Origin of the sequence: Serratia quinivorans (assembly GCF_052113645.1) — a bacterium.
Classification (GTDB): domain Bacteria; phylum Pseudomonadota; class Gammaproteobacteria; order Enterobacterales; family Enterobacteriaceae; genus Serratia; species Serratia quinivorans_B.
In genome coordinates this window covers 57,672-115,011 of the sequence record NZ_JBIEIU010000007.1, presented here as the reverse complement: position 1 = coordinate 115,011, position 57,340 = coordinate 57,672, and the positions used below count along the sequence as shown (strand labels likewise).

The following is a 57,340-nucleotide window of genomic DNA, read 5'->3' as shown; positions in this document are numbered from 1 at the left end:
TGTTCAAAACGGGTGATGCTCACCACCGGGCCAAACACCTCCCGCTGGACGATTTCATCGCTTTGCAGGCAACCGGCCAACAGCGTGGGCTGATAATAGAAACCCGGGCCGGAATGCGCGGCAGCCCCGGTGATCAATTCAATGTGCGGTTGGCTGAGCGCCCGCTCGACAAAGCTGGCGACGCGATCGCGCTGACGGCTGCTGATCAGCGGACCGATTTCGTTATCTTCATCGCGTTTGCGGGCAAATCGCAGGCTGGCGACCGCTTCACCCAACGCGTCCACCAGCTTCGGATAGATCCCCGCCTGTGCGTAGATACGGCAGGCCGCGGTGCAATCTTGCCCGGCGTTGTAATAGCCATAGGTGCGGATGCTGTTGACCACCTCGTCCAAATCGGCGTCGTCGCAGACAATCACCGGTGCCTTGCCCCCCAGCTCCAGATGCGTACGTTTGACGCTTTTCGCCGCCGCCTGCAGAATTTTCTGCCCGGTAACGATATCGCCGGTTACCGATACCAGCCGCACCTGCGGGTGGCCGACCAGATGGCTGCCGACCCCTTCCCCACCGCCATAAAGGATATTCAGCACGCCCGGCGGCAGGATCTCCTGCAGCGCAGGCACCAGCGCCAAAATGGTCAGAGGGGTATGTTCGGAAGGTTTGAATACCACGGTATTGCCCGCCGCCAGCGCCGGCGCGATTTTCCACGCCGCCATCATCAACGGGTAATTCCACGGCGCAATAGAGGCCACCACGCCGATCGGGTCACGGCGGATCATGGAGGTGTGTCCTTCGATATATTCACCGGCCAGCTGCCCCTGCTGGGTGCGCACCGCGCCGGCAAAGAAACGAAAGACGTCGATGGCGGCCGGCAGATCGTCATTAAGCGCCTGATGCTGCGGCTTGCCGCAGTTGAGCGCCTCCAGACCGGCCAGGCGTTCAGCCTGCCGCTCGATGGCATCGGCGATACGCAGCAGAATAGCCGCGCGGTAAGCCGGGGTGGTACGCGACCAGGAACCGAACGCCTGCTGTGCCGCTTTAACTGCGCTGCCGACCTGGGCTGACGAGGCTTCGGTGATGGAGACCAGCGTCTCGCCATTGGCCGGATTAACGATGCACTCTTGCTGGCCTTCGCCTTCGACCGATTGACCGTTAATGAATTGCTGACAGGATAAACCTGCAAGGAGGTGCACATCTGCCATTGCGTATCGCCTCTGAGTGACAAAAACGTTAACTAAATGTGAAATAAGTTAGTTTCAATCAGACTAAGCGAGCATCGGGCAGCCAACAAATTCTAAATACTGAACGCCGCGTTCGATTAAATCGAATGCTTCAGTCCAGCAGCGTGCATATTGCCATTTTCACGCGCAATGGTGAGGAACGGCGTAACCAGCTCCGGTCGTGCGCTACCGCGCCGCCATGCCAGGCCGATATCCAAAGGTTCCAGCAAATCCACCAGCTTGCGCGCCTCAATCATATTGCCTTCCAGCGACCAGGCGCGGTAGGCCATATCCGGCAGGATAGAGACGCCCATGCCCGCCGCTACCAGGCTGCGTACCGCCTCGGTCGAAGCGGTCTTCATGGCGATCTCCGGCTTTAACCCTGCACGCGCCCAAATGCGCCGCGCATGCATGTCCATTTCGTCGGCGTTTAGCTGGATCAACGGCAGCTTCGCCACATCCGCCAGGCTGATGCTTTCATGATCCAACAGGGGGTGCAGCGGCGGTAACCACAGGCGGTATGGCGAGTGCATCAGCACCTCGGTCTGCAACGCATCGCGATCCTCAATGTTCGACAAGATCAGCACGCCGATGTCGATCTCCCCACTCACCAGCAGATGCTCAATATAGGGCCGTTCGTCCTCGATCACCTGAATGGTGACGTTGGGATAAGCCGATTTAAAGCGCTTTAGCAACTCAACCAGAAAGTAGCCCGCCACCAGGCTGGTGACGCCAATGGTCAGCTTGCCGGTCAGGCTTTCGGTCCCTAATTGCAGGCTGCGTTTGGCGTTATCCACCGTGGCGAGGATCAGATAAGACTGGCGCAGGAACTGGTGGCCCTGATGCGTCAGGTTCATGCCTTTAGCGTGGCGATCGAACAGCCGCACGCCGATATCGGTTTCCAACTGCTGGATCGCCAGCGTCAACGAAGACTGGGAAACAAACACCGCCTGAGCGGCAGCGGAGATCGAACCGGTTTCGGCCACGGCGATGAAATGGCGGATTTGGCGCAGCGTCATCATGAAAAATAATCTCACTCAAAGCAGTTGCGTTGAGTGTAGCCATCGGTGTAGTGAAGCGATCGGAAAAACTATCAAAAACGCGATAGCCTTCGCTTTTTTAGAACGCCAACCACAGGAATGACTGAGACAGAAGAATAAAAATGCGGGTTCAAGGGAGAATGGCAGAAACAACAAGGGCGCAGTATTGAGCTGCGCCCTCAGGGATTTCAGACCGGAAAGGTCAAATCAAATCGCTTCTTCGTCCTGCTCGCCGGTACGAATACGCACCACGCGCGCCACGTCGAAGACAAAGATTTTGCCGTCGCCGATTTTACCGGTTTGCGCGGTCTGCATGATGGTTTCCACGCAGGTATCGACGATATCGTCGGCCACGACGATCTCAATTTTCACCTTTGGCAGAAAATCGACCATGTACTCCGCGCCGCGATACAGCTCGGTGTGGCCCTTCTGGCGGCCGAAGCCTTTCACTTCGGTGACGGTCATCCCGGTAATGCCAACTTCAGCCAGTGCTTCACGGACATCATCCAGTTTGAACGGCTTGATAATAGCGTCGATCTTTTTCATCTTCTTTCCTTACCAATTTTTGCGGCCAAAGCCGGATGTGATGGGGTAGCGGCGGTCTTTGCCGAAATTGCGGGCGGTGATGCGCGGCCCGACGGCGGCCTGACGCCGTTTGTATTCGTTGATATCCACCAGGCGAATGACCTTGCGTACGATCGCCTCGTCAAAGCCTTCGGCCACCAGATCGGCAACCGACTTATCGCGCTCGACGTAACCTTCCAGGATCGCATCCAGAATGTCGTACGGGGGCAGACTGTCCTGATCGAGCTGATCCGGCGCCAGCTCGGCGGACGGCGGACGATCGATAACGCGCTGCGGGATCACATAAGAGACGGTATTGCGGTATTCGGACAATTTGAACACCAGCGTTTTAGGCACGTCCTTCAGCACGTCGAAGCCACCGGCCATATCACCATACAGCGTGGCGTAACCTACGGCCATCTCGCTTTTATTGCCGGTGGTCAACACGATGCTGCGGCGCTTATTGGACAGCGCCATCAACACCACGCCACGGCAGCGCGCCTGCAGGTTTTCTTCGGTGGTATCGCGTTCGGTGCCGGCGAACATCGGCGTCAACTGACCCATAAAGGCGTCGAACATCGGTTCAATCGATACGATATCGAATTCGATGCCCAGGATTTCAGCTTCTTCCCTGGCGTCGGCGATGCTGATGTCCGCGGTGTAACGGAACGGCATCATCAGCGCCTGCACCTTGTCTTTGCCCAGTGCATCCACGGCAATCGCCAGCGTCAGCGCCGAGTCGATACCGCCGGAAAGCCCCAACACCGCGCCCTTGAAGCCGTTTTTGGTCACGTAATCGCGCACCGCCAACACCAGAGCTTCGTACACCTGCGCCAACTGCGGCAGCTCGGCAGCCGGGTTGGCCATGGGCACCACGTCCAGATCATCGAACTCCAGCAGAGTCACCTGCTCGGCAAACGCGGCCAGACGATGGGTCATATTGCCGGCCGCGTCGAACACCTTCGAACAGCCGTCAAAAATCAGCTCATCCTGACCGCCAATCTGGTTCAGATACACCAGCGGCAGATGGGTACGCTGGCAATGACCGGCCATCAACGTTTTACGGATGTACGGTTTCTCGCGATTGTAGGGTGAGGCGTTGATCGACAAAATCATTTCGGCCCCGGCCGCTTTGGCGGCATCGACCGGCTCCGGGAACCACAAATCTTCGCAAATCAGCAGACCCAATTGATAGCCTTTCAGCTCCACCACGCAGGTTTCATTGCCGGCCTGGAAGTAGCGCTTCTCATCGAAAACGCCGTAGTTCGGCAGTTGCTGCTTGAAGTAACGCGCCAGCAGCCGACCTTCAGAAAACAGCGACAGTGCATTATACAATGTGTCGCCTTCGCGCCACGGATGGCCGATCAGGATCGCCACGTCGGAGGACGCCTGTTGCAGGCGCAGGAGTTGCGCGTCACAACGCTGGTAAAAGTCGTTGCGATACAACAGATCTTCCGGCGGATAGCCGGACAGCGCCAGTTCGGTGAACATGACCAGATCGGCTCCCGCCTTCTGCTGCTCTTGCACGGTTTGCAACATGCGTTCGGTGTTGCCTTCAATGTCACCGACCAGCAGATTCAACTGGGCCAGTGCGATGGAAAGTGATCTGCTCATTGTTTAGGATCCCGCTTAATACGTTCCATGGTGCTTTGCGTTTGGTCATGCCAGCAATTGAGAACGGAGTGTAAATCATTCCGCCGCGTTTGTTGAGAACCTGCGTGCGCAGGCCACGGCGGAAAACATCATTCTTTAAAATCGTTGGCGTCCAGTTCATGGCGCGACAGCAATTTATAAAATTCGGTACGGTTACGGCCCGCCATGCGCGCAGCCTGGGTCACGTTACCCTTGGTGATCTGCAACAGTTTGCGCAGATAGTGCAATTCAAACTGATTACGCGCCTCGACAAAGGTCGGCAATGCGGTGTTTTCCCCTTCCAAAGCCTGCTCTACCAGCGCTTCGCTGATAACCGGTGCAGAAGTCAGGGCCACGCACTGCTCGATCACGTTCACCAACTGACGCACGTTGCCCGGCCAGGTGGCGGTCATCAGGCGTTTCATCGCATCCGTTGAGAAGCTGCGGACAAACGGCTTGTGGCGCTTGGCGGATTCACGCAGCAGATGATTGGCCAACAGCGGAATGTCCTCGGCCCGCTCATTCAGCGCCGGGATCTTCAGGTTTACCACGTTCAGGCGGTAGTACAGATCCTCACGGAATTCGTTTTTCGCCATCGCCTTTTGCAGGTCACGGTGGGTGGCGGAGATAATGCGTACGTCGATGTCCAGATCGCGGTTACTGCCCAGTGGACGCACCTTGCGCTCCTGCAGCACACGCAGCAGCTTCACCTGCAGCGAAAGCGGCATATCGCCGATCTCGTCGAGGAACAGCGTCCCGCCCGCGGCGGCCTGGAACAGCCCTTCACGGCTGCTGACCGCGCCGGTAAACGCCCCTTTGGCATGACCAAACAGCTCGGACTCCAGCAACTGCTCCGGCAACGCGCCACAGTTAATGGCGATAAACGCCTTCTTGCCGCGTGGGCTGGCACCGTGGATCGCCTGCGCCAACACTTCTTTACCGGTGCCACTATGGCCGTTGATCAAGACGCTGACGTCAGACTGCGCCACCATTTTCGCCTGCTCCAGCAAGCGCAGCATGATCGGGCTACGGGTGACGATGTCATCACGCCAGCTGTCATCACCGGCCGGCAATGATTGCGACAGCGCTTCGTCGATGGCCTTGTATAACGCATCGCGATCCACCGGTTTGGTCAGAAAACTGAACACCCCTTGCTGGGTGGCGGCTACCGCGTCCGGGATCGAACCGTGAGCGGTCAGGATGATCACCGGCATGCCCGGCTGGTGCTTTTGGATCTCGGCAAACAGCGCCATGCCGTCCATCTCGTCCATCCGCAGATCGCTGATCACCAGATCTATCTTCTCACGCCCCAGCAGGCGCAGCGCTTCCTGGCCGCTTTCGGCGGTGGTGACATGAAACCCTTCGCTGGTCAGGCGCATGCCCAGCAGCTTGAGCAGGCTGGGATCGTCGTCAACCAATAACAAATTGGCCGGTTTGCGTGCTGTCATTGCGCGTGAGACTCCTTGTTAGCGGGGGGCGGCGCGTAGGTATCTTCCGGCTCGACCGGCAGGGCGGTGCCCTTTTCCGGCTCGGCGTCCGACTCGTCGGCCTTGGCCGGTGCGACTTTCTTGCCCGTTGCGTCGTTTTTTGGCTGTGTCCCGCTGTTGTCCGGGATTTCACTTTGCAGCTGCTTGCGCGAAGAGAGCTGACGTTCGATATCGGTCAGGTTTTCCAGCTTGCGTGAGGTGTCCTGCAACTGCGCTTGTAAACGTACCTGGCTCTGGCGCAGCTGGTCTATCTGGTTGTCGGAGCTTTCCTGCAGGTGCTGATAGCGCGCCTTTTCATCGAACAAAGTAATCTGCAACACCTGCTGCTGGCGCCACAACTGCAGCAGCGGGCGCAGCGAGCTTGGGAATTCCAGGCGATAACTGTTCAGGCGATCGATCATCTGGCGGCGCTCGCCCGAGGTCGGTTCGGCACTGCCCAGCAAAATGCTCTGTTTGAAAATGCCGTCCCAACTGTTGCCGGGCAGGTTTTTCGCCAGCGCACGCGCCTGGGTTGAACCGATGCGATCGGCACAGTCCATGGCGCGCAGCCAGTAAAGTGAGTTATTCAACGCGTCTTTATCATCCAGTGGCCACAGGGTGTCGCACGCCGCAATACGGTAATCCACCACTTTGGTGTCCGGGATCGCTTCCTGCTGCGGCTGATTCAGACCGCCGCTGACCGCACGATCGACACAGCCTGCCAACAGAAACGGCATAAAAAGAACGCTGCCCAAAAAAGAAAATCGACGCTTGCCGAGCGGCGTGCCCTGTGTGGCACGCGGTGAACGTTCGGTCTGCGAAAGACGAAGGCGTTTAGACCATGTGTACATTATTATTCATTCTCGGCGGTTAATGGCAATTCAATACGGAAGCAGACGTCTGCACCGGCGACTTCAACCAGTTGCAGCTCACCGCGCATCCGGCGGATACAATCCTGCGCGATGCTCAGCCCCAGACCGCTTCCTTTTACCGCCCCTTTTCGCTGGTGACTACCCTGGAAAAAAGGCTCGAAAATCATGGTTTGCTCGGCCTCGGGGATCGGCGTGCCGCTGTTGGCGACATCAATCTGCACCCGTTGCCCAACCTGACGGCTGCGGATCCAAATGTTACCGGATTCCTTGCCGTAGTGCACCGCATTGGAGTAGAGATTATCCAGCACGCGCATTAATAGAGTAGGCTCTGCCCAGCATATTTCCGCATCCAGTTGGATCTCGGTGCGGATCATTTTCGCCCGGGCAGGCAAACTGTGCGCGGCCACGACCATTTCCACCATTTCGGTCAGCTCGACATTTTCATGTTCCGCCGGGCCATCGGCCAGTTTGCGGTTGTAATCCAGCAGTTGTTCAATCAGTTGCTGCAGATGGCGGCTGCTGTGGTCGAGAATGGTCACCACCTCTTTTTGATCGGAGGTCAGCGGGCCGGCTACTTCATCCGCCAGCAATTCGGTGCCCTCACGCATGCTGGCCAGCGGCGTCTTCAATTCATGAGAAATATGGCGCAAGAACTCATGACGCTGCGACTCCAGCCATGCCAGACGCTCGCTCAACCAGATAATGCGCTGCGCCAGCGAACGCAATTCACGCGGCCCTTTAAAGGAGGCGGTGCTGCCCAACGCCCGCCCTTCCCCCAAACGGTTGATCATCCGCTCCACCGCTTTAACCGGGCCGATAATCATGCGGGTGAACAGCACCACCAGCATCACGCTGACCAGAAACAGCATCAACGCCTGCCAGCCGAAGAACTGACCGCGCTCGGCAATTGCCTGCTGTAGCTGCTGGCCGCGTGAAAACACCACGGCGCGCGTGGCCTGCACCATTTCCGCATTGGAGCGCGAAAACGACTCTAACAGTGTGGAAGCTTGCGGAGCCGGGCCACTGCTTTGGCATTTAATCGCCGCCAGTTGGGTCAACAGATCGCGTAAGGTTTGATAATAGCGTTCATCCGGCAGGATCGGGGCATGAGCATCCAGCATCTGCGAATACTGTTTGCGCTGGTTCTGGTACAGACGCTCCAGAGTAGGATCCACCAGCACGCAATACTGGCGGTAGCTGCGCTCCATTTCCAGCGCCACGCTGGTCATCGCCTCGCTGCGGCGTGCATCCACCAGCGTGGTGCGATTGATGTCCGCGGCCTGGGCGCTGAGATGATCCAGGCTTTGGTAAGCCTGATAGGCCAACACCAGCAACGGCAACAGCACCAGCAAGAACGCCATCAACACCAGTTGGCGCAGCGAACGGGGAAATAAACGCCATCTTTTCAACGAAATCATCTCATTGTCTCTAGTCTGCTTCGATGCTAACCGAGTCGCCGATGAGAGGAAAGCCCGGCGTTCAGCGGAGCGTCAGGAAAATAAAGGGGATCGTGCCGTGGGTAGGGTGTTAGCGTCAGGGCCTTTCGGTAACGAAACAGAGTTCAACATGACTTTGAGATTTAGCGCTGGGGCAAGACCTGCCCCATCGCAAGAAAGTGTGGATGCCCTTTAATCTCGTCCCCAGGGTGATGTAGCGCAAGGCTGGCATCGAACAGGACGAATAGCATCCGTAAGTATCCGGGATTGATGAACACTCATCACAGTTGGATACAGGCGGTGCCTCACTCCACGTGTCGCCCGATGCTTGATAAAGCGCTTGCGCGGCTATTATCGGTTTGGTTGGACGATAGGCACCATTTCTTTGGCATCATTCGGGGGGCTTATGAGGCAACTGTTCCGTCTAAATACGGGGCCGTCATAAAAAGTTGAATGAGCAACTGAGCAGAATAATGCACTTAGCGTGCCAACTTTTCAAGTTATTTATTAAAACCTTGAAAATGCTAAATAATAAATTAAAACATCGTCAAAAATCATCGATATCCAAGCGTACAGGCGAAGAAAAAAACACCGCCCTGTCGCCAAAAACCGACAACTTAAGTCAATTAATTTTACGTCACTATAAATCAATGAGTTACGTGTCTCTTTTTAGAGACAGTGAAAATACCCTCTGTCGCAAAATGCAGACAACCGCCATCGTCCTCGCCATAGCCTTAATAGAAAAGGGACGCAATCACTTGCGTCCCTTTGGCTATCGCAGCGTTCTCGCTTAGCCCAGCTGCTTACGGGCGTTGCGGAACATGCGCATCCACGGGCTGTCCTCGCCCCACTCTTCCGGATGCCATGAGTTGCTGACGGTACGGAATACCCGTTCCGGATGCGGCATCATGACGGTCGCACGACCATTGGCGCTGGTCACGGCGGTGATACCGTTCGGCGAACCGTTCGGGTTAGCCGGGTAAGTTTCCGTTACCTGACCCGCATTATCGACGAAGCGTAACGCCACCAGTCCCTGGCTTTCCAACGCCGCCAAGTGCGCCGCGTCGCGCACTTCGACGTGCCCTTCACCGTGCGATACCGCAATCGGCATGCGTGAACCCGTCATGCCCTGCATGAACAGCGACGGGCTGGCCGCCACTTCCACCAGGCTGAAGCGTGCTTCAAAACGGTCAGACAAGTTACGAACGAAACGCGGCCAGTGCTCGGCACCCGGGATCAGATCGCGCAGGTTCGACATCATCTGGCAGCCGTTGCACACGCCCAGTGCCAGAGTCTGTGGACGGTGGAAGAAGGATTCGAATTCGTCGCGAACGCGATCGTTGAACAGGATCGATTTCGCCCAGCCTTCACCGGCCCCCAGCACGTCACCGTAAGAGAAGCCACCGCAGGCCACCAGCGTATGGAAGTCCTGCAGATCACGGCGCCCTTCCAGCAGATCGCTCATGTGCACGTCCACCGCATCGAAACCGGCGCGATGGAATGCCGCCGCCATTTCAACGTGGGAGTTAACGCCCTGCTCACGCAGCACCGCCACTTTAGGGCGTGCGCCCTTGGCGATATAAGGTGCAGCGATATCTTCATCCGGCGCAAAACTCAGTTTGACGTTCAGGCCAGGATCGCGCTCATCCTGCTTGGCCTGGTGTTCCTGATCGGCACATTCCGGGTTATCACGCAGGCGCTGCATCTGCCAGGTGGTTTCCGCCCACCAGGTGCGCAGCGTAGCGCGGCTTTCGCTGTACACCGCGTTGTCGCCCTGAGTAATCACAAAGCGATCGCCGGCCTGCACGCTGCCGATGTGGTGTACGTTGTCGGTCAGGCCATACTGAGCAAACACCTGTTGTACCGCTTCAAGCCGGTCGGCCGTCACCTGGATCACCGCCCCCAACTCTTCGTTGAACAACGCAGCCAGGGTGTCGTCACCCAACCCTTTAATATCCACCTGCACGCCGCAGTGACCGGCAAACGCCATTTCCGCCAGCGTGACCAGCAGGCCACCGTCTGAACGGTCGTGATAGGCCAGCAGCGCGCGATCGGCCACCAATTTTTGCATGGCATTGAAGAAGCCGGCCAGTTGCTCGACGTTACGCACGTCGGCCGGTTTGTCGCCCAATTGACGGTAAACCTGCGCCAGCGCAGTCGCGCCCAGAGCATTATGACCGTTACCCAGGTCGATCAGCAGAAGTGCGCTGTCGCCCTTGTCGGTGCGCAACTGCGGCGTCACGGTGTGGCGTACATCTTCCACGCGGGCAAAACCGGTGATCACCAGCGACAACGGCGAAGTCATTTCGCGCTGTTCGTTGCCTTCCTGCCAGCGGGTTTTCATCGACATCGAGTCTTTACCCACCGGAATGGTGATGCCCAGCGCCGGGCAGAGTTCTTCGCCCACCGCTTTGACCGCTTCATACAGGCCGGCGTCTTCACCCGGGTGACCGGCTGCCGCCATCCAGTTAGCGGAAAGCTTCACGCGCTTGAGCGAACCGATCTCGGTCGCCGCCAGGTTAGTCAGCGCTTCCCCTACCGCCAGGCGGCCGGAAGCAGCGAAGTCCAGCAGGGCAACCGGAGCACGTTCGCCGATCGACATCGCTTCACCGTAGTAACTGTCCAGGCTGGCGGTCGTGACCGCACAGTCGGCGACCGGGATCTGCCATGGCCCCACCATCTGATCGCGTGCCACCATACCGGTCACGGTACGGTCGCCAATGGTGATCAGGAAGGTTTTCTCCGCGACGGCCGGCAGGTGCAGAACGCGTTTTACCGCATCGGCCAGGGTAATGTTGTCGCGCTGTACCGGCTGACCTTTGGCCTGCAGGCGAGTCACGTCACGCGTCATCTTCGGCGTTTTGCCCAGCAACACGTCCAACGGCATGTCGATCGGCTGGTTGTCGAAATGGCTGTCGTTCAGCGTCAAATGCTGCTCTTCGGTAGCTTCACCGATCACCGCATAAGGGGCGCGCTCACGGCGGCAAATCTCGTCGAACTGCGCCATCTGCGCCGGAGCAATCGCCATCACATAACGTTCCTGCGATTCGTTGCACCAGACTTCCAGCGGGCTCATGCCCGGTTCGTCGTTGAGGATATCGCGCAGTTCGAAACGGCCACCGCGACCGCCGTCGCTGACCAGCTCAGGCATGGCGTTAGACAAGCCGCCGGCGCCCACATCATGGATAAACAGAATCGGGTTCTGTTCGCCCAACTGCCAGCAGCGGTCGATCACCTCCTGGCAACGACGCTCCATTTCCGGGTTGTCGCGCTGTACCGAAGCGAAATCCAGATCGGCATCGGACTGGCCAGAGGCCATGGAGGATGCCGCACCGCCGCCCAGGCCGATATTCATCGCCGGGCCACCCAGCACCACCAGTTTGGCGCCTACGGTGATTTCACCTTTTTGCACGTGGTCGGCACGGATGTTGCCGATGCCGCCCGCCAGCATGATCGGTTTGTGATAACCGCGCAGTTCGACGCCGTTATGGCTGTTGACCTGCTCTTCATAGGTACGGAAGTAGCCCACCAGCGCCGGGCGACCGAATTCGTTATTGAACGCCGCGCCGCCCAGTGGGCCGTCGGTCATGATGTCCAGTGCGGTCACGATGCGGTCCGGTTTGCCAAAGTCCTGCTCCCAGGGCTGTTCGAAGCCGGGAATACGCAAGTTGGAAACCGAGAAGCCCACCAGGCCGGCCTTGGGTTTGGCCCCACGGCCGGTGGCACCTTCGTCGCGGATCTCGCCACCTGAACCGGTAGCGGCACCCGGCCAAGGGGAAATCGCCGTCGGGTGGTTATGGGTTTCCACCTTCATCAGAATATGAGCGTCTTCCTGATGATAATCATACTGACCGCTTTGCGGCGCAGCGAAGAAACGGCCGACCTGCGAGCCTTCCATGACGGCGGCATTGTCTTTGTAAGCCGACAGCACGTAATCCGGCGTCTGCACGAAGGTGTTTTTGATCATTTTGAACAGCGACTTCGGCTGCTGTTCGCCGTCGATGATCCAATCGGCATTGAAAATTTTATGGCGGCAGTGCTCTGAGTTAGCCTGCGCGAACATATAGAGTTCGATATCCGTCGGGTTGCGCCCCAGACCGGTAAAGGCATTCAGTAAATAGTCGATTTCGTCTTCGGCCAGCGCCAGACCCAGCTTGAGGTTGGCCTGTTCCAGTGCGCTGCGCCCTTCCCCCAACATGTCGACCGCCTGATAAGGCGCCGGCTGATGCTGAGCGAACAGTTGTTCCGCCTGTTCCAGGCTGCTGAAGACAGTTTCCATCATGCGGTCATGCAGCAGTGCGGCAAGCTGTTGCCACTGCGCTTCGGTCAAGGTCGGCGCCTGGACGTAGAACGCCAGACCGCGCTCCAGCCGCACCACCTGCTTCAAACCGCAGTTATGGGCGATATCGCTGGCTTTGGAAGACCACGGCGAAATGGTGCCCGGACGCGGCGTCACCAACAGCAGGCGGCCTTCAGGGGCATGTTCGGCGAGAGAGGGGCCGTACTTGAGCAGGCGCGAGAGCTTGCCGTGTTCTTCGGCATTGAGCGGTGCGCTAACATCGGCAAAGTGGACGTACTCGGCGTAGATATCACTGACCGGAAGTTGAGCGTCCTGGCAGCGGGACAACAGTTTGGTAACACGAAAAGCCGACAAAGCGGGCGAACCACGCAGTATTTCCATAATCAAAGTTCTCTCGTCTTCGAAGCAACTGACTTCAGCACTTCATTGGGCGCAACAGGGGGAAAACGCGCGCCATTATAGAGAATCTACGCCGCAGACGAAACCGTTTGCGTAGCTATTATTAATAAAAGCTGTTTGCGCCACCGAATCGTCATAACGTGTCAATAAAGTTGCACGCTGGCGTTTTGTTGCGCAAAATGCCCCGGCACTGGTGATTTAACCATAAGAAAAAGCGGGATGACAGTCAGCAGTGCACCTGTGCCACCACTGGATAACTATTTGAAACGCCTTAAAATAAACTACATTCTAATCGGTGTTGTCACCTTGCTTCTGGCGCTCGCCCTGTGGCCCAACATTGCCTGGCGCGGCGGTCAGGGCGGGCAACTCGAAGAGATCAAATCCCGCGGAGAGTTGCGTATCAGTACGCTAAACTCGCCGTTAACCTATTTCACCACCAAGCAGGGGCCAAGTGGCCTCGATTACGAGCTGGCGAAACGCTTCGCCAACTACCTGGGGGTGAAATTGGTGGTGATCCCGCACAAGAACATCAATGATCTGTTTGACGATCTGGACGATGACGACGCCGACCTGCTGGCCGCCGGGCTGATCTACAACCAGGATCGTCTCAGCCGCGCCCGCACCGGCCCGGCTTACTATTCTGTTTCCCAGCAGTTGGTTTACCGCCTGGGCACCGCTCGCCCCAAAACCTTTGCCGATATTAAAGGCAAATTGGCCGTCGCTTCCGGTTCCGCCCACGTCAGCACGCTGAAACAGCTCAAACAAAGCAAATTCCCGGATCTCAGTTGGGAAGCCTCCAGCGATCTGACCTCAAAAGAGCTGCTGGAGCAGGTGGCCGACGGCAAACTGGATTACACCCTTGGCGATTCCGTCACCATCGCCCTGCTGCAACGCATCCACCCACAATTGGCGGTGGCTTTCGATGTCACCGACGAAGAGCCGGTCACCTGGTACCTGAAGCGCGGCACCGACGACAGCCTGTATGCGGCCATGCTGGATTTCTACAGCCAGATGGTCGACGACGGTACGCTGGCGCGGTTGGAGGAGAAATACCTCGGTCACGTGGGCAGTTTCGATTACGTCGATACCAAAACCTTCCTGTCGGCCATAGATTCGGTGCTACCCACCTTCCGCTCGCTATTTGAAAAATACGCCAGCGAGATCGACTGGAAACTGCTGGCGGCCATTGCCTATCAGGAATCGCACTGGAACCCGCAGGCCACCTCACCGACCGGCGTCCGCGGCTTGATGATGCTGACGCGCGCCACCGCCGACGGCCTGGGGGTTAACGATCGCCTCGATCCCGAGGAAAGCATTCAGGGCGGCGCACTCTATTTGCAGCGGTTGATGGCCAAGGTGCCCGACAGCGTGCCGGAAGATGAGCGTATCTGGTTCTCGCTGGCGGCCTACAACATGGGCTGGGGCCATATGCTCGACGCCCGCAAACTGACCAAGATGCAAAAAGGCAATCCGGACAGTTGGGTCGACGTCAAACAGCGTTTGCCGATGCTCAGCCAAAAACGTTACTACCCGCAGCTGACCTACGGCTATGCGCGTGGGCGCGAGGCCTATAACTACGTGGAAAACATCCGCCGCTATCAGGTCAGCCTGGTTGGTTATCTGCAGGAAAAAGAGAGAAAGGCGGCGCAGGAAGCGGCCGAACAGGCTGAGTTGGGGAAAGGCTATCCGGCAGTGACGCCGGAGTTGGCACTTAACTTCTGATTATTCCGGGCCTTTATCCATATCGCTGCGTTGCGCCTGCTTCAACGCTTTTTTCTGTTCACGACGCAGGCGGAAAAAGTTGCTCAATGTGGCGGCACACTCGTCGGCCAACACGCCGGACAGGATCTCCACCTGATGATTCATGCCAGGGTGGCGCAAAATATCCACCAGCGACCCCGCTGCGCCGGTTTTTACATCGGCAGCGCCGTAGACCAACCGACGAATGCGGCTGTGCACCATCGCACCCGCACACATCACGCAAGGCTCCAGGGTCACGTACAAGGTCGCATTCAACAGACGGTAATTTTGTAGCACTGCCCCGCCCTGCCGCAGCGCCATGATTTCCGCATGCGCGGTCGGATCGTGGCGACCAATCGGCCGGTTCCAGCCTTCGCCAATCACCTGATTGTCCAGCACCAGCAGCGCCCCGACCGGTACCTCTCCCTCTTCCTGCGCACGCAGGGCCAGCCGCAATGCCTGACGCATCCAGTATTCATCATTATATTCAGTCATTGCATCATTCCTCGTGCGCTTTGCGGCGGGCATTATACACAGTGGAGGCGATGCATGCTGCGCCCGTATTAATCGGGCGAAGATATTCGTCCCCTACCCACGGCGGCTGAGAGACTCTCTGCTGCTTGAAATACAACGGGTATATACTGATTGGATAACGGTGTTTTTCAGGGACAGGACACATGAAATTCAGTAAAAAGAACGCTGTCGTCGTGCGCAAAGCACTGGACGGCTGGGTAGGTGAAGGCGCGCTGACGGCGCAACAACAGCAACAACTGTTGCAGCATGTCGAGGTGCAGCCCTTCGACTGGCGGCGGCTGGCACGTTATGCATTTCTCGCCGCGCTGGCTTCGCTGGTGATTGCCATCAGCAGCCTGTTCGCCGACAGTGAATTGCTTTATCGCCTGGGTGAATTGTTTCGCTTCGATGCGCCGGTGCGCATGACAATAGCCGCGCTGTTGGCCGCTTTTTGCTATGTCTGGGCGCTGCGCCGCCGCCGTCTGCATCCGGAAAAACGCTACGGCAATGAAGCCGCATTGTTCGTTGCCGTGCTGTTCACCGCCTGCGCCCTGTGGCAAATGGGCGTCTGGCTGGATAACGGCAGCGGCCGGATTTCACTGCTGCTGATGTTCGCCGCCCTGCTGTATGGCGTGATTGGCTGGTTCAGCCGCTCCGGGCTGGTGTGGTGGTTTGCCCTGCTGTCGCTCGGTAATGCCTTCGGTGCCGAGACCGGTTATCTGTCCGGCTGGGGGGCTTATTGGCTGGGCATGAGTTTCCCAATCCGCTTTATCGCCTTTGGTGTGGTGTTGATCGCTGCGGCGTTACTGCTGCAACCGCTGCTCGCGCGCCGTGGACTGGAGAGAGTTTCGCTGGCGATGGGTTTGCTGTATCTGTTCATCGCGCTGTGGCTGTTGTCGATCTTCGGCAATTACGGCGATCTCGACAGCTGGTACAACGCGCGTCAGATCGAGCTGTTCCATTGGAGCCTGCTGTTCGGCATTGCCGCCATCGGCTGCCTCTGGCTGGGACTAAAGCGCGACGATGCCATGCTGCGTGGCTTTGGACTGACCTTCCTCGGCATTAACCTCTATACCCGCTTCTTCGAGTTTTTCTGGGGTGCCATGCCCAAAGCGATTTTCTTTGTGCTGCTCGGCCTAAGTTTGTGGGCGCTCGGGCATTACGCTGAAAAAATCTGGCAATTGGGCCGTAAACCGCATGATCAAACAGAGGATTAGTCCCTGCCGTTTTAACGATAAGACTGTCTGCAGGATTTGGCTCGACTCGGGTCAATTCCACACAGTATTAGTGGTTAAACTAAAACCAAATCAATCACCTGACCTAACCACTTTGATGTTGCGATAGATCATGATGGCTTAATAATTAGCGGAGTAGTGTTTGAGGCAAGCAATAAAGCTTTTATCAAGGAGTGACTTATGGCGGCCTCAACTTTCTTTATCCCTTCCGTCAACATGATTGGCTCCGGCTGTCTGGACGAAGCGGCGAATACCCTGCAACAGCAGGGACTGCGTCGGGCGTTGATCGTGACAGACAAAGTGTTGAATAACCTTGGTGTAGTCGCTCAGGTGCAACAATTGCTCGCCGCGCAGCAGATCGAAAGCTGCGTTTATGACGGCACTCACCCTAACCCAACCACGCTGAACGTGAAACAAGGTCTGGCCCTACTGCAAGAACACCAATGCGACTGCGTGATCTCCCTGGGCGGCGGCTCACCACACGATTGCGCCAAAGGCATCGCGCTGGTGGCGACCAATGGCGGAAACATCAAGGATTATGAAGGCGTCGATCGTTCGGCAAAACCGCAGTTGCCGATGATTGCCATCAACACCACGGCCGGCACCGCCTCTGAAATGACCCGTTTTTGCATCATCACCGATGAAGCACGCCACATAAAAATGGCCATTGTCGACAAACACGTCACGCCGATCCTGTCGGTGAACGATCCGCACCTGATGGCCGGTATGCCGAAAGGCCTGACTGCCGCCACCGGGATGGATGCCTTAACCCACGCGATTGAGGCCTACGTTTCCAGTGCCGCCAACCCGATTACCGACGCCTGCGCGTTGAAAGCCGTCACCATGATCGCCGAATCGCTGCGCGATGCGGTCGCCAACGGCAAGGATATGCAGGCGCGAGAAAATATGGCTTACGCCCAGTTCCTGGCCGGAATGGCCTTCAACAACGCTTCTCTTGGCTATGTGCATGCCATGGCACACCAGCTCGGCGGTTTTTACGATCTGCCGCACGGGGTATGCAACGCGGTGTTGCTGCCGCACGTGCAGGAGTTCAACGCCAGCGTTTGTGCGCCGCGCCTGAAAGACATTGCCGCCGCCATGGGGCTGGATGTGACACATCTGAACGATCAACAGGGGGCCGCAGCCTGTATCGCCGCCATTCGTTTGCTGGCGCAAGACGTCGGCATCCCGACCGGGCTGCGTGATTTGCAGGTGAAAGAGCAGGACCTGGATACGCTGGCCACCAACGCGCTGAAAGATGCTTGCGGCTTCACTAACCCGATACAAGCCACCCACGAACAGATTGTCGCTATTTTCCGCGCGGCAATGTAAGCCATTAAATACCACAAAGGGCGGAATATCCGCCCTTTTGTTACTCCAACTGCTGCAGTTCACCCAGCTTGCTGACCCGCCAACGGTGCTCGCAAAAGTACAGCAACGGGTTATCCTGCTTGCTGTCGCTATAGCCGCTATATAACTTGAGCGGCGCGCCGAGACGCTGCTCCAACTGCGTCACCTTTTGTACTCCCAGGCAACGCAGAGCCAGCACCCAACCGCCGTAACGTCGCAGAATGCGGCTGCCCACCAAATGGACCCGCGGCAAAAAGGCCGAGTCCTGATACACCTGCTCCACCAGCCGCTCCGGAGAACCGGTGATCAGCCACACCTGCGCATCATGTACCTCGAGGTACTGACGCAGGCGCATTTGCACCACCGGGAAAGCGGTCACCTTACTGCGGAAATCACTGACAAAACGCTGCTCCAACGCCTTTAACCTGGCCTCTGAACGCCCGAAGGTGATCGACCACAGCAGCACGCTCATCGGCCAGCGAGCAGCACGCCCCATCACCAGCAGCGCCAGCCCGACAACGGGCAACAGCGGTACCACCAGCAGCAGATTCAACGGCAGATGGCGCAGCAAAAAACGCAAGAAACTGCCAAACATATCTTCCTGATGCAGCGTGCCGTCCAAATCAAAGAACACCACGCGGCGGCCTTCCCCGGCCTGTTGGCTCGGTTTCTCGCTCAAGGGCTACTCCTCAGGATCGTTGAATCCCATTATCCAGGTGAAAATAAACCCAGCGGCAATGGTAATCACCAGGCCCGCCAGATACAACATCACCTTACCCGAGACAATGGTTAACGCCAAAGGTAAACCCGAGATACCAAAGGTGATCACCGTCGCCACTTTCCAATAACTGATCAGCGCGCCTCCCACCGCACCACCGAGACAAGCGGCGATAAAAGGCCGGCCCAACGGCAACGTCACACCAAAAATCAAGGGTTCGCCAATGCCGAGAATACCGACCGGCAATGCCCCTTTGATCACCTTTTTCAGGCGCGCGTTGCGGGTTTTCATCAATACCGCCAGCGCCGCCCCTACCTGACCGACCCCTGCCATCGCCAAAATCGGCAATAACGGGTTAGAACCATGCGCCTGTACCAGCTCGACGTGGATTGGCACCAGCCCCTGATGCAAACCGGACAGCACCAGCGGCAGAAACAGCCCGGACAGCACTGCCCCCACCAGCAAACCACCTTTATCGATCGCCAAATTGGCACCGTGGGCAATGGCGTCCGAAATATAGCCACCCAGCGGCTGCAGGATCACAATAGCCAGGGAGGCGGTCACCAAGGTGGTGATCAGCGGATTGAGGATCAGTTCAATCGATTCCGGCAGCGCATTGCGCAGGCGTTTTTCCACCCAACACATCAAGGCCACCACCAGCAGCACCGCAATCACCCCGCCGCGCCCTGGTTGCAACGCCTCACCGAACAGGGTGATCTGCGCCAGAGCCGGGCTGGAAAGGATGCCGGCCATCACACCGCCCATGGCCTGCGAACCCCCAAACACCCGCGCAGCGTTGACCCCGACCAAAATATTCATGATGGCGAAGACCGCGCTGCCGAAAATCGCCAGCAGCCCAAGTACGTTGGGATAATTCACCGCCAGCTCACCGGCAATGTCCGGTCGCTTCAGCAGGTTGATGATGCCGGTGATCAGGCCGGAAGCAATGAACGCGGGGATCAACGGGATAAAAACATCAGCCAGTTTTTTCAGCGCGCCGCTCATCGGCGCGGCATACTTTTGCTTGGCCTGCGCCTTGTTGCGGGCGATATTGTCCCCGCTGGCCACAACTGAGGGGGCGCCTGTGAGCAATGACCGCATGGCGTCCACCACTTTGGCGGCAGCCCCCGGGCCGACAATAAACTGATGCTGTTCCCCCTGTTTGATATACCCCTTAACGCCTGGCAACTGCTTGAGCGCCGCCAGATCAAGGCGTTGCTCGTCGCTAACCTCGACGCGAACCCGCGTCATGCAGTTCTCCAGCCTGAGGATATTCCCTTCCCCGCCAATGCCCGCCAGAATCTGTGTTGCCAGTGCCGTTGTCTTGTCCATCGCCCGCCCCAGGTGTCGTTAGCGCGTCAATGCCGCGCGTAAATAGCCGTCGTGCTGCTGTAAGCGCAGTTGCGCCTCTTCAGCGTCAACGCCGGCCAGAATCATCAGGATTGCCGGTTTAACCTCAAAACCGGTCTGCGTCAGCGCCGCCTCGGCCTGACTGCGTTCGGCACCGGTGGCTTCCACCACGATGCGACAGGCGCGGTCCACCAATTTGACGTTGGTAGCTTTGACATCCACCATCAGGTTTTGGTAGACCTTACCCAATTTGACCATTGCCCCGGTCGACAGCATGTTCAGCACCAGTTTCTGCGCGGTACCGGACTTCATACGTGTGGAACCGGTCAGGGCTTCCGGCCCCACCACCGGCGAAATCGCCACCTGCGCCTCATGGGCGATCGGCGAGTCAGGGTTACAGGAGATCGCGGCCGTCGGGCAGCCCAACTGCCGCGCATAACGCAGTGCGCCGATCACATACGGCGTACGCCCGGATGCCGCCAGCCCCACCACCATGTCGGTCGCAGTCAAATCCAGCGCGATAAGATCGGCTTCGCCCAACCCCGCATCGTCCTCTGCCCCTTCGACGGCTTTCAGCAACGCGCCCGGCCCACCGGCAATCAAGCCGATCACCATGCCGTGCGGCACGCCAAAGGTCGGCGGGCATTCAGAAGCATCCAACACGCCCAAACGGCCGCTGGTGCCTGCGCCCAGATAGATCAGCCGACCACCGGCCTTCAAGGCCGCGGCGGCCAGATCCACCGCCTGTGCGATAGCCGGCAATACCTTTTCAATCGCCTCCGGCACCTTGCGATCTTCCTGATTGAAACAGCTCACCATTTCCAGCGTCGTCATTTCATCCAACCGCAGGGTTGCCGGGTTGCGGCTTTCGGAGACTAATGCGCCTAAGTTCATTTCTTCACCTTTGAATTTTTAATTCACAAACTGAAACTATTATTTGAATATTTTATTCAGCAAAGCGAGCGCTTTTTGCTATTTTAAAGACTCGCTCACAAAAAATTTTCACTGCGCGTTTTCACCCCCCGCGTGGCAGAATGTCGACTGGTTTCCAGGGAAAGATGAATGAGTACCCTTCTTCGTATTCGCCAGATGTATCCAACGCTGGCTCAAAATGACCGCAAACTGGCGGACTTTCTGCTGCATAACGCCGAGCAGGCACGCCATCTCAGCTCGCAGAAGTTGGCCCAACTGGCGGGTATCAGCCAGTCGAGCGTGGTGAAATTTGCTCAGAAGATGGGCTACAAAGGCTTCCCGGCGCTGAAATTGGCGCTGAGCGAAACCCTGGCCCAGCCACAGAAAGAACCCGCGGTCACGGTGCATAACCAGATCCTCAGCAGCGACGCATTGAAAACCGTCGGTGAAAAACTGCTGGTAGAAAAGCAGGCTGCGCTGCGCGCTACACTGGATATCAACAGTGAAGAGCGTCTGCACCAGGCGTTGGAAATGCTTCGTCAGGCACGGAGAGTCATTTTGTTGGGGATCGGGGCTTCGGGTTTGGTCGCCAAGGACTTCTCTTACAAGCTGCTGAAAATTGGCGTTATTGCCGTAGCCGAGCAAGATATGCACGTCCAACTGGCGGCGGTTCAGGCACTGGATAAGCGAGATTTACTGCTGGCAATTTCGTTCAGCGGTGAACGGCGTGAAATCAACCTGGCGGCGGAAGAAGCCCGTCTGGCCGGCGCGAAAGTGCTGGCCCTCACCAGCTTCTCACCCAACGGCCTGCAGCAACGAGCCGACCACTGTTTGTATACCATCGCCGAAGAGCCCAATACCCGCAGCGCCGCCATTTCTTCCAGCACCGCTCAATATGCCCTCACCGACCTGCTGTTTATGGCCTTAATTCAACATGATCTCGATCACGCACCAGAGCGGATCAAACACAGCGAACAATTAGTGAAAAAACTCATCTAAGTCGTATAATGTCCGGGCCACAAATACCAAGGTATAAAAACACATCTCTCCAATAACAGCGTATGTGGCTCTTATTGTTCAAATGCTATCCAAGGTTTGAACAGGCATGGACAGCAATATATTGACAATTGAGCTTAATGAAAACACACACCGCAATTTTAAATAAATTCCACACATCAGCAACATCGCCCTTAATTCGTGATTTTTTTATTTTCGTTGTCACTTCGTTGATATTAATAAAATCGATGGGCTATGGCGGCACCAAAGGGATTGATGTCCTGTTTATTTCCCTTACGCTGTTATTATTATCTGCACTCCCCCTCACCCGATATCTGTTCATCATTCCCTATATTATACTTTGTGCCCTCTATGCCCCTGTCGGCGTGATATATGGCCCACCTTCGGTTTCCGTGGTCTCGGCACTGTTTCAAACCAACAGGGTCGAAGCCGTCGAATTCCTGCACGCCATCCCGGCAGGCTGCTATCTGCTCCCCTCAGCCACACTGCTGATGCTGTTTCTTCTCGTTCGCTACTGCTGGCGCCGTCCATTTTCGATCCGAAAGGTTTTGCCATTTGTGCTGATTTTTATCCTGGTGCTGTTTGCCAGAATACTCGGCGGAAACATGGGGAATCTTAAATTGGTGGATTTCTTTTCCTCATTTATTTCTTCATACCAGAGCTACGACCAGCAAATGGCAGAACTCGACGCGGGCACGCAGACCCAACCCCGTTGGACTATTAATGGTGTGAATAATAACGAGGAGAACTATGTCATTATCGTGGGTGAAAGTATGCGCCGGGACTATATGTCATTATTTGGCTACCCGACGCCGACCACACCATTTCTGGATCACGTTAACGGCACCTTTTACAGCAATTATATTTCCACCGCGCCGAACACTTTCGAATCACTGCCGAGAACCCTGGCACTGAGCGACGGAAAAAGCAGCCATATTTCAGATAATATTATTACGCTGGCAAAAGCCGCAGGACTGCATACTCATTGGTTTTCCAACCAGGGGTTGATTGGCCAATTTGATACACCGATCTCCAAAATAGCCATGTTCAGTGAAGATCATCAGTTCCTGAAAAAAGGAGATTACCAATCGCGCAACACCGATGATGATGAGCTGCTGCCATTGTTGCAAACTGCACTGACTAACAATGGCTCAGGAAACCTGTATGTTCTGCATATCATGGGTTCACACTCTGACTTTTGTGAACGGCTTGGCGGCGAGCCGCCAGTTTTCACCAGCGACAACGCGGAACTCGCCTGTTACCTTTCAACCTACCGCAAGACGGATAGGTTCATCGCACATGCCTATCGGATGCTGCAAGAGACCCATTCGCCCTTTAAATTAATCTACTTCTCTGACCACGGCCTTTATCACCGAAATATTGACGGCAAACTGTACCTGCGTCATGGCGGCGATACCCGGCAGAATTACGAAGTGCCATTGGTGGTGCTTTCTGATACCGACCAACAACGAACCTTCATTGACAATCCGCACAGCGCCTTCGAGTTTATCAGTCTGTTCGCCCAGCAGGCCGGCATCGTCGTGACGCATCCACAGCTGCATGCGGCCGTGGCCGGCCCCGGTAAGCGCCCCACTTTCAATGGTCAGGAAATGGTTGATTTCGATCAGTTGGCCAATGACCCGCCAGAGTTACTATGACGGTCGTCTCCGCGGGTTGAGCGCACTGTAGCAACGCATTGGCGGGCACAGAGGGAAAAACACCCCATAAAATGGGTTTTATGATAGATTGCGCGCCTGTTCGTGTGCACCGATTAAAAGATAACTGAAATGGCTCTGCTGATTACCAAAAAATGCATCAACTGCGATATGTGCGAACCGGAATGCCCGAATCAGGCCATTTCGATGGGTGACGATATTTATCAGATCGATACCGATCGCTGTACCGAATGCGTCGGCCATTACGATATCCCAACCTGCCAGCAGGTGTGCCCAATCGACAACACCATTGTCGTTAATCCAGAGCACCGCGAAACCAACGAACAGCTGTGGGACAAATTTGTGGTGCTGCATCACGCCGATCGGCTGTGACACAGAAATTCAGATCGACAAGGGCGCCAACAGGCGCCCTTTTTTAATGGCCGATCACCGGGTTACCCTTCGATAATCACCGTCGCACAGGCATAACGGCGTTCATCCGCCAGCGAAACGTGAATGGAGGTAACCCCCATCTCTTGCGCCAGCTCGGCGGCACGTGCATGCAAGCGGATATTCGGCTTGCCGAGACCATCGTTGAACACTTCAAACTGATTAAACGCCAAACCGTTGCGAATACCGGTGCCAAAAGCCTTGGCGGCAGCCTCTTTCACCGCAAAACGTTTGGCCAGAAAACGCACCGGCTGCTGATGCTGCTGATACACTTCCCATTCGGTATCGCTCAGTACTCGGCGTGCCAGACGATCGCCGCTGCGCTCTACTACCGCTTCGATACGCGCCATTTCAACGATATCGGTGCCCAGCCCCAGCACGGCCATTAGCGGCGCGCTTCACGCATCAGCAGTTTCATATCCGTCACCGCAACCGGCAGCCCACACATGACCGCCTGGCCGATAATGGCATGACCGATATTCAGCTCATGCATTTCCGGCAGAGCGGCGATCGGCTGAACGTTATGGTACGTCAGACCGTGACCGGCATTGACCTTCAGGCCTTTCTCTGCGGCATAGGTGGCGGCAACGGCGATACGATGCAGCTCGGCTTTGACCGCCAGTTCGCCTTCAGCTTCCGCATAAGCGCCGGTGTGGATTTCAATGTAGGGAGCGCCCACCGCAACCGCCGCATCGATCTGACGATGGTCAGGATCGATAAACAGCGAAACCAGAATGCCGGCTTGCGCCAAGCGTTCAACGGCGATAGCCATTTTGTCCTGCTGTCCGGCAACGTCCAACCCGCCCTCGGTAGTCACTTCTGCGCGTTTTTCCGGCACCAGACAGCAAAAATGCGGTTTCAGCTCAATGGCAATATCCAGCATTTCGTCGGTCACGGCCATTTCCAGATTCATGCGCGTCTGGATGGTCTGGCGCAAAATTCGGACATCGCGATCGGTGATATGGCGACGGTCTTCACGCAGGTGCACAGTGATCCCGTCGGCCCCAGCCTGCTCGGCAATAAATGCCGCCTGAACCGGATCCGGGTATTGGGTACCGCGCGCGTTACGTAACGTGGCGATGTGATCGATATTGACGCCCAGCAGCAAATCAGCCATGACAACCCTCTAAAAAACGATTTTCAGTGGCCGTAGTTTACACGTGGGGACAGTACCGCAAAAGGGGAAAAGGTCAGGCGTCGTCGACCGGCGTATCCGGTTGTTTGCGCACAAACTGCCGAAACAGCTCGCGGCTCTTCAGTGGTTTACCGCCCAGGTAGGGTTTAAGCGCCATGCGGGTGAAACGTTTGGCGGCGCGTAAGGTTTGCACATCGGGGAACTGACGCTCTGCCAGCGCGCGCAATTCGCGGCCGGTAAAGCTGTAATGGTCCACCACCAGGCTGGCTATAAAGCCTTTTTCCTCGCGGTAACGATAAGTCATGCCGTCATCCACCGGCAGGCCGCTGCCGGCACAATGCAGGAAGTCCAGGCCGTAACCCAGGTGATTCAACAAGGCCAATTCGAATTGACGCAATGCCTGTTCCGGCGAAACGTCTTCTGCCGCCAGCGCTTGCAAACATTGCAGATAATCGAAGAACAATACCGAGTAATTGGCTTCCTGCTCCAGCACCCGTGACAGCAGTTCATTCACGTAGAGGCCGCTGTACAGCATCATGCCGCTGAGGGGTAAACCGAGGGACACCGCTTCGGCGCTACGCAGCGTTTTGACTTCGCCACGACCGCCCCAGCGCACTAACAGAGGAGTAAAGGGCTGCAGACAACCCTTTAGATTGGAACGACGGCTGCGCGCACCTTTTGCCAGTAAACGCACCCGTCCATGACCTTCCGTGAACATATCCAGCATCAGGCTGGTTTCACTGTACGGTCGTCCATGCAGGACGAAAGCGCGCTCCCAGCCGTCCATTGGAGAGGTTATTTCAGGTCGTCGGTATAGCCCAGGCTACGCAACGCACGTTCGTCGTCCGCCCAGCCCGATTTCACTTTCACCCACAGTTCCAGATGCACTTTGGTTTCAAACATCTGTTCCATATCCTGGCGGGCTTCGATACCGATCGTTTTGATCTTCGCACCTTTGTTACCGATGACCATCTTCTTCTGGCCTTCGCGCTCAACCAGGATCAGACCGTGCACGTTGTAACCACCGCGCTCGTTCGGCACAAACTGTTCGATCTCAACCGTCACCGAGTAAGGCAGCTCTTCACCCAGGAAACGCATCAGTTTTTCACGAATAATTTCCGACGCCATAAAGCGCTGGGAACGGTCGGTGATGTAATCGTCCGGGAAGTGGTGTTCCGCTTCCGGCAGTACCTTGCGCGCGATAGCCGCGATGGTGTCCACATTCATCCCTTTCTCGGCGGAGATTGGCACCACGTCGAGGAAGTTCATCTGTTGGCTGAGGAACGCAATATGCGGCAACAGTTTGGACTTGTCGGTAACGTTGTCGACCTTGTTGATCGCCAGCAGCACCGGACATTTCAGGCTGCGCAGCTTAATGACCACCATTTCATCGTCGGCGGTCCAGTTAGTGCCTTCTACCACGAAGATCACCAGCTCGACGTCGCCGATTGAGCTGCTGGCGGCACGGTTCATCAAACGGTTGATGGCGCGCTTTTCTTCGATGTGCAGACCCGGGGTGTCGACGTAGATGGCCTGATAGGCGCCATCGGTATCGATACCCATAATGCGGTGACGGGTCGTCTGCGGTTTACGCGAGGTGATGGAGACTTTTTGCCCCAACAGCTGGTTCAGCAACGTGGATTTTCCCACGTTGGGACGACCGACTATCGCAATAAAACCACAGTATTGTTTTACTTCGCTCATTCAAGCTCCAGATTTTTCAGCGCTTGTTCCGCTGCCGCCTGCTCGGCTTTACGACGGCTTGAACCGGTTCCCATTACGGGCTCGCTCAAACCACTCACCTGACAGTGGATAGTAAACTCCTGATCGTGCGCCTCACCGCGAACCTGCACCACCAGATAAGAAGGTAACGGCAGATGACGACCTTGCAAAAACTCCTGTAAACGGGTTTTTGGGTCTTTCTGCTTATCACCAGGGCTGATTTCGTCCAACCGGCTGCGATACCAGTCCAAAATCAGTCGTTCAACAGTTTGAATATCGCTATCCAGGAACACGCCGCCAATTAATGCTTCCACCGTATCCGCCAGGATTGACTCGCGGCGGAATCCACCACTTTTCAACTCGCCCGGACCGAGACGCAGACATTCTCCCAGGTCGAACTCACGCCCCATCTCCGCCAACGTATTGCCGCGCACCAGCGTGGCACGCATACGGCTCATATCGCCCTCGTCTACGCGAGGGAAACGATGGTAGAGCGCATTGGCGATGACAAAACTCAGGATAGAGTCACCCAGAAACTCAAGACGTTCATTGTGTTTACTGCTGGCGCTACGGTGAGTTAACGCTTGCAGCAAGAGCTCCTGCTGTTGAAAAGTGTAGCCCAGCTTCCGCTGTAGCCTATTTATTACGATGGGGTTCATGAGTTACCAATAGATCAAGAATGCGTCAAAAACTTGCAGCATACGGAACAGGCCTGCTTCGCCGAAAGCCAATCCAAAGCTGTTTCGTTTGCAGTGGCTCCCAACAGGGAGCCAACTTTTTATCGCTCGAGCCGGTATTCTACAACGAGTGGAAATATAATGCTGCGTTTATAGACGCCTGATTAATGAATTCCACCGATGCGGCTAAATCTTACGCCGGTAGGCCATTCGCCTTCCTGCTTTTCAAAACTCATCCAGATAGCCGTGGCTTTACCCACCAGATTTTTCTCCGGTACGAAGCCCCAATAACGGCTGTCGGCGCTGTTGTCGCGGTTATCACCCATCATGAAGTAATGACCCGCCGGCACAACCCACTCCGCCAACTGTTTACCCGGTTGCTGATAGTAAGCGCCCACCTGATCCTGCGTGCCCGGCACGGTCAGAATATGGTGAGAAACCGAGCCCAGCGTCTCCTGACGTTCACGCAGACGAATGCCGCCCTGCGGTACGTTGTCGCTCAGCGGGATCTGGTAGAAGCCGTTGCTGGCTTCCCCCATGCCGCTGCGGCTGAACAACTGAACAAAGTCGCTTGGCTGCGCATCGTTGTAAGTCACCGCCAATGCGGTATCGCATGACTGGCCGCTATTACACGAAGGCTGAACGGTCACACGCTTATTGACCGGATCGTAACTTACGCGGTCGCCCGGCAGGCCAACAACGCGTTTGATATAATCCAGTTTCGGATCCAGCGGATATTTAAATACCGCAATATCACCGCGCTTCGGATGACCGGTTTCAATTAGCGTGGTCTGGGTAATAGGATCTTTAATGCCGTAGGCATATTTCTCCACCAGAATAAAATCGCCAATCAACAGCGTCGGCATCATCGAACCGGACGGGATCTGGAAAGGTTCGTAAATAAACGAACGCACCACAAAGACCAGCAGCAATACCGGGAACACCGATGCGCCGGTTTCAATCCAACCCGGCTGTTTCGCCACTTTCGCCAGCGTTTTATCGTCTACGGTACCCGCAGTCTGTGCATTCACCGCCGCAATCTTGGCCCGGCGGGCAGGCGCCCATTTAAAGCGCTCAAAGGCCCAAATGATCCCGGTAACCAACGTTGCCAGCGCCAGGATCAGGGCAAACATATTCGCCATGCAAACTCCCTAGTTACGCGAACTTATCGCTCTTACTTACTGTCTTTGCCAACGTGCAGAATGGCCAGGAACGCTTCTTGCGGCAACTCTACGTTACCGACCTGCTTCATGCGTTTCTTACCGTCTTTCTGTTTCTGCAACAGTTTCTTCTTACGGCTGACATCGCCGCCGTAGCATTTTGCCAGAACGTTTTTACGCAGCTGTTTCACCGTGGAACGCGCGATGATATGGGTACCGATTGCCGCCTGAATGGCGATATCGAACTGCTGACGCGGGATCAGCTCTTTCATCTTCTCCACCAGCTCACGGCCACGGTACTGCGCGTTGTCGCGGTGAGTGATCAACGCCAGCGCATCCACACGCTCGTTGTTGATCAGCACGTCGACGCGCACCATGTCAGAGGTCTGGAAGCGTTTGAAGTTGTAATCCAGCGACGCATAGCCGCGAGAAGTGGACTTCAGACGGTCGAAGAAGTCGAGCACCACTTCCGCCATCGGGATTTCATAAGTCAGCGCGACCTGATTGCCGTGATAAACCATGTTGGTCTGCACGCCACGTTTCTCGATACACAGCGTGATGACGTTACCCAGGTATTCCTGCGGCATCAGCATGTGACATTCGGCGATCGGCTCACGCAGCTCTTCGATGTTGTTCAGCGGCGGCAGCTTGGACGGGCTGTCAACGTAAATAGTCTCTTTGCCGGTGGTTTCCACTTCATACACTACCGTCGGTGCGGTAGTGATCAGTTCCAGATCGTATTCACGCTCCAGACGTTCCTGGATGATTTCCATGTGCAGCAGGCCGAGGAAGCCACAACGGAAGCCGAAGCCCAGCGCGGTGGAACTCTCTGGCTCGTAGAACAGGGAGGCATCGTTCAGACTCAGTTTGCCCAATGCGTCGCGGAAGGACTCATAGTCGTCAGAGCTGATCGGGAACAGACCCGCGTAAACCTGCGGCTTCACTTTTTTGAAGCCTGGCAAGGCCTTGTCCGCCGGATGACGGGCCAGTGTCAGGGTATCGCCCACCGGCGCGCCGAGGATGTCTTTAATTGCGCAGACCAACCAGCCCACTTCGCCACAGTTCAACACGTCGCGATCGACACGCTTCGGCGTGAAGATACCCAGACGGTCGGCGTTATAGGTTTGACCGGTGCTCATGACCTTGATCTTGTCGCCCTTGCGCATGGTGCCGTTTTTAACACGCACCAGAGAAACTACGCCCAGGTAGTTATCGAACCAGGAGTCAATGATCAGGGCCTGCAGCGGGGCTTCCGGATCGCCTTGCGGCCCCGGAATATCACGCACCAGGCGTTCGAGCACTTCCGGTACGCCTACGCCGGTTTTGGCCGAGCAACGCACCGCGTCGGTGGCGTCGATGCCAACGATGTCTTCGATCTCCTGCGCAGCGCGATCGGGATCGGCAGCCGGTAAGTCAATTTTGTTCAGTACCGGCACCACTTCCAGATCCATATCCAGTGCGGTGTAGCAGTTAGCCAGCGTCTGGGCTTCTACGCCCTGCCCGGCATCGACTACCAGCAGCGCGCCTTCACAGGCGGCCAGTGAGCGTGAAACTTCGTATGAGAAGTCAACGTGCCCTGGGGTGTCGATAAAGTTGAGCTGATAGGTTTGACCGTCTTGCGCCTTATAATCCAGCGTGACGCTCTGCGCTTTGATGGTAATACCGCGCTCGCGCTCCAGATCCATAGAATCGAGCACCTGCGCGGCCATTTCACGTTCGGTCAAGCCACCGCAAATTTGGATAATGCGGTCGGACAGCGTCGACTTACCGTGGTCAATGTGGGCAATAATGGAGAAATTTCGTATATGCTTCATTATAAAAGTTTTTCTGCCTTGGTATTTCTGAATTACTCGCCTATAGAAACCCGCATGGACCTAAAGCGACAGTGAATGGGTTCGGCCGTCTTGCGCCTGAATCGCTGCATTCTACATGCCACAACACTGAAAACCTAGCGATCGGTGCAGTGAAGGCATTCTATTATGTACACTTTAATGTTACAGAGCGCCCCGGGTTATGAAAGCCAATGTTAACAAAACCCAGCGCGGTCACCACGCCAAGTTACAGCCGCCTTTACCGCCCGCATTCCTTGACCTGCCATCAGCAAGATCCGGCGCTAATACATAACCGCCAATAACGCAATAAACCCTCTCCGAGTTTTTGATGAAATAATATCTGGATCAACATCTTAGAATTACACTCTGCACCTCCGGCTTTAGGAAAAACCCCATATACGCTTCCCGGTAGCTTCTATAGAAATGAGGGTGAACACCGCGACAAAACATAATTCAGGGCACTACATCGGCATGCCCACCGGGGTTCACCAGCATATCTCTGCGCATTGATTGGAAGGTGCATAATGATCGATAAAGGGCAAATGCTGAGCCGGCACGATTTTTCTAAGGTCAACTGGGGCATTCTGACGGCAGCTGCGCTGCTGTTAACCATTGGTGCGGCATTGCTGTTACTGCCGCTACTGGGCAATATGGATGAAAATGCAATACTGACCCAACTGCAAACCGGCGCAGCCACTATTTTACTCGGCTGTATTCTTCTGGCGCTACGCCACTGTCTGCGGCCGGCGTTGACCTATCGTCTGTACGAACACGGCGTCCGGGTGATTAACCAACATAATCACAAGGAGCGCTTTATTCCCTTTGAAAAAATCGGGGATATTTATCGTTTTCGCGGCGGTCGTCTGTTTGGCGGATTGTTCGACGTAATGGCATTTCGCACCTCAGCCGAACACCCCTGGTGCCCGGTGTTCAGCAACCTGTCTCATTCCTGGCGGCTGGCGGATACCATTATCAATCAGCAGATACAGCAGCGAGGGCCGCAGGCGCTGAATGCGTTGTATCAGGGGGAAGTGCTGTCGTTTCACTATCTCAGCTGTGGCGCTCGTTGGCTGAATCATTTGCTGCCCGGTAACCGGAAGAGAAAACCGGCCCAAACGCTGCAACTGAGTGCTACGGCGCTGATCACGGCTCAGGGGTCAATCCCGATTGAGCAAATCCGCGAACTCGAGAATAATCCACGGCGCGGCACCATTCGCCTGCTGGATAATCAGGGCAATGCGTTGTTTACGATAGGGTATTTTTCGCTGCTCAGCGCCGATCTGTTTGTAGCGCTGCTGGAGCATATGATCTACAGCCGCATCCCCGCCTACCATAACCCGGCGATGACGCGGCAGCAGTTTTAATGCAGAGGGTCGTTTTCCGTCTGCAGGCGCATGGCCCCAGGCGGCAAACCAATTTGCAGAACGACAGGTTGGTAATTCGCTTGCTCGCCGAGACGATGTGCCAAGCCACGCGCCAGAATAAAGGCCAGCCCACCGCCCAGCAGTGCACCGAACGCGGCAGAAGCGTCGGTGCCAAACCAGTATTGCAACAGGCTGCCGCCCAGCATCATTCCCACCAGCGGCGTCAGATAAACCAGCATCGCTGAACGCAGCAGGCTGCCTTCGGCAATGCCCACTTCAACCCGCTGTCCCGGCTCAAGCGGCTGCTCAATACGCACCTGCAGTTGGTGTTCCGTTTCCGGCACCAGTTCATTCAGCGCGCGCGCACCGCAACCAGAGCGAGCAGTACAGCTGCTGCATCCGGCTTTCGGTTCACAGCGCAGCAGCGCCACACCCTGTTGCCACGAGACTACCGTGGCCCACTCTTTCATCATTGTGGTGATACCTTAAAAGCAATACTGTCAGCGATACGTTTGGCCGTTGCCGGCGGCAATTCACCCACGATGGTGATCTCATTGCCGTTGCGCACTTCGGTCTGAATGGTACGCCGCCCCTGGCGATAATATTGCTGGCCGGCACCGCTGCCCGCAGGGCTGACATTGACCGAGAAGCTGAATAAGCCGTCGCTGTAAAGCCGCGATTCAACAGGCTCCGCCACATTCGGCAATTTGCGACGGTTACGCGCCACTTCATCGACCCCAGCCGGTAACCAGCCGGTGCTCCAGCTCAACTTGATTTTATCTACTGCCGGAAGCGACAGCAACGGTGGCAGATTCGCCTTGATCAGCCCCTGCATCGCGCTTTGCACTTGCGACCCGACCACAAACGAAATCACCCGGTATTGCTCGAGCGTTTCGCCGTCACGATCGATCAGATCCACCCGCAGCGGCAGTTTGGTATCTTCGTCCATCCAGACAATATAGCTATAGCGAGAGCCATCACGCGCAACCACGCGGATCACTTCGCAGGGACGATCGGAAATACGGGTGCTGCCAACGGAGATGAAATCGTAATATTTCGCCAGACGATCGAAATCAGCATAAACGATAGCCGGCAACGCATCGACGATGTGATCGCCGGACAGCGTAAAGGGTTCCAGGCCGGGTTCGAAATAGCTGATCCCCCCGCCGCGTTGTAACACTTCACGGCGTGGGCCATCCATATGCAACAGTTGACCCAGCGGCTGCTGGTCGATCACCGCATGACGATAGCGCAGCGATTCGATCCCCTGCTTGCTGATGCTGATATACGCGAGTTCATAATTGAGCGAACGGCTGGCACTGCTCATCTGTTGTAACAACGCCCCGGACGCAGTGGGCTGCGCCGGGGCGATGTTTGAGTAGAGCAGGCTGCCCGTCAATAGACAGACGGAGAACCAAATTTGCTTCATTACTGCTGTTGCATTCCTAAAGACTGAGTTCCGGGAACCTGAACGGCAGCCTGTTGTGGGGTGCTTTGCTCAAGCTGCAGCTGATCAGAATGCAAACGACGTTGCAACTCATAATCTTGCAGCATGGCGTTAATGCGTTTGCGCTGTTCCTGTACCTGCTGCTGTTGCCCGCTGCCGGTAGAGAAACTGTCTGCCGGTACGCCAAGGCTAACCGGTGACGCCTGCCCCATGATCGGCAGGGTAGTGAATGCTGGTGATTCAGCGGCACCCGATTGCGCAGCCGGTTGATTGTACTGCTGTACGCCTACAATCACCGCGAGCGACACGCAGGCCGCCATGCCAATCTGTGTGATCTGGCTGGCCCAGGGACGAACTTTGTCCCAGAACGGCATTTTTTGCCAGGTGTGCGGTTGCGGCTGAGACTCCGGCACGGCAGAAGGAACCAGACGTGCGGGTTCTTTCTCAAGTGCGGCAGCAACACGATCTGCGATATCGAAATGCATGACTTGCCCGATATCACCCCGTAGTGTGTCACGTATCAGGTGATAGCTCTGCCAGCTTTGTTGAAGCGCCCTGTCTTTAGACAATGAACTCAGTAGCTCGCTGTCGAGCGATTCCCCATCCATCAGAGCGGAAAGCTTTTCTTTCTGCATGCCTAAGTACCCTTCCTGTGTCCGCCATTGCTAACGCTGAATCAGCGGTTGAACTTTATTATCGATAGCCTCCCTGGCGCGGAAAATACGCGAACGTACGGTTCCGACCGGGCAATCCATAATGGCAGCTATCTCTTCGTAGCTTAGACCATCCAACTCCCGCAGGGTAATCGCCATGCGAAGATCCTCAGGGAGAGACTCAATGGTACGGAAAACTATCTGTCTCAGCTCTTCTGACAACATTAAGTTCTCAGGGTTCGAAATTTCTTTCAGTGCGCCCGCACTTTCGTAATTTTCGGCGTCGTTGGCATCCACATCGCTGGATGGCGGACGACGGCCCTGGGCAACCAAATAATTCTTTGCCGTGTTCACGGCAATTCGATACAACCAGGTATAGAAAGCGCTATCCCCACGGAATGATTCCAGTGCGCGATAGGCTTTAATAAACGACTCCTGCACCACATCCGGCACATCGCCCTGCGGTACATACCGGGAAACGAGACTCGCAACTTTATGCTGGTAACGAATTACCAGTAAGTTAAACGATTTCTGATCGCCCTTTTGGACCCGCTCAACCAGAACTTGATCCGTTAACTGCTCGCTCATCCGAGGTAAACTCTCCCCAAATCCGTCTCCACGCGTAAAATTGTACTGCCAGCCATACATTATTTTCCTGAGCAAGCACTCGCTTGGAGTTCATACAGAACACGAAGTTCCGTATTGCCATTGTTTTTTATGTTGATGTCACCCTTCCGTGGCTTTTGCCCGGACAATTAGGCTAACATGAATTTCACTCTTCTTCTGCACACATCATACGTTATGCAACCATCATCTGAACATGTTAGCGATGTACTGATCGTCGGCAGCGGTGCTGCTGGCCTGTCACTGGCGTTGCGCCTGGCGCAGCATTGCAAGGTTACCGTACTCAGCAAGGGGCCGCTCAACGAAGGCGCCACATTCTATGCCCAAGGCGGGATCGCCGCGGTTTTCGATGAAACGGACAGCATTGCCTCACACGTTGATGACACTTTGATTGCCGGAGCCGGCCTGTGTGACAGAGACGCCGTTGAGTTTATCGCCGGCAATGCGCGCCACTGCGTGCAGTGGTTGATTGATCAAGGGGTATTGTTCGACACCGAAGTTAACGCTCAGGGCGAGGAACATTACCACCTGACGCGGGAAGGGGGGCACAGCCACCGCCGTATCCTGCATGCCGCCGATGCTACAGGTAAAGAAGTAGAGACCACCCTGGTAGGGAAAGCAAGCGCCCACCCTAATATTTGCGTGATGGAGCGCCGCAACGCGGTCGATCTGATTACCTCAAACAAAATCGGCCTGCCGGGTACCCGTCGGGTAGTCGGCGCCTATGTCTGGAACCGCGAACTGGAACAGGTGGAAACCTACCGCGCCAAAACGGTGGTGCTGGCTACCGGCGGTGCGGCCAAGGTGTATCAATACACCACCAACCCGGATATCTCTTCCGGAGACGGTATCGCCATGGCCTGGCGCGCAGGCTGCCGGGTCGCCAACCTTGAATTTAACCAGTTTCACCCGACCTGCCTGTTCCATCCTCAGGCGCGTAACTTCCTGCTGACCGAAGCCTTGCGCGGCGAAGGCGCTTACCTGAAGCGCCCGGACGGCAGCCGCTTTATGCCCGATTTTGACCCGCGAGGCGAACTGGCCCCCCGTGACGTAGTGGCGCGCGCCATCGACCACGAAATGAAGCGCCTGGGTGCGGATTGCATGTATCTGGACATCAGTCATAAACCGGCTGAATTCATCACCCAGCATTTCCCGATGATCCATGAAAAACTGCTGACGCTGGGTTTCGATCTGACCACGCAGCCGATTCCTATCGTACCCGCCGCGCACTACACCTGCGGCGGCGTAATGGTCGATCAGCATGGTCGTACCGATCTGGATGGGCTGTATGCCATTGGCGAAGTCAGCTACACCGGTCTGCATGGTGCCAACCGCATGGCATCCAATTCGCTGCTGGAATGTCTGGTCTATGGCTGGTCGGCGGCAGAGGACATCAAGATGCGTCTGCCGTTTATCAAGCTGGCGAAACAGCTGCCACAGTGGGATGAAAGCCGGGTGGACGACGCGGATGAGCGAGTGGTCATTCAGCACAACTGGCATGAGCTGCGACTGTTTATGTGGGACTACGTTGGGATCGTGCGCACTACCAAACGGTTGGAGCGCGCACTGCGCCGTATCAATACACTGCAAGCGGAAATCGACGAGTACTACGCCAACTTCCGCATCTCCAACAATCTGCTGGAGTTGCGTAATCTGGTGCAAGTCGCGGAGTTAATCGTTCGCAGCGCCATGGCGCGCAAAGAAAGCCGCGGACTGCACTATACGCTGGACTACCCGGATATGTTGCCGGAAGCGCTGCCAACCATACTGCAGCCACCGTTGTGATACGGCGAGGGTGCCCATAGCGGCACCCTTTTCATTTTAATAAAACAGATAGAATTCGGTAATCAAACGACGGAAATCTTCGGTGTAACTGCCATCAGCCAGCTTAATCGCCAGCCTTTGCTCCGTTTTTTCTTCCGTCGGTTGCCGCGTCAGGGCCAACAGTACCCGGTGCAACGGCGTATCGGCACGATCGCTGACATTCACCCGCTGCGCAGTATGCCACCCACGGCGTTGTGCATTACCTTCAAAGGCCTCACCGATGTCATGCGGCAGCACCACGCAAAAAGTCCCCTGCGGCGCGATCAACCGCTCCGCGCTTTCCAGTAAGGCATCGTGAGTGAGGGTTTCGGTATAACGCGCATTATGGCGCGCCTGGTCGCGGCAAGCGACGGCAGGCTCGAAATACGGCGGGTTGCTGACGATCACATCATATTCACCGGCATGCTGCTGAGCAAAATGGTGAATGTCCTGCGCATGCACTTGAATGCGCTGAGGCCAAGGGGATCCCTGAACGTTGTCACGCGCCTGTGCGGCCGCGGCCTGGTCCAGCTCCACCGCATCGATCAGCACGCTCTCGGCTGAACGCTGCGCCAGCATCAGTGCAATGAGCCCGCTGCCGCTGCCGATATCCAGCACCCGCTGCGCCCGCACCAATGGCGCCCATGCGCCGAGCAGCACGCCGTCGGTGCCCACTTTCATTGCACAGCGATCGTGAGCAACAAAAAATTGTTTAAAGGTAAAACCACCGCGACGCGGGGTGAAATTTGCTTTCGATTGAGTGCTCACAATAACCACCTGAAGACAAAACTGGCGTAGCATAAGGCAATCTGATTTTTGGGAAAAGAGATGCTTTCCGCTTAAATAGGTGAAGAACGCGGCCAACCCGTCTATAATCGGCGCCCCAAGTAGAGGTAGACCATGACAGTAACCAATTTTTCCGAACTCGAACTCGATGAACGCCTGATAAACGCCCTGCGCGATAAAGGCTACGAACGCCCAACCGCCATTCAAGCCGAGGCGATCCCGCCTGCGATGGATGGGCGCGACGTATTGGGTTCGGCGCCAACCGGCACCGGCAAGACCGCGGCATTTTTGCTGCCGGTATTGCAACATCTGCTCGACTTCCCACGCAAGAAGTCCGGCCCACCGCGCGTACTGATCCTTACTCCGACACGCGAGCTGGCGATGCAGGTAGCCGATCAGGCACGTGAACTGGCTGCTCATACTTCGCTGGATATCGCCACCATCACCGGCGGCGTCGCTTATATGAACCACGCGGAAGTCTTTAGCGAAAACCAGGACGTGGTGGTCGCGACCACCGGCCGCCTGCTGCAGTATATTAAAGAAGAAAACTTCGACTGCCGCGCGGTAGAGACGCTGATCCTCGATGAAGCCGACCGCATGCTCGACATGGGCTTCGCGCAGGACATCGAAACCATTTCCGCCGAGACCCGCTGGCGTAACCAGACCCTGCTGTTCTCCGCGACGCTGGAAGGCGATGCCATCCGTGAATTCGCCGAACGCATTCTGAAAGAACCGGTGGAAGTCGAAGCCGATCCGTCACGCCGCGAGCGCAAAAAGATCCTGCAGTGGTACTACCGCGCTGACGACGTACAGCATAAAACCGCCCTGCTGGTGCACTTGCTGCAACAACCGGACGTGCAGAAATCCGTGATCTTCGTGCGCAAACGTGAGCGTGTGCATGAGCTGGCCGGCTGGCTGCGCGAAGCAGGCATCAACACCTGCTACCTCGAAGGCGAAATGGTGCAGGCCAAACGCAACGAAGCGGTAAAACGCATGATGGACGGCCGTGTCAACGTGCTGGTCGCTACCGACGTTGCTGCCCGTGGTTTGGATATCCTGGATATCACCCACGTGTTCAACTTCGACATGCCGCGCACCGCGGACACCTATCTGCACCGTATCGGCCGTACCGGTCGTGCCGGGCGCAAAGGTACCGCCATCTCGCTGGTTGAGGCACACGACCACCTGCTGCTGGGCAAAGTGGGCCGTTACCTGAACGAGCCGTTGAAAGCACGCGTGATCGATGAGCTACGCCCATCAACCAAAGTGCCAAGCGAAAAGAGCAACGGCAAGCCTTCGAAGAAAGTGCTGGCCAAGCGTGCCTCAGACAAAGAAAAGAACAAAGAAAAAGCCAAGGTGAAAGTACGTCATCGCGATGCGAAAAACGTAGGTAAACGCCGCCAGCCTAAAGAAAAGCCTGAGGGCAACGGCGCGAAGTAATGCTGCCGCCGTGAATAAAAACCGCCTCCATTTCTGAAGGCGGTTTTTTTATGCCCGTTACGGTTGCGCGTAATGCGCCGCCTGCTGATGGGCTTTCAGCCAGGTATTAAGTTGACGATAACGATCGCGCATTTCTTCATTCTGCAACGCAGTCGGCGTCTGCGATAAATAGAATTGGAAGGTCACGCCCTGCTGATTGCGCGCTTTGGCATCCGCCCCCGCTTGCAGCAACATCAACGCTAACTGTGGCGCGTTGATTTTGGCCGCCAGATGCAAAGGCGTATCCCCCAGTCGGTCACTCAACGTGACATCCGCACCGGCCACCAACAACAGGCGCACTTGTTCTTCCCGCCCCGCCAAAACTGCCGTAGCCAACGGCGTAGCGCCGGTCACTGCATTGCGTGGGTTTATCGGCACACCATTCGCCAGCAACAATTGCAGATACTGCGGATCTTGCACTGCGGCAGCGGTATGCAAGGCGCTGTTGCCATCCAGGCCCGGAGTGGCCACATCTGCCCCCAGCGCCAACAGCGAATTTAGGCTTTGCGGTTGCTGCGACAATATCGCCCACTGCGGTAAAGTGACCTGACGGTCGCCCTGCTCACGTAAGCGCGCCTGCGTTGCCTGCTCGGCAACGTCCTGTTGATCACCACGCGCGACCGCCTGAGCCAACGCCAGGTTGCTGTGCCCGTTAAATGGCGAGATATCCCGATTCATCTGTTGTTCCTTAGCCATGACCAGCAAACCGGCGATCGCGATCACCGCCAGTGTGCCGATAATTAACGTCTGCCATACGCGCCGCCTGTCAGGCATGGGCCTTCGTCTCCCAGAGCTTTTGCTCCGCCATCGAACTGATCACCTTATCAATTCCGTGTGCGGTCAGGCTGCGATCCACATGTTTGCTCGGCCGCCAATCGTCAATGCCGCTCAGGGTATCGTTATTGGCCAGCGTGATTTTATGCCCGATCGCATCCGGGATCAGCGAAGTGGATTCCTGCGTGCCGGTCAACATATCGTATTGCTCGCTGTAACGCCGAATACCACCTGCCTGCGCATCCTGCTTCGCCGCGGCCGGATCGATCCCCATCCGGTTCAACGTGTAGTCGGAAACGCCCGCAGCATTAAACGTCACCGCCACCGTGCCCGTCGCCAGCGCCGCCGTAGCCGCCAGACCGCCACCAAGCGAATGACCGGCAATCACCAGCGCATCGCCAAAGGCTGCTTTGGCGCTTTTAGCGAGGGCTACCGCCTGATTGTACTGCACATCGTCATAGCCGGTCGCCTGGCGCACATTGCTCAGCCAGTCGCGCATATCGTTGGTACCGGCAAAGGCCAACACGTACTGCTGGTTATCGCTGTAGATCCCTGCCTGAAAACCCGATGCCGCATCCTGCAGGCTGGCGGGGTCAATGCCCGCGCCAAGCAAAATGCTGTCGCTCAACCTGCTGAATCCTTCAACGCCCTGGCTGCTGGTGCTGTAAACGTCTTTAGCCAGTAGCGCCAGCGTATAATCCCCCTGCTGCGGCTGCTGACCACGCGTCACGCCCTGATTCGCCGCAGCCGGAGCCGCTGCCGACATATCGCTGACCAGCGTGTTCAGCAGGCTCTGGGCATTCAGGCTGTTCTGCGAAAGCGTAACCGCTGGGGGCTTGGTCGCAGGGGTTTCAACGGGCTGGGATGAACTCAAGGGTTCCGGCAGCGTGCGCGCCATCGGGGGCTGAATGGCCGCGTGGCTGACCGCAGAGGTAAAACTCAAAGACATACTCATGCCGACTCCTTGTCGATAGACTTAACAATGCCGCACCCAAATGGGCACTGCTGTAGCTATCGGCAGGTCGGAGCAGTTCTGTAATGCGGAAGATTATCTTTGCGAGGAATGTGATCCGGATTCACTTTCTGGCCGGCGAGCGTAAAAAAGGGAGCCGAAGCTCCCTTGTTAACTCTGCAGGTGATTACAGGCTTTCTGTAAAAGTACGTGTAATCACGTCACGCTGCTGTTCTGGCGTCAGTGAGTTGAAACGCACCGCATAGCCGGACACGCGGATGGTCAACTGCGGGTATTTCTCCGGGTGCTTAACCGCATCTTCCAGAGTTTCGCGACGCAGTACGTTCACGTTCAGGTGCTGACCACCCTCTACGCGTACGGTAGATTGCATTTCCAGCGGCACTTCGCGGTACTCGATCTGGCCCAGCTCGCTGACCGGTACTACCTGGTCTTCCGCATAGTTGGCTTTAGCACAAACGCAGCGGGCTTCTGATGTTTCGTCGTCCAACAGCCAGAAAGAGTTCACCAACGCCTGGTCGTTCGCTTTAGTGATTTGAATACCAGTAATCATTTTGTTGCCTCCGTACAAGGGCGAAAAATTCTACTTCGAGAAAAAACCCAATTTTGGTTTCGGCCATTTGGTAAAACCATTGTTGTCTTGTTGTTCTGTATACCAGCCTGGCCGGGGCAATTCTTTGATTAAAGTCAATTTTCGCGGGGTACCCACAGAGGGAGAATTGGCAAGTTTATGTTTTATGTCAATTTTCCTCGCAGAGTACATCGCAATTATTTTTGTAAATTTTAAAAAATATTTGTATCCATGACGACGGCAGAAAGAGAAAAGCGGGTTTCGCTGCGTGAAGCTAAACGGTAAGCTATGCACAGTGAATTGTTAACGAAAACAAAGGAGAGCGTTTATGTCCACCTCCCTCACCTGGCATGATGTCATCGGCAAGGAGAAAGAGCAGCCCTATTTTCATGAAACGCTTGCCTTTGTTGCCGCTGAACGCCAGGCCGGTAAGACCATTTATCCACCGCAAAAAGACGTGTTCAACGCCTTCCGTTTTACCGAACTGGCGGACGTGAAGGTGGTGATCCTCGGCCAGGATCCCTACCATGGCCCGAATCAGGCCCACGGCTTGTCCTTCTCGGTGCTCCCCGGTGTGCCCGCGCCCCCTTCACTGGTGAATATGTATAAAGAGCTGGCGACGGATATTCCGGGCTTTGAACGCCCCAGCCACGGCTGCCTGCAAAGTTGGGCGGAACAGGGCGTGCTGTTGCTGAATACGGTATTGACCGTTGAAGGCGGCCAGGCTCACTCTCACGCCAAGCTGGGCTGGGAAACCTTTACCGATAGAGTGATCGCCGCGCTGAATGAAAATCGCGAAGGCGTAGTGTTCCTGCTGTGGGGCTCGCATGCCCAGAAAAAAGGCAATTTTATCGATCGCAACCGCCACCACGTGTTGAAAGCGCCGCACCCTTCCCCGCTTTCCGCCCATCGCGGTTTCCTCGGCTGCCGCCACTTCTCGCAGACCAACCAACTGTTGGAGCAACAGGGGTTGAAGCCTATCGACTGGCTACCGCGACTGCCGCAGGCATAATCCAGACGCAAAAAAGGCACCCGCAGGTGCCTTTTCCTTATTGAATTCCGCTTAAGCCTTGGCTTTGGAAACCGCAACCATCGCCGGGCGCAGCAGGCGACCATTCAGCGTATAGCCTTTCTGCATCACCATCATCACGTGGTTCGGCTGGTGCTCGGCAGACTCCATCAGGCTCATCGCCTGGTGCACATCCGGGTTGAACGGCACGTTAATGTCGCCAACGATTTCGATCCCATACTTACGCACGACGTCCTGCAAGGACTTCAGCGTCAGCTCTATACCTTCAATCATTGCCGCCAGTTCCGGATTGTTTTTATCCGCCAGATCCAGCGCACGCTCCAGGTTATCCAGCACCGGCAACAGGTCGCCGGAGAATTTCTCCAGCGCAAATTTGTGCGCTTTTTCGATATCCAGCTCGGTGCGGCGGCGGACGTTTTCCATTTCCGCTTTGGCACGCAGCAGGCTGTCGCGTTCATGCTGCTGGGCTTCGGCCAGTTGAGCTTCCAGCTCAGCAATGCGTTCATCCCGCAGATCGACGCCCTCAGCCGCTTCCGGCAAGACTTCCTGCTGTTCCATTTCTTCCGAGACTTGCTCGTTTGGCGTCTTCTGTTCTTTACTACTCATGAATATCTCCGCGTTTTAGCATTAATCTCGCAACTTGGCTTATTATGGGGATCAAAACCGGGGTTTCAAGTCAACCGGTCACAATGTGGGGCATAATCTGGTCCCGGTGAGGAAAATCACAACAATGAATAAAAAATTCGCCTGTATTGGCATTGTTGGCCACCCGCGTCACCCTTCGGCGCTGGCAACGCATGAGATGTTATTTCACTGGCTGGTCGCCCGAGGCTATTCAGTGATGGTTGAACGGCAGATAGCCAAGGATTTGGAGCTGAAAGACGCGGTCACCGGCAGCCTGGCGGAGATTGGCCAACAGGCCGATTTGGCCGTAGTCGTTGGCGGCGACGGCAATATGCTCGGTGCTGCGCGCGTGCTGGCGCGTTACGACATTAAAGTGATCGGCGTTAACCGCGGCAATCTCGGCTTCCTGACCGATCTCGACCCCGATAATGCGTTGCAGCAATTGGCCGATGTGCTGGAAGGCGAATACATCGATGAACAGCGCTTCCTGCTGGAAACCATCGTGCACAAAGAGAACCAGCAATGCCGCATCAGCACCGCCATCAACGAAGTGGTGCTGCACCCCGGTAAAGTGGCGCATATGATTGAGTTCGAAGTGTATATCGACGACCGCTTCGCCTTCTCGCAACGTTCCGACGGCCTGATTATCGCCACCCCGACCGGCTCAACCGCCTACTCGCTCTCTGCCGGCGGCCCAATCCTGACACCATCGCTGGAAGCCATCGCACTGGTGCCGATGTTCCCGCACACCCTCTCGGCCCGCCCGTTGGTGATCAACGGTAACAGCACCATTCGGCTGAAGTTCTCGCAGATCGGCAGCGATCTGGAAATCAGTTGCGACAGCCAAATCGCGCTGCCAATCCAGGAAGGTGAGGAAGTATTGATACGTCGCAGTGATTTCCACTTGAATCTCATTCATCCGAAGGACTACAGCTATTTCAATACGTTAAGCACCAAACTGGGCTGGTCTAAAAAATTGTTCTAAAAATCTCGCCAGCCCCTTTACTGTATATAAAACCAGTTTATACTGTATGAAACTACAGTTATGTGTTTATACACAGGAAGGTTCCCATGCTGGCGCAATTGACCATCAGCAATTTTGCTATCGTTCGTGAGTTGGAAATTGATTTTCAACCGGGTATGACGGCGATTACCGGTGAAACCGGCGCCGGTAAATCTATCGCCATCGACGCGCTGGGGCTGTGCCTCGGTAACCGCGCCGACGGTAACGTAGTCCGGCTGGGAGCCGCCCGCGCCGATATCTGTGCCCGTTTTTCACTGACGGATACCCCCTCTGCACGCCAATGGCTCGAACAGAACCAACTGGACGACAGCAATGAGTGCCTGCTGCGCCGGGTCATCAACGCCGACGGCCGCTCACGCGGCTTTATCAACGGCACTTCCGTACCGCTTTCGCAACTGCGCGAACTCGGTCAGCGTCTGATTCAAATCCACGGTCAGCATGCCCATCAGTTGCTGCTCAAGCCCGAGCACCAAAAACAGCTGCTTGATGCCTATGCCGACGAGCCGGCCCTGCTGGCGCAAATGCAACTGGCTTATCAGCGCTGGCACCAAAGCTGTCGCGAGCTGGCCCGCCATCAGCAACAGTCCATTGAGCGCGACGCGCGCAAACAGCTACTGCAATACCAATTGAAAGAGCTGAACGAGTTTGCCCCGCTGGCCGGCGAGTTTGAACAAATCGATACGGAGTTCAAACGCCTGGCCAACAGCGGCCAGTTACTGACCATCAGCCAGCAAACTCTGCAATTGCTGGCCGACAATGAAGAAAGCAATATGCTAAGCCAGCTCTATACCGCCAAACACCTGCTGATTGAGTTGGCCGGCATGGATGAAAAACTCAGCGGCTTGCTGGACATGCTGGAAGAGGCGTCGATCCAAATCAGTGAGGCCAGCGACGAGCTGCGCCACTATGCCGACCGCATGGATCTGGATCCAAACCGTCTGCAAGAACTGGAACAGCGCCTGTCGCGGCAAATTAACCTGGCACGCAAACATCACGTAGCCCCAGAAGAACTGCCGCAGTTGCATCAACAAATGCTGGATGAACAACAGCTGCTGTCGCAGCAAGAAAACGACCATGAACACCTCAACGAGGCGGTCACGCAGCATCATCAGCAAGCCTTGCTGTTGGCGGAGCAATTACACCAGAAGCGTCAGCATTATGCCGCAGAGCTGACTACGTTGATTACCGACAGCATGCAGGCGCTCTCCATGCCGCACGGCAAGTTCAATATCGACGTACGTTTCGAACCACAGCATTTGAGTGCCGAAGGGGCCAGCCGCACCGAGTTCTGCGTTTCCACCAACCCGGGCCAACCGCTGCAGGCGCTGGCGAAAGTGGCTTCCGGCGGCGAGCTGTCGCGCATTGCACTGGCAATTCAGGTGATCACCGCACGTAAAATGGAAACCCCGGCGCTGATTTTCGACGAAGTGGACGTCGGCATCAGCGGCCCAACGGCTGCCATTGTGGGTCGCCTGTTGCGTCAACTGGGAGAATCGACACAGGTGATGTGTGTCACCCACCTTCCGCAGGTGGCAGGTTGTGGACATCAGCATCTGTTTGTCAGCAAGCAGACCGACGGCACGGAAACCGAAACGCAGATGTCGCCGTTGGATAAACGTGCTCGTTTGCAGGAATTGGCGCGCCTTCTTGGCGGCAGCGAAGTCACCCGAAACACCCTGGCAAACGCAAAAGAACTGCTTGCTGCATAGAAAAGCTCAACTTTTTTACTTTCCTGAGGTCATATTGGGGCCCTGTAAAGGTTTCCAACTGCTGCAAGGTCTATTATCATCGGCATCCTATGCCCTAAAGGAATGTGATTACTATGCGCTGTAAAACGCTGACTGCCGCCGCTGTGGTTCTTGTGATGCTGACTGCAGGCTGTTCTACTTTTGAGAAGGTGGTTTACCGGCCTGACATCAACCAAGGGAACTACCTGACGTCAACCGACGTAGCTAAAATCCAAAAAGGTATGACCCAGCAACAGGTCGCTTATACATTGGGAACTCCAATGCTGCAGGACCCGTTCGGTACTCAGACGTGGTTCTATGTGTTCCGCCAGCAACCTGGTCATGAAAGTATCACCCAGCAAACCCTGACGCTGACCTTTAACAGCGCAGGCGTATTGACCGATATTCAGAACAAGCCTGCGCTGACCAAGTAATCGGCGCAGGAATTCTCGTCCGGCCCGTGAGGGATGCGTCCAGTTCTTCATGACAGTAACAGGCTGCAACTCGGAAGATAAAATTCTGATAAAAAATAAGGCGCTAAAAGCGCCTCAGACTGCGGAGAAGTTCTTTGCGGCTAACAGTCCTGGTCATGGGGCTGGTAAAAACAAAGGATTATGTCTTCTGATTTACCCCAAACATTCGAAAACCACGTTTTTCGGGTGTTTGTCATCAAGTTAAGGCGCTTTTAGCGCCTTATTTTTTTGCTTTCTCTGCCCGTTGACGGCGCAGCTCTTTAGGATCGGCAATCAATGGGCGATAAATTTCCACCCGGTCGCCATCGTTAAGCACATCGCCCAACTTGGCCGGTCGGCTATAAATGCCCACCTTGTTGCTTTGCAAATCAATGTCACTGCGCAGTTCCAACAACCCGGAGGCCACAATCGCCTGCTCAACGCTGCTGCCTTCTGCCAGTTTCACATTGCGTAGATACTGACGTTCCGGCAAGGCGTAAACCACCTCAACCCGTATATCAGACACTGTAAACCTCTTTCGCCCGCTGAGTGAATGCCTGCACCATGTTGCCGGCCAACTCTTTAAACACCTTACCGAACGCCAACTCGATCAGTTTGTTGGTAAATTCGAAATCCAGGTGCAGCTCAACCTTACAGGCTTCCGGACTGAGCGGCGTAAAGTGCCAGCCCCCCATCAACTTGCGGAACGGACCATCAACCAGTTGCATATTGATGCTCTGGTTATCCAGCAGCGTGTTGCGCGTGGTAAAAGTTTTGCTGATACCGGCTTTGGCAACGTCTACTGCGGCGGTCATTTCATTGTTGGACGCGTTAATCACCCTGCTACCGGTACAACCTGGCAGAAAATCGGGATAAGAATCAACATCGTTAACCAACTGATACATCTGCTCGGCGCTGAATGGCACTAACGCAGATCGACTGATCTGGGGCATATCATTTCCTGTGAGACACAAAACATACAAATGATACCATTTATCTATCGGCAAACAAAAAATCTGCTATGCAAGTTGGGAGCCAAAAATGCGAAAAATTGCGCAGGTGCTGAGCGGTAAAGGATTTCTTTCGCTGACGCATCCAGTATAATGAAAGCACTATGACAAAGAAAAAAGCACACAAACCCGGTTCTGCCACCATTGCGCAAAACAAGCGAGCGCGTTTCGAATACTTCATTGAAGAAGAAATCGAAGCGGGCCTGTCCCTGCAAGGGTGGGAAGTCAAATCGCTGCGTGCCGGCAAAGCCAACCTCAGCGACAGCTACGTGACCTTCCGTGACGGTGAAGCCTACCTGTTTGGCGCCACTATCACGCCGCTCAGCGTGGCTTCGTCGCATGTGGTCTGCGATCCGATACGTACCCGCAAACTGCTGTTGAACAAGCGCGAGCTGGACTCGCTGTTCGGCCGCGTAAACCGCGAAGGTTATACCGTGGTTGCCCTGTCCATGTATTGGAAAAATGCCTGGGTCAAGGTCAAAATCGGCGTAGCCAAAGGCAAGAAAGAACACGATAAGCGCGATGACATCAAAGATCGTGAATGGCAGACGGCGAAAGCCCGTATCATGAAGCACGCCAACCGATAAGCCTCTGGCTTATCGGACTAAACTTCTGGTATACTGCACAAAGTTACTTGGGGCTGATTCTGGATTCGACGGGATTTGCGAAGCCCTAGGAGCATGCCGAGGGGCGGTTGGCCTCGTAAAAAGCCGCAAAAAAATAGTCGCAAACGACGAAAACTACGCCCTAGCAGCTTAATACCCTGCTAAGAGCCCTCTCTCCCTAGCCTCCGCTCTTAGGACGGGGATCAAGAGAGGTCAAACCCAAAAGAGATCGCGTGGATGTCCTGCCTGGGGCTGAAGCGTTAAATCCAATCAGGCTAGTTTGTTAGTGGCGTGTCCATCCGCAGCTGACCGGCGAATGTAAAGATTGGACTAAGCATGTAGTGCCGACGGTGTAGTAATTTCGGACGGGGGTTCAAATCCCCCCAGCTCCACCAAATAGGTCACCGGTGACCCCAGATAGATCCGGTGGCAATAACGAAAAAGCCCGCAATTCACGTTGCGGGCTTTTTCGTGTCTGTAGTAGTCCGAGAACATCCAGCTAAACCCGGGATTTATTGGTATACGTTAAAATGTATGCCATAAACGTATACCAATTATGGAAGAATCCTTACATGGCGCGGACTACACGCTCCCTCACACATACCGAAGTCCAAAAAGCCAAAGCCCTAGAGAAAGACCTCACTCTGCATGACGGCGATGGCCTGTTCCTGTTAGTCAAAACCACCGGCAAGAAATTGTGACGTTTCCGTTACCTTCGCCCCGGCACCAGTTCACGGACTATGGTTAGCCTCGGAGCCTACCCTGCCCAGTCACTTGCCGACGCCCGACAAATACGTGCCGAAAAGCTCGCGATACTGGCGAGAGGCATTGACCCGCAGGCTAAAGAGGCAGCAGAAGCGGAACCGCAGCAGATAGCGCAAGAAAGCATTTTCCTGAATGTGGCAAAGCAATGGTTCACGTTGAAGCAGGCCAGCGTTAGCGCTAAGCATGCGGAAGACATCTGGTGTTCTCTGGAGAAGAACATACTGCCATCTATCGAGAATGTTCCAGTTCAGGACATCAAAGCGCCCAAGTGCTGGAACCTATCAAGGCCCGTGGAGCGTTAGAGACTGTTCGCCGATTAGTACAACGCATCAACGAAATCATGATCTACGCCGTCAACACTGGCTTGATTGATGCTAATCCGGCTTCTGGTATTGGTAACGCGTTCGAACGGCCTAAGAAGCAGCACATGCCGACTATACGGCCTGAAGAATTGCCCAAGCTGATGCGCACTATCTCGATGAGCAATCTATCAATCCCAACCCGCTGCTTGCTTGAATGGCAACTGTTGACGCTAATACGTCCTTCCGAAGCCTCGGCAACCGCATGGGCCGAGATCGATATAGAAAACCGTGAATGGCGCATCCCGGCAGAACGGATGAAGGCGAAGCGTGAGCATATCGTTCCACTGTCAGACCAAGCACTAGAGATACTGGAAATCATGCGCCCTATCAGCGGCAGGCGTGAACATGTATTCCCTAGCCGCAATGACCCACGTAAGCCAATGAACAGCCAGACGGCTAATGCGGCATTAAAACGTATAGGCTATGGTGGCAAACTTGTTGCTCATGGACTGCGCTCTATCGCGAGTACAGCTATGAACGAAGCGGAGTTTAATGCTGATGTTATAGAAGCAGCGCTAGCTCATAGTGATAAGAATGAAGTAAGGAAAGCATATAACCGTTCGTCATATCTTGAACAACGACGTGAATTGATGAGTTGGTGGGGGTTAGTGGTTCTACAAAGAAATTGTAAGCCAAAATACTTATAATTTAATTTCTTCATATCAAATTCTGAATTATTTGTTACTCCATACTGTTCAAAAAAACACTGATTATAAAAACACCTGACTTTATTAACAGGTGTTTTTATACTTCTGGTGAGATATTCTTATTTACTTAGGAAAAATGGCCAGATTTTTATTTAAATTCATATATGATGTGGAGTAACACTCCGTCATAGTGTTCTTGTCATATTGGTAGCGATTGTCGTTAGTAGCCATTTTTAAGCAGTTTCAGCATGGTGGGGGCATAGGAATGACATTTGATATTATTATTGAGGATTTTTTTACCTCTTTTTATTTTGATAATGACTCAAAAAGCTATCCAAACAAGAGCCTCCTAGGCTTAATAAATGATTTCGAAGATGGTGATTGGAGATACAAAAAATTCCAAAATTTTATCTGGGATAATATTGCTGAGACATCTCTTTCTCATCGTGAACGGGAGAGTCTATCAAGTGATCCATATACCTTACTGGCGGCGGCGGCTCAAAATTTACGGTTAACTGATACAATTCAGGATATCAGTAAAGGAAGTGAACTGGCAGAAATAGTACTCTATGGGATTATGAAGAACCATTATAGTGCATTGCCTGTTGTACCTAAAATATTCTATAAACAAAACTCTCAAGACAATGCAAAAGGAGCTGATAGCGTTCATATTATTATAGCTAATGGTGAATTTTCCCTTTGGTTTGGAGAAGCTAAGTTTTATAATAGTATTGATGATGACAGACTGATAAGCATCATAAACTCCGTAGGAAATTCTTTAAATAGTGATAAACTAAGGAAAGAGAATAGCATTATTTCCAACGTAAATGACATTGACGCACTTATATTAGACGATGTATTACTGAAAAAGATAAAGGAAGCTTTGTCAAATCAAAATTCCATTGATCACCTTAAACCAAAAATACACATCCCTATATTATTGCTACATGAATGCAAGATTACAAAAGAGACAACTCGTCTAAGTGAAGAATATAAGAGAAATATAGTTTCATACCATAAAGAAAGAGCAACATCTTACTTCAAAAAACAAAAAAACAAGATAGGTTCCATTTTTGGTTATTCTGATGTTAAATTTCATCTAATTTTATTCCCTGTTCCAGAGAAAGAAAAAATAATAAATTCATTTATAAAAAGAGCAAGAGCATTTAAAGGAGATTAGATATGGAAGAACCTTCTGAGCATGAAATCATGGATGAATCCACTTTCAACTGTTGCCAAAGTATTAATCAGTTGATATATGAAGGACGGGAAGTCGATGCAAGAAACAGTCTTATAAAGCTTCTTGATTATTTCGATAAAAATAAAATCCATTATAATCAATTAGTCAACCATCTTATTAGAGAGCTAGGATTATATCCTTACTTAAGAACAGGATCATCCTCTTGGCAAGAACGATTTGTTTATGATGCTTTTAAAGTAGATGTTGGCCTTGAGTTTCCTGTAACATTACATAGAGAACAATCACTACTTCTTAAAAAACTCATTAATGGTGAAAATCTAGCGATTAGTGCTCCAACAAGTTTTGGAAAAAGTTTTATTATAGATGCATTCATTTCTATAAAAAAACCTAAAAATGTTGTAATAATTGTGCCAACGATTGCCTTAACAGATGAAACAAGAAGAAGGCTGCAAAAAAAATTCTCCGACAATTATAAAATAATAACCACGTCAGACGTAGAACTTTCCGAGAAAAATATATTTGTATTTCCACAAGAAAGAGCTTTCGGCTATATAGATAAAATAGACAAGCTAGACATATTAATAGTCGACGAGTTTTACAAGGCTAGTGATAAATTTGATAAAGAGAGATCGCCATCATTACTTAAAGCGATTATGAAACTCAGCAAAAAAGCCGATCAGCGCTATTTTTTATCCCCTAACATTTCCAACTTGAAAGACAATCCATTTACTAAAGGGATGGAGTTTCTCCGCATAGATTTTAATACTGTTTTTCTGGAAAAACATGAACTATACAAGGATATTTCTGAAGACATAAATAAAAAAGAAATGGCCTTACTTAATATACTATCAATGAATTCCGGGAAAACATTAATTTATGCAGGGACATATAAGGATATTGATGCCGTCGCAGATCTAATCAGATCAAATCATAAAAGCAAAAACAGCCAACTTCTTAAGAACTTCTCTAATTGGCTTAGTGTTAACTATGACGAAAACTGGAAATTAGTAGATCTTATAAAATTCGGGACAGGCATACACAACGGAAGATTACATAGATCGTTAAGTCAAATTCAAGTAAAGCTATTTGAAGAGCCTGATGGAATTAACAACATAATATCTACATCATCAATAGTCGAAGGGGTTAACACATCAGCAGAGAACATAATAATATGGAGAGCTAAAAATGGAAGATCTAATCTAAATGATTTTATGTATAAAAATATTATTGGCCGAGGAGGTAGAATGTTTAAGCATTTCATCGGGAAAATATTTTTACTTTCGGCTCCGCCTGCAAATAAAGAGAATGAACTAGTTTTAAACATGCCCAATGCTCTAATCGGTGACATTGATGAAAACGAATATAAAGGAGAACTCACACAAGAACAAATATCTGCGATAATTGCATATAGGGAGGACATGTCAAACATTCTCGGTCATGATACATTTAAAAGATTACAAGATGAAGGATCTTTCAAATCCAATGATGCCATTCTCATAAGAGATATAGCATTTGATATAGCTAGGAACCCTAGTGATTGGACACGGATAGTATTTTTAAACTCCCCCTTACCTGACAACTGGGATTATTATTTATATAAAATAATGAAATTAAAACCTGGCGGATGGGATATTGAATATAGTAAATTTGTAGGATTCGTTAAAGTTGCATCAAAAAGTTGGGAATTAACACTTCCTCAGCTTTTAAAAAAGTTATCACCATTAGGCATTGACATTGAAAAACACTTCCAATTAGAAAAAAATTTAACATTTAAACTTTCAGCCTTACTTAATGATATAAACACTCTTTTGAATGAACTAATTAAAGATAAAAACACTGACATATCTCCATTTATATTCAAAACCACACATGCTTTTCTACCACCTATTGTTTATCAATTAGAGGAGTATGGCCTACCTAGAATGATTTCTAAAAAACTACAGGTAGCTGGTCATTTTAATTTCAATAGCGATAATATCGACCTCCATCAGACAATAAGCTATTTGGAATCCATAGACGATTTAATTGGAATAGATTCAATGATAGAAACAGACGATTTTGAAAAATATATAATCAAGCATTTTATTGACGGTATTAAAATTGAAAGGTAACAATGCCTCCAATAGTAGCGAATCTTGGAGACAAACGTATTTTTAATGCCAGCGCGCAATACTCCCTCGCCTACGCGCTCTGGCTTTATCATGCACATTTCATGCATGACACAGAGGCCCTGTAAGCCCTTGTGGCGCGGGGTTTCGGCTGTTTTGAGAGGCTGGGGATTCATGCAAAATCATGCACCCTATGCATGCACGCGCAGTTTGAGGCAGGCTAGCCAGAAAAAAGGCTGTTTTCGGGCTTAGGGGAACGGTAAAGCCCCGCAGCAAAATCAGTATTACAGCGGGGCCAGTTCAATCAGTGCAGTGTTTGATTTCGGCTATAACGGCGGTAACGATTTAATGTCCTTTTTTCCGGCGGCGGTAAATCATCACCGGTCACCGTTTCCGCTTGAATGGGCTGACATAAAATCTTATCGACGCTCTCTACCGTTTTAAAGGTGCAGGAGCACACGATATTTTGGCACTGGTAATAGGCTTCTTTCGTCTGTTCGGTCACATAACGGCTGGTGCGGGTATAAGACGAATGAGTACACAGTGGGCAACGCATCATGAGCTGGCCCCTTTCTGCTGCAAACGCTGACTACTCAGGCCTGCATTGCAGGCCTTTTCTCTGCCTGAAATCTCTCACTGTCGCTCACCCACAACACAATAAATCACCGGCTCAGGCCGGTATTTTGCATTTTTGGGGCTGACTGTTCACAGTAAGTGACCAGTCAGGGCAAACTCATCACCAACTAATCACTGGTTAATTATTTGTTTTTAAATAACTAAATTCAAAAATGAACAATGTGACCAGTTTTTGTATAAATCTTTTTTTTGCGGGTAAACGTAAAGCAACCACCTTGCTGATTGAATCCCTTGAAATGCTTGGTTATCGTACAACTATGCTAATGAAAAGGAATTCCTATGGATACAGTCGAAGAACTAGGTGGAACTTACTTCTACAACGGCCTAATAAACCTCACTGCCCATGAACTATTGCTCGCCATCTTTGTGCAGAAAACACTTGAGCAATTAGGCCAACAAGATACTTTTGCCGCAACGGCTGTCCTCTTGGGCCGCCGAGACTTGTTAACACGAACCAAACCTAGCGGAGCGATCTCGGGGACATCAAGAGCTAGCAAAATGGCTAGGAATGTGTTCAAAAATAGTCAATTCCCGTTCGGCATAAAGATGCCCAGTGTTATCGGTAGCCCACTAAACCTTAAAACGTTCAAGATCAGGATGGTCGCTAATATTGGCACTTTTGCCGGGAGGGCAATCCCTGTCATCGGATGGGTGATACTGGCTAGCGATGTTTCAATCATCACAATCCGAGCCATAACAACCTACAACAAAATTGCTCGTGCAGAGGACAGATTATGACCATAGACAAAGTGCAACAGGCTGTATTTTCTTTGGTCAAAAAACATGATGGTTTCTCGATCATTCCGTTCTTCAAGAAGAAATGGACTGTCAAAACGGATATAGACACCGATTTACATTTCGAACGTGAAGAAGCAGAAGAGCTAATGAAAGACTTCTTTAATCAATTCAATGTAAACAGTAAGGGTTTCAGCATAGATACCTACTATCCCGATAGTGAAAAGCTGACTCAGGTTCCCGATTTCACTCTAGAGATGCTTATTAACTCCGCCAAGGCCGGGCGATGGTTGTATTAGGGCCCTGCCCAGGGTGGTTTTCTCGAGATTTTTAATAGGCAGATGAAAGGCAGAATGTACGTGACCTTTTACCATTGCTATACGCTTAGGTATACCTCACAAGTCTGAACTCATTTTTTATCAATGATTACAACAAACCAATCAAGTTATTCAGATTCCCCCAGCCCAAATAGGTCACCGGTGACCCCAGATAGATCCGGTGGCAATGCTGCTCTAAGCCGTAGCTCTGGGCCCCTGCCGGATAAAATCGATGAACGCCCGCAGCGGCGAGGGTATAAAACGGCGGTCGGAATAATAGAGAAACGGGCCGGAAAATTGCGGCCACCAGGCTTCGAGCACCGGCTCCAGTTCACCGCTGGCAAAGCTGGGTGCCAACCAATCTTCGAACAAATAGATAATGCCGATGCCGGCTATCGCCGCTGCAACGGCCAGATCGGTCGCACCACCAGCCTGCACCATTAACGGCCCATCGGGGGCTATTTCCAGCCTCTCGCCCTGCCGTTCGAATTCCCAGGGATAGATTTTTCCGCTGGGGAAACGGCCCAGCAGGCATGCGTGGGTAAACAACTCTTGAGGATGGGCAGGTCGCCCGCACCTGGCGAGATAGGCCGGCGATGCCGCGGCGGCAAAGCGCTGCACCCTGGGCCCGATGGGCACCGCTATCATGTCCTTTTCCAGACGTTCCTCATAACGAATGCCGGCGTCGCAGCCGGCGGCCAGGACGTCGACGAAGCTTTCCTCGGTCTGTATTTCCACCTTGATATCCGGGTAGGCGGTGAGAAATGCCGGTATCAGCGCAGGCAACACCAGGCGTGCGGCACTCATCGGCACATTCAGCTTCAGCATGCCGACAGGTTTGTCGCGAAAGCCGTTCACCACGTCAAGCGCACTTTGCACCTCATCCAGAGCCGGTGCCAGCCGCTCCTGCAGGCTATAGCCGGCGGCGGTCGGCGTCACGCTGCGCGTCGTGCGGTTGAACAACCGAACGCCAAGCTGTTTTTCCAAACGCCGAATGGCATCGCTCACGCTGGAAGCGCTGCGTCCCAGGGTTCTGGCCCCTTCGCGAAATCCCCCTGTACGCGCTACGGCAAGAAAGGCATGCAGATCCTCTAAATCAGTATTCATTGTCCGTCTCTCCGTACAACCCGTCCACGGTCACGCGACTTATCACCAGCGAAAGCCACGCCTATCATTGCCCTGTGCAGTTGCCCCCTTCACTACCTTCAAAGGAAACAGGCCATGTCCAATCACCCAACGTATTCCACATTCAACCTCGGCGGTCGAAACGTCAAGCGGCTCGGCTACGGTGCCATGCAGTTGGCCGGGCCGGGCGTATTCGGGCCGCCAAAGGATACTGATGCGGCACTGGCGGTATTGCGCGAAGCAGTAGCGTCTGGTGTCAACCATATCGACACCAGCGACTTTTACGGGCCACACGTCACAAACCAACTGATTAAACAAGCGCTGGCACCCTATCCGGAAGATCTGACTCTGGTCACCAAAATCGGGGCACGACGGGGAACCGATGCCTCATGGCTGCCGGCGTTTTCCGCCGAAGAGCTGACGAGTGCAGTGCATGATAACTTGCGCAATCTCGGTCTTGAGACGCTGGACGTGGTCAACCTCAGGGTAATGTTCAGTACCCATGGTCCTGCGGAGGGGTCTATCGAAGCGCCTTTAACCGCCCTGGCAGAACTCCAGCATCAGGGGCTGGTACGGCATATCGGCCTGAGCAATGTGACTCCAGCCCAGATCGCCGAGGCGCGCGCACTGTGCAACATCGTTTGCGTGCAGAACCATTACAACCTGATCAATCGCGGCGACGACGATCTGATCGACGATCTGGCCCAAGCCGGGATCGCCTACGTGCCCTTCTTCCCACTTGGCGGCTTCAGCCCAATTCAATCCCAGGCACTGTCCGAGATCGCCCTGCGTCTGGGTGCCACACCGCTGCAAACCGCATTGGCCTGGCTGTATCATCGCTCTCCCAATATTTTGCTGATCCCCGGCACCTCTTCCGTTGCTCATTTACGGGAAAACCTGGCGGTGCCGACTTTACCCTGGACAGATGATATCGGTCGGGCGCTGGATGCCCTTGTCTGATTGTGCCTGTAATAAACTGCCGCAGCAGAGTCTTGCCCGCCATTAATGTTCAATAAATGGCCATAAAATGACGGGCGGTTTATTTCCCGCATAACTACCACCATTAAAAAACAATACAAAGCGGTAAGGTGTCCAATTTTGGACACCTTCAATCGTGCATTCAATTTTAAACCATGCGTAAAATTGGCCTGAATAAATATAAGGAGTGCATGATGAAAAACAAAATAAAAATGCTGATCGCCGGGCTGTGTTTATTTTCCGCCGGTTCTGTTTTTGCCGCCGAAGGGTTGCAAAGCGCCAGTCGTCTGGCCGGCATATTGGATCTGAGCCAAACCCAACGTCAGGAAATACACGTTATACGGGACAAAGCTCAACTACAGCTCGACAGCATCAAAGCGGATAAGGTCGACAGCGGGGCCATCCTGAAAGTGCTTAACTCTGCTCATTGGGACGAGTCCACAGTAAAAAAGCGCATCGCCGAAATGGGGATTTATCAACAACAGGCGGACTATATCCGCTACCGTTATTTGTTTGATGTCATGCAAACCCTGACGCCAGAGCAGAAAGCCAAACTGCAAAAAATGATCAAATAACCTCATCCTCAGGCACAGGCCTGCTGCCGGCCATTTCCCCGGCGGCGGGTTTGGTGAAAGCCCTTGCGCCGAGCTTGCCGGCACGCCAAAAACGTTTTATTCACCTAATTCAGCAATATCCCCCTATACTCAGCCGGTGCAACGCGCATAAACTGCAGGCTAATGCGCTGATTAACGGGGGGAATCAAGGTGACAGACAAGCCGTACGCAACTGGGGGCATCCCGGATAACGACCACTTCAATGACGCGCTGCAAAAAATCATTCCACACAAACCCAGCGACATCATTGCCCACCTGATCGCAGAGCTGCAACCCGAAGCCGTGGCGGTAACTGCCAGACGCTCACGTCAATTCAGCAGTAAAAACCCTCAGATTTACCTGCTATTACGCGGTGCCGTTCACCTGCACCGTCAGTCGGACGACCTGCTGATGACCACCATCTATGCGCCACATATCATTGGCCTGGCAGAGCTGCTGCACCCGGTAGGGAAAACTTATCTGCATCTGGATAGGGACTGCGAAATTCATGTAGTGGCAGGCGGGAAAGTGCTGCAAA

At 54.0% G+C, this 57,340-nt stretch carries 55 protein-coding genes, 1 other RNA gene and 1 pseudogene (2 of these 57 only partly in view); 25 read left to right on the top strand and 32 right to left on the bottom strand.

Going from position 1 to position 57,340, the window contains the following annotated elements; genetic code table 11:
* From ACGS9J_RS14565 to purL, 8 genes are all read right to left on the bottom strand, one after another.
* Positions 1–1,199 carry the 5' portion of a gamma-aminobutyraldehyde dehydrogenase gene (locus tag ACGS9J_RS14565; RefSeq protein ID WP_442231585.1) on the bottom strand. It extends 265 nt beyond the left edge of the window, so only the first 1,199 of its 1,464 coding nucleotides appear in the window; the start codon lies at positions 1,197–1,199; its stop codon lies off the left edge, out of view.
* A gap of 116 nt (positions 1,200–1,315) precedes the next feature.
* Positions 1,316–2,239, bottom strand: coding sequence for a LysR substrate-binding domain-containing protein (locus ACGS9J_RS14560; protein ID WP_442231584.1), 924 nt, complete (start codon positions 2,237–2,239; stop codon positions 1,316–1,318).
* Positions 2,240–2,464: 225 nt separating this feature from the next.
* The gene (gene glnB, locus ACGS9J_RS14555) at positions 2,465–2,803 is read right to left on the bottom strand and encodes a nitrogen regulatory protein P-II (RefSeq protein WP_004847623.1); all 339 of its coding nucleotides are present in this window, start codon (positions 2,801–2,803) and stop codon (positions 2,465–2,467) included.
* A gap of 9 nt (positions 2,804–2,812) precedes the next feature.
* A complete protein-coding gene (locus tag ACGS9J_RS14550; protein ID WP_442231583.1) occupies positions 2,813–4,435 on the bottom strand; it encodes an NAD+ synthase in 1,623 nt (540 codons plus the stop codon).
* Positions 4,436–4,563: 128 nt separating this feature from the next.
* Entirely contained in the window at positions 4,564–5,901 is a 1,338-nt protein-coding gene (glrR, locus tag ACGS9J_RS14545) for a two-component system response regulator GlrR (protein WP_442231582.1), read from the bottom strand.
* On the bottom strand, positions 5,898–6,770 hold the full coding sequence (gene qseG, locus ACGS9J_RS14540; protein WP_442231581.1) for a two-component system QseEF-associated lipoprotein QseG: 873 nt from the start codon (positions 6,768–6,770) through the stop codon (positions 5,898–5,900). Before qseG ends, glrR begins: the two co-directional genes overlap by 4 nt.
* 2 nt (positions 6,771–6,772) lie before the next feature.
* The gene (locus ACGS9J_RS14535) at positions 6,773–8,209 is read right to left on the bottom strand and encodes a sensor histidine kinase (RefSeq protein WP_442231580.1); all 1,437 of its coding nucleotides are present in this window, start codon (positions 8,207–8,209) and stop codon (positions 6,773–6,775) included.
* Positions 8,210–9,017: 808 nt separating this feature from the next.
* Positions 9,018–12,911: a phosphoribosylformylglycinamidine synthase gene (purL, locus tag ACGS9J_RS14530; RefSeq protein ID WP_442231731.1), complete on the bottom strand. Its 3,894-nt coding sequence runs from the start codon at positions 12,909–12,911 to the stop codon at positions 9,018–9,020.
* 276 nt (positions 12,912–13,187) lie between these two features.
* Here purL and mltF point away from each other — a divergent pair, with 276 nt between their 5' ends.
* Positions 13,188–14,648 (top strand): membrane-bound lytic murein transglycosylase MltF, encoded by a 1,461-nt coding sequence (gene mltF / locus ACGS9J_RS14525; RefSeq protein ID WP_442231730.1) that lies wholly within the window; start codon positions 13,188–13,190, stop codon positions 14,646–14,648.
* On the opposite strand, the gene tadA is transcribed toward mltF, so the two are convergent.
* Complete coding sequence (gene tadA / locus ACGS9J_RS14520; RefSeq protein WP_442231579.1) at positions 14,649–15,161, bottom strand: tRNA adenosine(34) deaminase TadA; 513 nt, start codon at positions 15,159–15,161, stop codon at positions 14,649–14,651.
* Positions 15,162–15,343: 182 nt separating this feature from the next.
* On the opposite strand from tadA, the gene ACGS9J_RS14515 reads away from it, so the two are divergent.
* Positions 15,344–16,396, top strand: coding sequence for a DUF2157 domain-containing protein (locus tag ACGS9J_RS14515; RefSeq protein WP_442231578.1), 1,053 nt, complete (start codon positions 15,344–15,346; stop codon positions 16,394–16,396).
* A gap of 198 nt (positions 16,397–16,594) precedes the next feature.
* Positions 16,595–17,746 (top strand): L-threonine dehydrogenase, encoded by a 1,152-nt coding sequence (gene yiaY, locus ACGS9J_RS14510; RefSeq protein WP_442231577.1) that lies wholly within the window; start codon positions 16,595–16,597, stop codon positions 17,744–17,746.
* Positions 17,747–17,786: 40 nt separating this feature from the next.
* On the opposite strand, the gene yfhb is transcribed toward yiaY, so the two are convergent.
* Genes yfhb through murQ form a run of 3 tightly spaced genes read right to left on the bottom strand, consistent with a single transcriptional unit; the run spans position 17,787 to position 20,726 of the window.
* Complete coding sequence (yfhb, locus tag ACGS9J_RS14505) at positions 17,787–18,443, bottom strand: phosphatidylglycerophosphatase C (protein ID WP_442231576.1); 657 nt, start codon at positions 18,441–18,443, stop codon at positions 17,787–17,789.
* Positions 18,444–18,446: 3 nt separating this feature from the next.
* Positions 18,447–19,814, bottom strand: a complete 1,368-nt coding sequence (locus tag ACGS9J_RS14500; protein WP_442231575.1) for a PTS transporter subunit EIIC — start codon at positions 19,812–19,814, stop codon at positions 18,447–18,449.
* 18 nt (positions 19,815–19,832) lie between these two features.
* A complete protein-coding gene (gene murQ / locus ACGS9J_RS14495; protein ID WP_442231574.1) occupies positions 19,833–20,726 on the bottom strand; it encodes an N-acetylmuramic acid 6-phosphate etherase in 894 nt (297 codons plus the stop codon).
* A 168-nt stretch (positions 20,727–20,894) separates the two neighbouring features.
* On the opposite strand from murQ, the gene ACGS9J_RS14490 reads away from it, so the two are divergent.
* The 3 genes from ACGS9J_RS14490 (at position 20,895) to ACGS9J_RS14480 (ending at position 23,809) form a co-directional block, all read left to right on the top strand.
* On the top strand, positions 20,895–21,743 hold the full coding sequence (locus ACGS9J_RS14490; RefSeq protein WP_442231573.1) for a MurR/RpiR family transcriptional regulator: 849 nt from the start codon (positions 20,895–20,897) through the stop codon (positions 21,741–21,743).
* Positions 21,744–21,880: 137 nt separating this feature from the next.
* Positions 21,881–23,419 (top strand): sulfatase-like hydrolase/transferase, encoded by a 1,539-nt coding sequence (locus ACGS9J_RS14485; protein ID WP_442231572.1) that lies wholly within the window; start codon positions 21,881–21,883, stop codon positions 23,417–23,419.
* Positions 23,420–23,548: 129 nt separating this feature from the next.
* Positions 23,549–23,809 carry a YfhL family 4Fe-4S dicluster ferredoxin gene (locus tag ACGS9J_RS14480; protein ID WP_442231571.1) on the top strand — a complete coding sequence of 87 codons (261 nt, stop codon included), beginning with the start codon at positions 23,549–23,551 and terminating at the stop codon, positions 23,807–23,809.
* A gap of 62 nt (positions 23,810–23,871) precedes the next feature.
* On the opposite strand, the gene acpS is transcribed toward ACGS9J_RS14480, so the two are convergent.
* The 7 genes from acpS to lepA form a co-directional block, all read right to left on the bottom strand.
* Positions 23,872–24,252, bottom strand: coding sequence for a holo-ACP synthase (gene acpS, locus ACGS9J_RS14475; RefSeq protein ID WP_442231570.1), 381 nt, complete (start codon positions 24,250–24,252; stop codon positions 23,872–23,874).
* Positions 24,252–24,983, bottom strand: coding sequence for a pyridoxine 5'-phosphate synthase (gene pdxJ, locus ACGS9J_RS14470; RefSeq protein ID WP_442231569.1), 732 nt, complete (start codon positions 24,981–24,983; stop codon positions 24,252–24,254). Before pdxJ ends, acpS begins: the two co-directional genes overlap by 1 nt.
* A 73-nt stretch (positions 24,984–25,056) precedes the next feature.
* Positions 25,057–25,788 (bottom strand): DNA repair protein RecO, encoded by a 732-nt coding sequence (recO, locus tag ACGS9J_RS14465; protein ID WP_442231568.1) that lies wholly within the window; start codon positions 25,786–25,788, stop codon positions 25,057–25,059.
* A gap of 8 nt (positions 25,789–25,796) precedes the next feature.
* Complete coding sequence (gene era, locus ACGS9J_RS14460; RefSeq protein WP_442231567.1) at positions 25,797–26,705, bottom strand: GTPase Era; 909 nt, start codon at positions 26,703–26,705, stop codon at positions 25,797–25,799.
* Positions 26,702–27,382, bottom strand: a complete 681-nt coding sequence (gene rnc / locus ACGS9J_RS14455) for a ribonuclease III (RefSeq protein ID WP_041414862.1) — start codon at positions 27,380–27,382, stop codon at positions 26,702–26,704. Before rnc ends, era begins: the two co-directional genes overlap by 4 nt.
* A gap of 182 nt (positions 27,383–27,564) precedes the next feature.
* Positions 27,565–28,542 (bottom strand): signal peptidase I, encoded by a 978-nt coding sequence (lepB, locus tag ACGS9J_RS14450; RefSeq protein WP_442231566.1) that lies wholly within the window; start codon positions 28,540–28,542, stop codon positions 27,565–27,567.
* Between the two features lie 32 nt (positions 28,543–28,574).
* Positions 28,575–30,374, bottom strand: a complete 1,800-nt coding sequence (gene lepA, locus ACGS9J_RS14445; protein WP_442231565.1) for a translation elongation factor 4 — start codon at positions 30,372–30,374, stop codon at positions 28,575–28,577.
* A 542-nt stretch (positions 30,375–30,916) separates the two neighbouring features.
* Here lepA and ACGS9J_RS14440 point away from each other — a divergent pair.
* Positions 30,917–31,756, top strand: a complete 840-nt coding sequence (locus tag ACGS9J_RS14440; protein WP_442231564.1) for a hypothetical protein — start codon at positions 30,917–30,919, stop codon at positions 31,754–31,756.
* On the opposite strand, the gene rseC is transcribed toward ACGS9J_RS14440, so the two are convergent.
* The 4 genes from rseC to rpoE are packed head-to-tail and all read right to left on the bottom strand — an operon-like array spanning position 31,753 to position 34,444.
* Positions 31,753–32,229: a SoxR-reducing system protein RseC gene (rseC, locus tag ACGS9J_RS14435; protein WP_442231563.1), complete on the bottom strand. Its 477-nt coding sequence runs from the start codon at positions 32,227–32,229 to the stop codon at positions 31,753–31,755. The genes ACGS9J_RS14440 and rseC overlap by 4 nt on opposite strands.
* On the bottom strand, positions 32,226–33,185 hold the full coding sequence (gene rseB, locus ACGS9J_RS14430) for a sigma-E factor regulatory protein RseB (protein ID WP_442231562.1): 960 nt from the start codon (positions 33,183–33,185) through the stop codon (positions 32,226–32,228). Before rseB ends, rseC begins: the two co-directional genes overlap by 4 nt.
* Positions 33,185–33,838 carry an anti-sigma-E factor RseA gene (gene rseA, locus ACGS9J_RS14425; protein ID WP_020828261.1) on the bottom strand — a complete coding sequence of 218 codons (654 nt, stop codon included), beginning with the start codon at positions 33,836–33,838 and terminating at the stop codon, positions 33,185–33,187. Before rseA ends, rseB begins: the two co-directional genes overlap by 1 nt.
* Positions 33,839–33,868: 30 nt before the next feature.
* Positions 33,869–34,444, bottom strand: coding sequence for an RNA polymerase sigma factor RpoE (gene rpoE, locus ACGS9J_RS14420; protein WP_012146382.1), 576 nt, complete (start codon positions 34,442–34,444; stop codon positions 33,869–33,871).
* A gap of 213 nt (positions 34,445–34,657) precedes the next feature.
* Between rpoE and nadB the strand changes: the two genes are divergently transcribed.
* A complete protein-coding gene (gene nadB, locus ACGS9J_RS14415; protein WP_442231561.1) occupies positions 34,658–36,265 on the top strand; it encodes an L-aspartate oxidase in 1,608 nt (535 codons plus the stop codon).
* A 36-nt stretch (positions 36,266–36,301) separates the two neighbouring features.
* Here nadB and trmN read toward each other — a convergent pair whose 3' ends face one another.
* Positions 36,302–37,084 carry a tRNA(1)(Val) (adenine(37)-N(6))-methyltransferase TrmN gene (trmN, locus tag ACGS9J_RS14410; protein WP_442231560.1) on the bottom strand — a complete coding sequence of 261 codons (783 nt, stop codon included), beginning with the start codon at positions 37,082–37,084 and terminating at the stop codon, positions 36,302–36,304.
* A 99-nt stretch (positions 37,085–37,183) separates the two neighbouring features.
* Between trmN and srmB the strand changes: the two genes are divergently transcribed.
* Positions 37,184–38,509, top strand: a complete 1,326-nt coding sequence (srmB, locus tag ACGS9J_RS14405; RefSeq protein WP_442231559.1) for an ATP-dependent RNA helicase SrmB — start codon at positions 37,184–37,186, stop codon at positions 38,507–38,509.
* 57 nt (positions 38,510–38,566) lie between these two features.
* Here the strand turns inward: srmB and ACGS9J_RS14400 are convergent, their stop codons facing one another.
* From ACGS9J_RS14400 to grcA, 3 genes are all read right to left on the bottom strand, one after another.
* Positions 38,567–39,322 (bottom strand): ankyrin repeat domain-containing protein, encoded by a 756-nt coding sequence (locus ACGS9J_RS14400; RefSeq protein ID WP_442231558.1) that lies wholly within the window; start codon positions 39,320–39,322, stop codon positions 38,567–38,569.
* Positions 39,315–40,277, bottom strand: coding sequence for a phospholipase (locus tag ACGS9J_RS14395; protein ID WP_442231557.1), 963 nt, complete (start codon positions 40,275–40,277; stop codon positions 39,315–39,317). The genes ACGS9J_RS14400 and ACGS9J_RS14395 overlap by 8 nt, the downstream gene beginning before the upstream one ends.
* A gap of 184 nt (positions 40,278–40,461) precedes the next feature.
* Positions 40,462–40,845, bottom strand: a complete 384-nt coding sequence (grcA, locus tag ACGS9J_RS14390) for an autonomous glycyl radical cofactor GrcA (protein WP_020828267.1) — start codon at positions 40,843–40,845, stop codon at positions 40,462–40,464.
* Between the two features lie 346 nt (positions 40,846–41,191).
* Between grcA and ung the strand changes: the two genes are divergently transcribed.
* Positions 41,192–41,875: a uracil-DNA glycosylase gene (gene ung / locus ACGS9J_RS14385; protein ID WP_442231556.1), complete on the top strand. Its 684-nt coding sequence runs from the start codon at positions 41,192–41,194 to the stop codon at positions 41,873–41,875.
* A 51-nt stretch (positions 41,876–41,926) separates the two neighbouring features.
* Here the strand turns inward: ung and grpE are convergent, their stop codons facing one another.
* Positions 41,927–42,499 (bottom strand): nucleotide exchange factor GrpE, encoded by a 573-nt coding sequence (gene grpE / locus ACGS9J_RS14380; protein WP_442231555.1) that lies wholly within the window; start codon positions 42,497–42,499, stop codon positions 41,927–41,929.
* 124 nt (positions 42,500–42,623) lie between these two features.
* Between grpE and nadK the strand changes: the two genes are divergently transcribed.
* The 3 genes from nadK (at position 42,624) to bamE (ending at position 45,702) form a co-directional block, all read left to right on the top strand.
* The gene (gene nadK / locus ACGS9J_RS14375; protein WP_442231554.1) at positions 42,624–43,502 is read left to right on the top strand and encodes an NAD(+) kinase; all 879 of its coding nucleotides are present in this window, start codon (positions 42,624–42,626) and stop codon (positions 43,500–43,502) included.
* Positions 43,503–43,588: 86 nt separating this feature from the next.
* Complete coding sequence (recN, locus tag ACGS9J_RS14370) at positions 43,589–45,250, top strand: DNA repair protein RecN (RefSeq protein ID WP_442231553.1); 1,662 nt, start codon at positions 43,589–43,591, stop codon at positions 45,248–45,250.
* Between the two features lie 113 nt (positions 45,251–45,363).
* A complete protein-coding gene (gene bamE, locus ACGS9J_RS14365; RefSeq protein WP_442231552.1) occupies positions 45,364–45,702 on the top strand; it encodes an outer membrane protein assembly factor BamE in 339 nt (112 codons plus the stop codon).
* Positions 45,703–45,961: 259 nt separating this feature from the next.
* On the opposite strand, the gene ACGS9J_RS14360 is transcribed toward bamE, so the two are convergent.
* Both ACGS9J_RS14360 and ACGS9J_RS14355 read right to left on the bottom strand, forming a co-directional pair.
* A complete protein-coding gene (locus ACGS9J_RS14360) occupies positions 45,962–46,246 on the bottom strand; it encodes an RnfH family protein (RefSeq protein ID WP_442231551.1) in 285 nt (94 codons plus the stop codon).
* The gene (locus tag ACGS9J_RS14355) at positions 46,239–46,673 is read right to left on the bottom strand and encodes a type II toxin-antitoxin system RatA family toxin (protein ID WP_442231550.1); all 435 of its coding nucleotides are present in this window, start codon (positions 46,671–46,673) and stop codon (positions 46,239–46,241) included. Before ACGS9J_RS14355 ends, ACGS9J_RS14360 begins: the two co-directional genes overlap by 8 nt.
* Before the next feature lie 161 nt (positions 46,674–46,834).
* On the opposite strand from ACGS9J_RS14355, the gene smpB reads away from it, so the two are divergent.
* From smpB to ACGS9J_RS14320, 7 genes and pseudogenes are all read left to right on the top strand, one after another.
* A complete protein-coding gene (smpB, locus tag ACGS9J_RS14350; protein WP_061808353.1) occupies positions 46,835–47,317 on the top strand; it encodes an SsrA-binding protein SmpB in 483 nt (160 codons plus the stop codon).
* 49 nt (positions 47,318–47,366) lie between these two features.
* Positions 47,367–47,730, top strand: a transfer-messenger RNA (tmRNA) gene (gene ssrA, locus ACGS9J_RS14345).
* Positions 47,731–47,907: 177 nt separating this feature from the next.
* On the top strand, positions 47,908–48,036 hold the full coding sequence (locus tag ACGS9J_RS14340) for a hypothetical protein (RefSeq protein WP_442231549.1): 129 nt from the start codon (positions 47,908–47,910) through the stop codon (positions 48,034–48,036).
* Positions 48,037–48,075: 39 nt separating this feature from the next.
* Positions 48,076–48,434 (top strand): annotated as a pseudogene (locus ACGS9J_RS14335) (phage integrase central domain-containing protein); the annotation flags it as partial.
* Positions 48,435–48,440: 6 nt separating this feature from the next.
* Positions 48,441–49,109: a tyrosine-type recombinase/integrase gene (locus ACGS9J_RS14330; protein ID WP_442231729.1), complete on the top strand. Its 669-nt coding sequence runs from the start codon at positions 48,441–48,443 to the stop codon at positions 49,107–49,109.
* A 265-nt stretch (positions 49,110–49,374) separates the two neighbouring features.
* Complete coding sequence (locus tag ACGS9J_RS14325; RefSeq protein WP_442231548.1) at positions 49,375–50,289, top strand: HamA C-terminal domain-containing protein; 915 nt, start codon at positions 49,375–49,377, stop codon at positions 50,287–50,289.
* 2 nt (positions 50,290–50,291) lie between these two features.
* On the top strand, positions 50,292–52,421 hold the full coding sequence (locus tag ACGS9J_RS14320; protein ID WP_442231547.1) for a DEAD/DEAH box helicase: 2,130 nt from the start codon (positions 50,292–50,294) through the stop codon (positions 52,419–52,421).
* Positions 52,422–52,722: 301 nt separating this feature from the next.
* Here ACGS9J_RS14320 and ACGS9J_RS14315 read toward each other — a convergent pair whose 3' ends face one another.
* The gene (locus ACGS9J_RS14315) at positions 52,723–52,977 is read right to left on the bottom strand and encodes an ogr/Delta-like zinc finger family protein (protein ID WP_046374795.1); all 255 of its coding nucleotides are present in this window, start codon (positions 52,975–52,977) and stop codon (positions 52,723–52,725) included.
* Between the two features lie 356 nt (positions 52,978–53,333).
* Between ACGS9J_RS14315 and ACGS9J_RS14310 the strand changes: the two genes are divergently transcribed.
* Both ACGS9J_RS14310 and ACGS9J_RS14305 read left to right on the top strand, forming a co-directional pair.
* Positions 53,334–53,792 carry an STM2901 family protein gene (locus tag ACGS9J_RS14310; protein WP_442231546.1) on the top strand — a complete coding sequence of 153 codons (459 nt, stop codon included), beginning with the start codon at positions 53,334–53,336 and terminating at the stop codon, positions 53,790–53,792.
* Positions 53,789–54,088 carry a DUF1493 family protein gene (locus ACGS9J_RS14305; RefSeq protein ID WP_442231545.1) on the top strand — a complete coding sequence of 100 codons (300 nt, stop codon included), beginning with the start codon at positions 53,789–53,791 and terminating at the stop codon, positions 54,086–54,088. Before ACGS9J_RS14310 ends, ACGS9J_RS14305 begins: the two co-directional genes overlap by 4 nt.
* Positions 54,089–54,301: 213 nt before the next feature.
* On the opposite strand, the gene ACGS9J_RS14300 is transcribed toward ACGS9J_RS14305, so the two are convergent.
* Entirely contained in the window at positions 54,302–55,213 is a 912-nt protein-coding gene (locus ACGS9J_RS14300) for a LysR family transcriptional regulator (RefSeq protein WP_442231544.1), read from the bottom strand.
* Positions 55,214–55,327: 114 nt separating this feature from the next.
* On the opposite strand from ACGS9J_RS14300, the gene ACGS9J_RS14295 reads away from it, so the two are divergent.
* The 3 genes from ACGS9J_RS14295 to ACGS9J_RS14285 all read left to right on the top strand — a co-directional run.
* Positions 55,328–56,191, top strand: a complete 864-nt coding sequence (locus ACGS9J_RS14295; protein ID WP_442231543.1) for an aldo/keto reductase family oxidoreductase — start codon at positions 55,328–55,330, stop codon at positions 56,189–56,191.
* A 212-nt stretch (positions 56,192–56,403) separates the two neighbouring features.
* Positions 56,404–56,784 (top strand): Spy/CpxP family protein refolding chaperone, encoded by a 381-nt coding sequence (locus tag ACGS9J_RS14290; RefSeq protein ID WP_442231542.1) that lies wholly within the window; start codon positions 56,404–56,406, stop codon positions 56,782–56,784.
* Between the two features lie 189 nt (positions 56,785–56,973).
* Positions 56,974–57,340, top strand: the 5' portion of a protein-coding gene (locus tag ACGS9J_RS14285) for a helix-turn-helix domain-containing protein (RefSeq protein ID WP_442231541.1). 314 nt of this gene lie beyond the right edge of the window; the window shows 367 of its 681 coding nt (coding positions 1–367); it begins with the start codon at positions 56,974–56,976; its stop codon lies beyond the right edge, outside the window.

Coding starts and splice junctions, on each gene's coding strand:
- ACGS9J_RS14560 (WP_442231584.1), bottom strand. CDS start 2,239: ATGATGACGCTGCGCCAAATCCGCCATTTCATCGCCGTGGCCGAAACC.
- glnB (WP_004847623.1), bottom strand. CDS start 2,803: ATGAAAAAGATCGACGCTATTATCAAGCCGTTCAAACTGGATGATGTC.
- ACGS9J_RS14550 (WP_442231583.1), bottom strand. CDS start 4,435: ATGAGCAGATCACTTTCCATCGCACTGGCCCAGTTGAATCTGCTGGTC.
- glrR (WP_442231582.1), bottom strand. CDS start 5,901: ATGACAGCACGCAAACCGGCCAATTTGTTATTGGTTGACGACGATCCC.
- qseG (WP_442231581.1), bottom strand. CDS start 6,770: ATGTACACATGGTCTAAACGCCTTCGTCTTTCGCAGACCGAACGTTCA.
- ACGS9J_RS14535 (WP_442231580.1), bottom strand. CDS start 8,209: ATGATTTCGTTGAAAAGATGGCGTTTATTTCCCCGTTCGCTGCGCCAA.
- tadA (WP_442231579.1), bottom strand. CDS start 15,161: ATGACTGAATATAATGATGAATACTGGATGCGTCAGGCATTGCGGCTG.
- ACGS9J_RS14515 (WP_442231578.1), top strand. CDS start 15,344: ATGAAATTCAGTAAAAAGAACGCTGTCGTCGTGCGCAAAGCACTGGAC.
- yiaY (WP_442231577.1), top strand. CDS start 16,595: ATGGCGGCCTCAACTTTCTTTATCCCTTCCGTCAACATGATTGGCTCC.
- ACGS9J_RS14500 (WP_442231575.1), bottom strand. CDS start 19,814: ATGGACAAGACAACGGCACTGGCAACACAGATTCTGGCGGGCATTGGC.
- murQ (WP_442231574.1), bottom strand. CDS start 20,726: ATGAACTTAGGCGCATTAGTCTCCGAAAGCCGCAACCCGGCAACCCTG.
- ACGS9J_RS14490 (WP_442231573.1), top strand. CDS start 20,895: ATGAGTACCCTTCTTCGTATTCGCCAGATGTATCCAACGCTGGCTCAA.
- ACGS9J_RS14485 (WP_442231572.1), top strand. CDS start 21,881: ATGAAAACACACACCGCAATTTTAAATAAATTCCACACATCAGCAACA.
- ACGS9J_RS14480 (WP_442231571.1), top strand. CDS start 23,549: ATGGCTCTGCTGATTACCAAAAAATGCATCAACTGCGATATGTGCGAA.
- acpS (WP_442231570.1), bottom strand. CDS start 24,252: ATGGCCGTGCTGGGGCTGGGCACCGATATCGTTGAAATGGCGCGTATC.
- pdxJ (WP_442231569.1), bottom strand. CDS start 24,983: ATGGCTGATTTGCTGCTGGGCGTCAATATCGATCACATCGCCACGTTA.
- recO (WP_442231568.1), bottom strand. CDS start 25,788: ATGGACGGCTGGGAGCGCGCTTTCGTCCTGCATGGACGACCGTACAGT.
- era (WP_442231567.1), bottom strand. CDS start 26,705: ATGAGCGAAGTAAAACAATACTGTGGTTTTATTGCGATAGTCGGTCGT.
- rnc (WP_041414862.1), bottom strand. CDS start 27,382: ATGAACCCCATCGTAATAAATAGGCTACAGCGGAAGCTGGGCTACACT.
- lepB (WP_442231566.1), bottom strand. CDS start 28,542: ATGGCGAATATGTTTGCCCTGATCCTGGCGCTGGCAACGTTGGTTACC.
- lepA (WP_442231565.1), bottom strand. CDS start 30,374: ATGAAGCATATACGAAATTTCTCCATTATTGCCCACATTGACCACGGT.
- ACGS9J_RS14440 (WP_442231564.1), top strand. CDS start 30,917: ATGATCGATAAAGGGCAAATGCTGAGCCGGCACGATTTTTCTAAGGTC.
- rseC (WP_442231563.1), bottom strand. CDS start 32,229: ATGATGAAAGAGTGGGCCACGGTAGTCTCGTGGCAACAGGGTGTGGCG.
- rseB (WP_442231562.1), bottom strand. CDS start 33,185: ATGAAGCAAATTTGGTTCTCCGTCTGTCTATTGACGGGCAGCCTGCTC.
- rseA (WP_020828261.1), bottom strand. CDS start 33,838: ATGCAGAAAGAAAAGCTTTCCGCTCTGATGGATGGGGAATCGCTCGAC.
- rpoE (WP_012146382.1), bottom strand. CDS start 34,444: ATGAGCGAGCAGTTAACGGATCAAGTTCTGGTTGAGCGGGTCCAAAAG.
- nadB (WP_442231561.1), top strand. CDS start 34,658: ATGCAACCATCATCTGAACATGTTAGCGATGTACTGATCGTCGGCAGC.
- trmN (WP_442231560.1), bottom strand. CDS start 37,084: ATGCTACGCCAGTTTTGTCTTCAGGTGGTTATTGTGAGCACTCAATCG.
- srmB (WP_442231559.1), top strand. CDS start 37,184: ATGACAGTAACCAATTTTTCCGAACTCGAACTCGATGAACGCCTGATA.
- ACGS9J_RS14400 (WP_442231558.1), bottom strand. CDS start 39,322: ATGCCTGACAGGCGGCGCGTATGGCAGACGTTAATTATCGGCACACTG.
- ACGS9J_RS14395 (WP_442231557.1), bottom strand. CDS start 40,277: ATGAGTATGTCTTTGAGTTTTACCTCTGCGGTCAGCCACGCGGCCATT.
- grcA (WP_020828267.1), bottom strand. CDS start 40,845: ATGATTACTGGTATTCAAATCACTAAAGCGAACGACCAGGCGTTGGTG.
- ung (WP_442231556.1), top strand. CDS start 41,192: ATGTCCACCTCCCTCACCTGGCATGATGTCATCGGCAAGGAGAAAGAG.
- grpE (WP_442231555.1), bottom strand. CDS start 42,499: ATGAGTAGTAAAGAACAGAAGACGCCAAACGAGCAAGTCTCGGAAGAA.
- nadK (WP_442231554.1), top strand. CDS start 42,624: ATGAATAAAAAATTCGCCTGTATTGGCATTGTTGGCCACCCGCGTCAC.
- recN (WP_442231553.1), top strand. CDS start 43,589: ATGCTGGCGCAATTGACCATCAGCAATTTTGCTATCGTTCGTGAGTTG.
- bamE (WP_442231552.1), top strand. CDS start 45,364: ATGCGCTGTAAAACGCTGACTGCCGCCGCTGTGGTTCTTGTGATGCTG.
- ACGS9J_RS14355 (WP_442231550.1), bottom strand. CDS start 46,673: ATGCCCCAGATCAGTCGATCTGCGTTAGTGCCATTCAGCGCCGAGCAG.
- smpB (WP_061808353.1), top strand. CDS start 46,835: ATGACAAAGAAAAAAGCACACAAACCCGGTTCTGCCACCATTGCGCAA.
- ACGS9J_RS14340 (WP_442231549.1), top strand. CDS start 47,908: ATGGCGCGGACTACACGCTCCCTCACACATACCGAAGTCCAAAAAGCC.
- ACGS9J_RS14330 (WP_442231729.1), top strand. CDS start 48,441: ATGATCTACGCCGTCAACACTGGCTTGATTGATGCTAATCCGGCTTCT.
- ACGS9J_RS14325 (WP_442231548.1), top strand. CDS start 49,375: ATGACATTTGATATTATTATTGAGGATTTTTTTACCTCTTTTTATTTT.
- ACGS9J_RS14320 (WP_442231547.1), top strand. CDS start 50,292: ATGGAAGAACCTTCTGAGCATGAAATCATGGATGAATCCACTTTCAAC.
- ACGS9J_RS14315 (WP_046374795.1), bottom strand. CDS start 52,977: ATGATGCGTTGCCCACTGTGTACTCATTCGTCTTATACCCGCACCAGC.
- ACGS9J_RS14310 (WP_442231546.1), top strand. CDS start 53,334: ATGGATACAGTCGAAGAACTAGGTGGAACTTACTTCTACAACGGCCTA.
- ACGS9J_RS14305 (WP_442231545.1), top strand. CDS start 53,789: ATGACCATAGACAAAGTGCAACAGGCTGTATTTTCTTTGGTCAAAAAA.
- ACGS9J_RS14300 (WP_442231544.1), bottom strand. CDS start 55,213: ATGAATACTGATTTAGAGGATCTGCATGCCTTTCTTGCCGTAGCGCGT.
- ACGS9J_RS14295 (WP_442231543.1), top strand. CDS start 55,328: ATGTCCAATCACCCAACGTATTCCACATTCAACCTCGGCGGTCGAAAC.
- ACGS9J_RS14290 (WP_442231542.1), top strand. CDS start 56,404: ATGAAAAACAAAATAAAAATGCTGATCGCCGGGCTGTGTTTATTTTCC.